This window comes from Streptomyces sp. NPDC001927, from assembly GCF_053594455.1.
Genome location: NZ_JBSFEN010000001.1, coordinates 1,133,449 through 1,184,317 on the forward strand (window position 1 = coordinate 1,133,449; position 50,869 = coordinate 1,184,317).

The window sequence follows — 50,869 nt, forward strand, 5'->3', positions numbered from 1 at the left end:
GCCTTGACCGTGATCTCGGGGCCGATGCCGTTCGGGTCGCCCATGGTGAGCGCGATGGGCTGCGTCATGACGTCGGCCCACCGTCCGCGCTCGACCCGTCCCCCGTGCTCGGCCCACCGTCCATGAGCAGGCGGCAGAGCCGGTCGAGTGTCCCGTCGTCGCCGAAGCCGCCCGCCTTGATCAGCACGGGGAGGCGGGGCGGGCTGAGCAGCACGCCACGGGCGACCCCCGGTTCGGGCTCGTCGGCGAGGTCCAGCCCCGCGGCGCCAAGGGCTTCGAGGGCGGCCACGGCCGTCTCCCCGCCGGTCAGCACGAGCCCGTCGACCAGCCCGTCCGTCACCAACTCCCGTACGGCGAGGGCGAGCTCGCCGGTCAGCGAACCGGCTGCCGTGCGGCGGGCGTCCGGGGTGTGGACGACGAGCACGGGCGCGGTGGACCCGCGCAGAGCCCTCAGGGCCTCGGCCGGACCGTCGGCCGTCGCCGCAGCGGTCACGTCCACGCGCGTGCGGAGCTGGTCCAACTGGCGGCGCGTCGCCGGGTGCGCGCTCCCGACCACGATCAAGGGGCGCCGTGCGCGGGGTGGTTCGGGCGGAGGCTCGGCCGGGATACGGGAGTGGTGTCGGGCCAACGCGGCGGCGAGGCCCGGGGAGCCGACCCAGAGCACGTCGCCGGGTCGGGGCACGGAGGCCACCAGGAGGTCGAGTTCGGCGTCCGTGGCCGCCGAGCAGACGAACAGGCCTCCGCCGTCGATCAGTTCGGGCAGCTTCCCGAACCGCTCCGGTTCCAGGAGGTCCGCTTCGGGCAGCAGCTTGGCGAGGTCGGCGGTGCGGACGGGGTGGACCGGGTCGCGCGCGAAATCCGTCTCGTGCACCGGCACGCCATGGACGTGCTGGACCCCTCGGACGGTCGTCCTGCCCTCCGCCGGGAACGCGGGCGCGACGACCACGGCCCGTCGGCCCGAGCCGGCGTGGGCGGCGCGGACCTCGGCCGCCACATGGCCCCGGAGCGTCGAGTCGACGGTCTTGATCAGCAGCTCGGAACCGGCGAACGCGCCCGCGGACCAGGCGGCCACAGCCGCGGCCGACGCCTCGTCGAGGAGCCGGCTGCCGAGGTCCACGGCCACGACGCCGTCGACCGCCGGTGCGGCCGGCTCGACGGCCTCGGCCAGCAGGACCTTCGCGCGGTGGCCCGTGCCGCGGAAGGGCGCCGCGCCGTCGCCGGCGCTCGTCAGGTCGTCTGCGAGGACGGCGATACCCCTCACGGGCTCGGCCGGGTGTTCCCGCATGTCTCGTCCTCCTCGAAGTCGTCGCCACTGACGTCAACCCTGGCGTTCGGAAGGCCGCCCGACAAGCGATTCCTTCTCACCTCACCTGTGAGTAGATTTCACGCATGCGCTGGCCCGACCTCCCCCCGCTGAACACGCTGCTCCCCTTCGAGGCGACCGTGCGGCACGCGAGCATGACCCGCGCCGCGCAGGAGCTGCACGTGACCCACGGCGCGGTCTCCCGGCAGATCCAGAATCTGGAGAAGTCGCTCGGTGTCACGCTCTTCGAGCGAGGGACCCGTTCGCTGCGGCCGACCCCGCAGGCCCGTCGTCTCGCGGCCGCCGTCCGGGACGCGCTCGACCAGATCGACACGGCCACCCGGGAGGTTTCGGGCCGTGAACGCGGAGGTCCGCTGGCCCTGTCGTGCGAGCCGACGCTCCTGATGCGCTGGCTCATCCCCCGCCTGCCGGACCTCGCCGTGCAGGTTCCCGGACTCACCGTCCACCTGTCGGCGGGCGGCGGACCCGTGGCCTTCGACCGGGACCCGGTCGACGTCGCCCTGCGCCGCGACGACTTTCCCGTACCAGCGGACGTGACCCGCTCCCCCCTCTTCCTGGAACGCATCGGTCCGGTCTGCCGCCCGGACGTGGCGGAGCGCCTCGCCGCCGGCAGCGGCGTCGCAGGTGTGACGATTCTGCACACCAGCACCCGGCCGCGCGCCTGGGCGGACTGGCAGCGCATCACGCGGCGCTCCGTCGATCCCACCGACGAGCAGACCTTCGAGCACTTCTACCTGGCGCTGCAGGCGGCCGTCGCCGGTGTCGGCATGGCGATCGGCCCGTACGCGCTGGTCCACGACGACCTGGTGAGCGGGCAGCTCGTGGCGCCCTTCGGCCTGGTCGAGGACGGCACCGGGTACCACCTGCTCAGCCCGCGGCCGCCCGAGCGGGACGAACGGATCGCCGCCCTGCTCGGCTGGCTGCGGGCCCAGGCGACCGGCCTGTGACGGGCCCCCGGCCTCCCGCCACGAACCACCACGACCACCCCACGCCCGCCCCACCACGACCACCCCACCACGCGCGCGTGAAGCAGCACACCACCTCCCGGCCTGGCCAGGGTGGGGACCGAGCTGGCAGGATCGCGCCATGCTCGCCTCGTACTCCCGTTCCGCTCGCCGCCGCCTTCTCCAGGCGTCCGCGGCGGTTCTGGTGGTCTGCGGGCTGCTGGTCTGGTGGCTGGTTCCGTTCGGTACACCGGCGCCCAGCGGGCGGGTCACGTTCAGCACGGGCGTCCCCACCGGGGTCTACCAGCGGTACGGCGAGCTGCTGCGCCAGGCCCTCGCCACGGATCTGCCGGACGTGTCGATAACGCTCAAGAACAGCCAGGGCTCCCAACAGAACCTCGCCCGCCTGGCCTCCGGCGAAGCCGATTTCACCGTCGCGACCGCCGACGCCGTGGCCCAGTACCAGCGCGACGGCAAGCCGGGCCACGACCTGCTGCGCGGCTGCGCCCGGCTCTACGACGACTACGTCCAGCTCGTCGTCCGCAAGGATTCGGCCGTACGGTCCGTGGCCGATCTGCGCGGCCTGCGGGTCGGCGTCGGCCAGGAGGGCTCCGGTGTCCGGCTCATCGCGGACCGGGTCCTCGCGGCGGGCGGTCTCGCCCCCGACACCGACGTGAAGCCGGTCTCGGCCGGCATCGACACCATGCCGGGCCTGCTGGAGAACCGGCAGCTGGACGCCTTCTTCTGGTCGGGCGGCCTGCCCACCCAGGCCGTCCAGGAACTCTCCGAGCGCATCCCGGTCCGGCTGATCCCGCTCGACACCGCCCTCGTGGACAAGGTCCACAACGCGGGCAAGGCGACGCGCCACTACCGCTCCGCCGTCATCCCGGCGGAGGCCTACGCCCTGGCCCAGGACGGGCAGCCGGTGAAGACGCTGGCCGTCGCCAACCTGCTGGTGACGACGGACGCGGCGGATCCGGCGATGGTGGAGGGTTTCACCCGGACGGTGATCAGAAGCCGGGACGGCATCGGCCGCCAGGTCCACCCGGCGCAGCTGGTGGACCTCCGCACCGCGATCTACACGGAGCCCCTGTCCCTCCACGAGGGCGCCCGCCGCTACTACCGCTCCGTGAAGCCGTAAGAACCGGTACGGCACCGGAGCGGGTACGCCACGAGAAAGCGGTACAGCCCCCGCCCCGCAGCATCCGCCGCCTCCTCACCGCCCCTGCGGCCCCGTCCTCGGCACCGTGAGCGTGACCCTCAGCCCGTGCGGCTCGTGCGGCGCGTAGGCGATCGAGCCGCCGCCCGCGGCCAGCAGGACCCGGGAGATCGACAGGCCGAGGCCCGAGCCCTTGATGTTCTGGTGGCGGTTGCTGCGCCAGAAGCGGTCGCCGACCCGGTCGAGCTCCTCCTGCGTGAGCCCAGGACCCCGGTCCGCCACCACGATCGTGCAGCTGTCGCCCTCCGAGGCCACGGCGACCGTGACCTCCTCGTCCTCCGGGGTGAACTTCAGCGCGTTGTCGATCACCGCGTCGAGCGCGCTGGAGAGCGCCACCGGGTCCGCCCAGGCGGTCACCGCCCTCCGCTCCCCGAGGAGCCGTACGCCCTTCTCGTCGGCGAGGGGCCGCCAGGCGGCGATGCGCTCGGCCACGAGCGCGCCGATGTCGACGAGGCGCAGATCCGCGGCGGCGTGCTCGGCGAGCGCGAGGTCGAGGAGGTCGTCGAGGACCTGGGCGAGCCGCTTGCCCTCGGTGCGGACGGAGGCGATCTCCTCGTTCCCCTCGGGGAGTTCGAGGGCGAGCAGCTCGATGCGGAGCAGCAGCGCGGAGAGCGGGTTGCGCAACTGGTGCGAGGCGTCGGCGACGAAGGCCCGCTGCTGCTCCAGGACGTCCTCGACGTTGTCGGCCATCTCGTTGAACGAGCGTGCCAGGCGGCGCAGTTCGGGCGGCCCTCCGGCCGCGGCGACCCGGGACTTCATCCGCCCGGTGGCGATGTCGTGGGTGACCGCGTCCAGGACCCGCACGGGCTTCAGCACCCAGCCGGTGAGCCGGAAGGCCGCGCCGATGGCGACCAGCATCGCCGCGAACTCCCCGGCCGCGATGATCAGCCAGCCGCTCAGGATCCGCGAGCGCAGCTGCCCGGTGGGCGAGTCGGTCACCACGACGGCGACGACGTCACCGTCCCGTACGACCGGTGACGCGATGGTGAGGCGGGCGTGCGGCTGCCACGGCCACACCTGCGGCGGGTCGTGGCTGCGGCGCCCGAGCAGGGCCTCGTTGAAAGCGCGGCGCCCCTCACCCTCGTAGGGGACGACCCAGTCCTCGGGCGCGGCGGCCATGGCCCGGTTGTCGCGGAAGAAGATGCCCGTACGGATGCCGTAGACGTCGTGGTAGCTGGCGAGTTCGCCGCGGAGCGTGGTGCGGCGCTCGTCGACGAAGGGTTCGGACTCGTTGACGAACTGGGCGAGAGCGGCGAACCGGGCCCCGTCGTCGAGCCGGTCGACGACCACGCGCTGCTGCTCGGCCGCGGCGAGGCTGGCGGCGAGCGGGAAGCCGAGGGCGAGGAGCACCCCGGCCATCAGGACGAGGAGGAGCGGAAGGAGGCGTGTGCGCACGAAGGACCCGGACGGCTAGGCGGCAGGGGCGACCAGGCGGTAGCCGACGCCGCGCACGGTCTCGATCAGGGCGGGCATGGCCAACTTGGAACGGAGCGAGGCCACGTGCACCTCGAGGGTGCGGCCGGTCCCTTCCCAATTGGTGCGCCAGACCTCGCTGATGATCTGCTCGCGCCGGAAGACCACACCGGGCCGCTGCGCGAGCAGGGCCAGCAGGTCGAACTCCTTGCGGGTGAGCGGCACGGCCGCGCCGTCGACGCTGACCCGCCGGGTGGGCAGCTCGATGACGACCGAGCCGAGCCGCAGCGCGGCGTCGTCACCGGCCGAGCCGGTCTCCTCGCCCACGCCGGTGCGCCGGCTGACGGCGTGGATCCGGGCGAGCAGCTCTCCGGTGTCGTACGGCTTGACCACGTAGTCGTCGGCCCCGAGGTTGAGGCCGTGTATCCGGGACCGTACGTCGGCACGCGCCGTCACCATGATCACCGGGGTGGTGGTGAGCTTCCGGATCCGGCCGCAGACCTGGTAGCCGTCCTGGTCGGGCAGACCGAGATCGAGCAGGATCACCCCGAAGGAAGGGCGCTCGCCGTGCGCGGCGGGCAGCACCGCCTGGAGGGCCTCCTCGCCGTTCCTGGCGTGCGTGACGGTGAAACCGTGCTTGGCCAGTACGGCGGACAGAGCCGCGGCCACGTGATCGTCGTCCTCGACGAGCAGGAGTCTCATGGCCCCCTCCGGTGGCTCGGTGATCGTGGGTGCGCCATCTCCTGATGGCAATCTGCATGGCTATCCGTGTACCTACGCATGAACGCCGATGGTCGCCGTCACAGTCAAGTCTCCCCCAGTTACGCAGGGGTTTCCGTTATGCACCCGGTACGCCACCGGGTGCCCCCTTCACGCAGCGTGTCCGGCCGAGGCCTTTTCGTTATCCTCAATTTCCGCTCAGATGTGATGACGGTCATCCCGCGGCGTGTCTAGTGTCCTCCCCAACCGAGGAGGACGGAGCAAAAGCCGATGAGCGGAGTGTCAGTGACCAAGGGCTCGGAAGACGCCATAGCGGCGGCCGGTGACCTGGTCGTGCTGTCCAACGTGAACAAGCACTTCGGCGCGCTGCATGTGCTCCAGGACATCGACCTGACCATCGCCCGTGGCGAGGTCGTGGTCGTGATCGGGCCTTCGGGTTCCGGCAAGTCCACACTGTGTCGCACCATCAACCGCCTGGAGACGATCGACTCCGGCGCCATCACGATCGACAACCGGCCGCTGCCCCAGGAGGGCAAGGAGCTGGCCCGGCTGCGCGCCGACGTCGGCATGGTCTTCCAGTCCTTCAATCTCTTCGCGCACAAGACTGTGCTCGAGAACGTGATGCTGGGCCAGGTGAAGGTCCGCAAGACGGCCAAGGCGGCCGCCGAGTCCAAGGCTCGCGCGCTGCTCGACCGGGTGGGTGTCGGCACCCAGGCGGACAAGTACCCGGCCCAGCTGTCGGGCGGTCAGCAGCAACGTGTCGCGATCGCGCGGGCGTTGGCGATGGACCCGAAGGTCATGCTCTTCGACGAGCCGACCTCGGCTCTCGACCCCGAGATGATCAACGAGGTTCTCGAGGTCATGCAGCAGCTGGCCCGGGACGGCATGACCATGGTCGTCGTGACCCACGAGATGGGGTTCGCGCGTTCCGCCGCCAACCGCGTGGTGTTCATGGCGGACGGCAAGATCGTCGAGCAGGCCACGCCGGACGAGTTCTTCAGCAACCCGCGAAGCGACCGCGCCAAGGACTTCCTTTCGAAAATCCTGCACCACTGACGGCGGTCGGCCCCATGCTTCAACCTGCCGTTCAACAACCCACGAATCAAGGGATGTTCACCATGAAGCTCCGCAAGACCGCGGCCCTGGCCGTCGCCGTACTCGCGCTGACCGCGACCGCCTGTGGTGGCAAGGAGGGCTCGGCCGGCGACAAGCCCGCCGTGAAGCCCGGCGACTCGAGCGCCCCGCAGCTCCCCAAGTACATCGTCGCCACCGATGTGAAGCTGGAGTCGCCGACCTTCAAGGAGGCGCAGAAGCGCGGCAAGCTGATCATCGGCTCCAAGGCCGACCAGCCGTACCTCGGCTTCGAGGACCAGGCGACCAAGGAGCGGTCCGGCTTCGACATCGAGATCGCCAAGATGATCGCGGCGGAGCTCGGCTTCACCGAGGACAAGATCGAGTGGATGACCGTCGACTCGAAGTCCCGTGAGTCGACGATCTCGCTCGGCAAGATCGACTACTACGTCGGTACGTACACGATCAACGACAAGCGCAAGGCGCTCGTCAGCTTCGCGGGTCCGTACTACAAGGCCGGCGCCGACCTCCTGGTCCGCAAGGACGAGACCGCGATCACCGGTCCGGAGACCCTCAAGGGCAAGAAGGTCTGCTCCATCACGGGCTCGACCCCGCTGCAGGAGATCAAGAAGCCCCAGTACGGCGCCGAGACCACCGAGCTCGCGAAGTACTCGGACTGCGTGCAGCAGCTGCTCACCAAGCAGGTCGACGCGGTCACCACCGACGACGCGATCCTCAAGGGCTACGCCGCCGCCAACAAGGGCAAGCTCAAGGTCGTCGGCAAGCCGTTCACCGAGGAGCCCTACGGCGTCGGCCTGAACAAGGACGACAAGATCCTGCGCGACAAGATCAGCGACATCCTCGAGAAGAACATCAAGGACGGCACGTACAAGAAGATCTACGAGGCGACTCTGGGTCTGTCCGGCTCCTCGTACGTCGAGCCGCCGGCGCTCGTCCGCTACTGATCCTCCCTCGAAGTCGAGCGCCCCGTACGGGAGTACGGAGTACGGGGCGCCGCTCACCCTGCCCTCAAGCCGCTGATACCGCCGACGCGGAGACCTCATGAACGTACTGCTCGACCATTTCCCGGAGTTCCGCGACGGATTCATAGGAACCGTGTCGATCACCGCCGTCAGCTCGGTCATCGCGCTGGTCCTCGGCATCGTCGTCGCCGGCTTCCGGGTCTCGCCCGTCCCTCCGTTGCGCTGGTTCGGGACCGCCTGGGTCACGCTGCTGCGCAACACCCCCCTGACGCTGCTCTTCCTGATCTCGTTCTTCGTGGTCCCCGAGATCCTGTTCCCGGGCATGAGCCCGTTCGTGCTCGGCTCGCTCGCGCTCGGCTTCTACACCTCCGCGTTCGTCTGCGAGGCGGTCCGCTCCGGCATCAGCACCGTGCCGATCGGCCAGGCGGAGGCCGCCCGTTCGCTCGGCATGACGTTCTCGCAGACGCTGCGGATGATCGTGCTGCCGCAGGCCACCCGGACCGTACTGCCTCCGCTGAGCTCGATCTTCATCGCGCTCACCAAGAACTCGGCCATCGCGGGCGCCTTCAGTGTCACCGAACTCTTCGGCTGGCAGACGCTGATGAGCGAGCAGGGCTACGCCATCGGCCCCATCTTCCTGTGGGTGGCAGCCGCGTACCTCGTCGTCACCTTCACCATCAGCGGGATCTTCCGTCTCCTTGAGCGCCGCATGGAGGTCGCCCGATGAGTGCCAGCGTTCTCTTCGACACCCCCGGCCCCAAGGCGCGGGTCCGCAACCGGATCTACGCCGTGGTGGGCACCCTCGCCATCGTCGCGCTGCTCGCGGTGAGCGTGGTCCGGCTCGCCGACAAGGGGCACCTCGCCCCCGAGATGTGGGACATCTTCAACTACGCGGGCATTCGGCAGAACATCGCCGACGCCCTCCTCGCCACCCTGAAGGCGTTCGGCCTCGCGGCCGTCGGCTCGCTCGTCCTCGGTGTGCTGCTCGCCGTCGCCCGGCTCTCCGACCACGCGCCCGTCCGGGTGGTGGCCACCGGCTTCATCGAGATCTTCCGCTCCATCCCGCTACTGATCACGATCTACGCCGTCTGGGTCGCCTTCCTGGTCGACTACTCGATGTGGGCGCTGGCCATCGGCCTGTCGATCTACAACGGCTGCGTCCAGGCCGAGGTGCTCCGCGCCGGCGTGAACGCCGTCCCGAAGGGGCAGCGCGAGGCCGCGTACGCCCTCGGCATGAGCAAGACGCAGGTCATGACGACGGTCCTGATGCCGCAGGCCGTCCGGGCGATGCTGCCGACGATCATCAGCCAGCTGGTGGTCACCCTGAAGGACACCTCGCTCGGCTTCGTGATCCTCTACCCCGAGCTCCTGTACTCGGCCCGACTGATCGCCTCCAACACGCAGGTCAACGGCCAGTACCCGTACGTGTCCACGATCGTGGTCTTCGGCGTCATCTACATCGCGCTCTGCCTGGCGCTCTCCGCGCTCGCCACCTGGATCGAGAAGCGGGGCCGCCGGTCCAAGACGGGCGTCCTCGCCCCGGCCGCCGCGGCCCAGGAGATCGTGCTCACGGCCGACCCCGGGAACTCCTTCGGCAACGGGGGCGACGGCCCGGACGGGTCCGGCATCTCGAAGAACTGACAGTATGTGACATCATCCGGGGGCAGTGGCGGTCGCGCCGCTGCCCCCGTCGCTTGACGCAAGCACCCGCAATGGGTTGCATACGTTCTGTGATCACGCACCGGGCTCGCGCCACACTTCGCTGTGCTACCCGCATGACCGAACGGCCTTCAGGAGCCGCGCCGTGGACCCGGTGATCATCGTCGGCGCGGGGCCCGTGGGCCTCGCGCTCTCCCTTGCCCTGGCCTCGCAGGGAGTCCCCTCCGTCGTCCTCGACGAGGGCCCCGGCAAGGAGGATCCGCGCCCCGCCCGTACGGTCGTGCTGCGCGCGGACATGGCCGCGATGGTCGAACGCCTCGGCTGCGCCACGCTGCGTGACGAGGGGGTCCGCTGGGTCGGCTGGCGATCCGTGCGACGCAGGCAACAGATGAGGCACATCGAACTCAGTCTCGGTCTCGGCGACACGGAGAGCGACGGCGAGGGTCCGGCGGCTCCGCTGCACATCCCGCAGCACGCCCTCGCGCGCGGTCTGCGCGACGCGATCGCCGGACAGGAGCTGATCCAGCTCGTCACCGACGCCCGCCTCGACACGATCGAGCAGGACGCGAGCGGGGTCACGGCGCACACCCGCGGCTCCTCCGGAACCGGAACGAGCGGTGGTACGAGCGGCACGAGCCGTACCAGCCGTACGAGTGGCAGCGGCGGCACCTGGTGGCGCGGGAGCCATCTGGTCGGCTGCGACGGCGCCCGTTCCACGGTCCGCAAGCTGCTCTCGATCCGCTTCCCCGGGCGTACGGCGGTGGAGCGGCACGCGGTGGCCGCCCTGCGCACCGAACTCCCTTGGCCCGGCGAGGCCCTGTTGCACCGTCAGCCGCCGTGGCGGGGCGGCGGTGAGGAGGTCACGGCCCGCCCGCTGCCGGACGGGGTCTGGCGGATCGACTGGCTGCTTCCGGCCCGCGGCGACCTCGTCACCCCGGACGCCCTGGTCACCAAGATCCGCGACACCCTCGCCGGCTGGTGCGGTGGGGTGACTCCGCCGTACGAGTTGATCGACACCGGTGTCCACACGCTGCACCACCGGCTCGCGAAGCGCTGGCGCGTGGACCGGGTGTTCCTGGCGGGCGACGCGGCGCATCTGCTGGGCGCGGTGGGCACGCAGGGCCTCGACGAGGGGCTGCGGGACGCCGACAACCTGGCCTGGAAGCTCGCGTACGCCTGGCACCACGGGGCCTCGGACACGCTCCTCGACAGCTACCAGAGCGAGCGGCGGGCCGCCGTCGCCTCCCGGCTTCGCGCCGCCGACCAGTCGCTTCCGGTACTCAGGGGCGGCGGGGGCCTGCGGACGTACCTGCCCGGCGGGTCCCGCAGCCACGACGTGCTGTTGACGGACGGTCATCTCGGGCGCGGACCGCTGGGGGCGCCTCCCGCCTACCCGCACTCCCCCCTCGCACCCCAGGACGCCGGGGCGTCACGGAGCGTGGTGGGCACCGGGGCGGGTGCGCCGGTCGAGGACGTACGCGTGACGGCGCCGGACGGCACGACCGTACGGCTCCGGGACCGGCTCGGTCAGGGGCGGCTCCTGGTGGTCCTTGTCGCCCCCGGGACGGGGGTGTGGGACCGGCGGCACTGGGTGAGCGCGGGGGTGATGCCGCGGCTCGCGGAGGCCGTACGGGCCCTGCCGGTGAAGGCGGAACTGCTGGTGACGGAGGCGTATCCGGGCGCGGTCGCCCACACCGTCCTGCTGGTACGTCCGGACGGGCATCTGGTCGCCTCGTTCCCGGGGGTCCGGCCGGACGAGCTGTACGCGGCGGCCGACGCGACCCGGGGCGGCAAGGCGGAGCCCACGGGGAGCGGGGGGACCGAGGGCTCGCGGAGGGCCATCTCACGAGGGGCGACGCCGAGCGACCGTACTGCGGACATCAATTGACCCTCGCGGGCGCACATGGTGTACTCCGGAGCGTGACCGACACCGATGTGCGCCTGTGGCGGAGGGTCCATATGGATCTTCTCCGTTTCGCGGGCTGCGTGTGTCGCCCGTCCTGCTGAATTCGCCCCTTCCTTCGCGTGCTCTCGGCCGCCGACCGGTGTCGGCGTGGCTGTCGCGCGTCTCTTCCGCGAACTTCCAGGACGGTTCTCCGTGCCCCAGCCTGCCTCCCCCTCCCCCGCCGTTCCTTCCGTCGTCCGTTCGGCCGCCGCGCCGACGGCGGCGGACCTGCTGGACTTCGTCCGTCGAACGGCGGCGGACGACGCACTGATCGACTCCCTTCCCCTCGATCCCGAGGGCCGTACGTGGGTGCGGCTCGACGGCCCCGGTGGCAGCGAGGCCTGGCTGATCGGCTGGCCGCCCGGCACGGGCACGGGCTGGCACGACCACGCCGAGTCGCACGGCGCGTTCACCACGGCGCGCGGCGCGCTGCGGGAGAGCTCCCTCGCGGTGCGACTGCCGTCCGGTGGCTGGAAGACCCTGGAGCTGGCCGACGGCGTCGACCGGGAGCGGCGCCTGCCAGCAGGCAAGGGGCGCGCGTTCGGGCAGCACCATGTGCACGAGGTGCTCAACGACTCCGCCGACACCCACGCCGTGTCGGTCCACGCGTACTATCCGCCGCTCCCGTTGATCCGGCGTTTCAGCCGGTCGGGCGCGGTACTCCGTCTTGAGCAGGTCGAGCGTCCGGAGGACTGGCAGTGAGTGAGCGGCGGGCAGACGAGCGGGTGGGGATCGACGAGCTTCTCGAGCGGGTCAGGTCGGGGATCGACCGGATCGAGGCGCGGGCGGCCCATGAGGCGTACGAGGCGGGTGACGCGCTGCTGGTCGACACCCGGTACGCGGCGCTGCGCGAGCGGGACGGGCTGGTTCCGGGTGCGTTGATCGTGGAGCGCAATGAACTGGAGTGGCGGCTCGACCCGTTGGGCAGCCACCGCGCGCCGGAGGCGGACAGCCACGACCTGCGGGTGGTGGTGTTCTGCAACGAGGGGTACGCGTCCTCGCTGGCGGTGGCGTCACTGCGGCAGTTGGGGCTGCACCGCGCGACGGATGTGATCGGCGGCTTCCAGGCGTGGAAGGCGGCAGGCCTGCCGGTACTCCCGCCGGGGACACCGGGCACGCCTGCGTAGCGGGTACGCCTGCGTATGGGGCACGCCTGCGTAGCGGGTACGCGCACCCCGCCCCGCATGGGGCCGCGCTGCACGGAGCCGCGGCTACACGGGGCCGCCCCCGCCCCTCGGCGGCCCCCCGGACCTCGGGTCAGAAGGGCTCGTCCAGGCCCTCCGTGTCCTCGCCCTCGGCCTCCAGGGCCTGGCGGACGACCCTGAGGGCCATGCCCTCGGGGTAGCCCTTGCGGGCGAGCATGCCGGCGAGCCGGCGCAGCCGGCGGTCCCGGTCGAGGCCGCGGGTGGCGCGGAGCTTGCGGTCGACGAGCTCGCGCGCCGTGATCTCCTCCTGCTCGGAGTCCAGTTGGCCCACGGCGTCCTGGATGAGCGAGGGGTCGACGCCCTTGGTGCGCAGTTCGCGGGCGAGGGCCCGGCGGGCAAGTCCGCGCCCGTGGTGCCGCGACTCCACCCAGGCGTCCGCGAAGGCGGCGTCGTCGATCAGCCCGACGTCCTCGAAGCGGGAGAGGACCTCTTCGGCGACCTCGTCGGGGATCTCGCGCTTGCGCAGGGCGTCGGCGAGTTGTTTGCGCGTACGGGGGGTCCCGGTGAGCAGGCGCAGGCAGATCGCCCGCGCCCGCTCAGCCGGATCCTGGGGCGACAGCTCCTTCTCGGCCCTCGACGAGTCGGGGCTGTCGCCCGGCCATTCGGTGCGACCGGTCACTGGCTCAGCTCTTGGCCGCCGGGGCCTTGGTCGCCTTGGTGGCCTTGGCCGCCGGGGCGGTCTTGGCCGCGTCGTCCGTCGCGGTGGCGGTGGCCGCCTCCGCGCCGTCCGTGGTCTCCTCGGCCGGGGCGGCACCCGGCCGGACGCCGACGCCCAGCTTCTCCTTGATCTTCCGCTCGATCTCGTCGGCGAGGTCGGGGTTGTCCTTCAGGAAGTTGCGGGCGTTCTCCTTGCCCTGGCCGAGCTGGTCGCCCTCGTACGTGTACCAGGCGCCGGCCTTGCGGACGAAGCCGTGCTCCACGCCCATGTCGATCAGGCCGCCCTCGCGGCTGATGCCCTGGCCGTAGAGGATGTCGAACTCGGCCTGCTTGAACGGCGGCGCGACCTTGTTCTTGACGACCTTGACGCGGGTGCGGTTGCCGACGGCGTCGGTGCCGTCCTTGAGGGTCTCGATACGACGGATGTCGAGACGCACCGAGGCGTAGAACTTCAGGGCGCGGCCACCGGTCGTGGTCTCCGGCGAGCCGAACATGACGCCGATCTTCTCGCGGAGCTGGTTGATGAAGATCGCGGTGGTCTTGGACTGGTTGAGCGCGCTGGTGATCTTCCGGAGGGCCTGGCTCATCAGTCGGGCCTGGAGACCCACGTGCGAGTCGCCCATCTCGCCCTCGATCTCCGCGCGCGGGACGAGCGCGGCGACGGAGTCGATGACGATCAGGTCGAGGGCGCCGGAGCGGACCAGCATGTCGACGATCTCGAGGGCCTGCTCGCCGTTGTCCGGCTGGGACAGGATGAGGTTGTCGATGTCGACGCCGAGCTTCTTGGCGTACTCGGGGTCGAGGGCGTGCTCGGCGTCCACGAAGGCGACCTGGCCGCCGGCCTTCTGGGCGTTGGCGACGGCGTGCAGCGTGAGGGTCGTCTTACCGGAGGACTCCGGGCCGTAGATCTCCACGACACGGCCGCGGGGCAGGCCGCCGACGCCGAGCGCGATGTCGAGGGCGGTCGAGCCGGTGGAGATCACCTCGATCGGCTCCTGGGTGCGGTCGCCCATGCGCATCACGGCACCCTTGCCGAATTGCCGTTCAATCTGCGCGAGTGCGGCTTCGAGTGCCTTCTCGCGGTCGGTACCTGCCATGGGTTCCACCCGGTTTGCTTGAGTCGATCGCTTCATGTGAAAGACGCTAACCCCTGCCACTGACAATGGGCTCCGACGTCCCTCCGACCTGTGGATAACTCGCCCACAACCCCGCGACTCCAAGGGCCGGAATCCCATAAGAATGGATGTTCGATTTTGGTGTCAAGCGCACCACGCGGGCTCACGGCCACCGTCCGAGGCGTCCCGGCCTAGGGTGGAGGGAGTGCTGGAACGCCCCGGAGAGGTGGGTCCGATCGTGCGGCCGAGTGAGATCACCGAGGTCCTGAACCGTCCGACCAGCCAGGAGCTGCTGGCCCGCGACGTCACCAGGCTGGCCTACGTCGCCGAGGACGGCACTCCGCGGGCGATCCCGATCGCCTTCGCCTGGAACGGCACGGAGATCGTCATGTGTACCCCGCCCAACGCCCCCAAGCTGGCGGCCCTGCGCGTCAACCCGGCGGTCGCCCTGACGATCGACACCGAGGTCCACCCGCCGATGATCCTGCTGGTCCGCGGCCGGGCCGAACTGGACCCCGTCGACGGCATCCCGGACGAGTTCCTCCAGGCGAACACCTCGTACGAGATGACGCCCGAGCAGCGGGTCACCTGGGAGGCCGAGGTCCGTTCGCTCTACGCCGACGGCATGGTGCGGATCGTCGTGACCCCGACCTGGGCGAAGCTGATCGACTTCGAGACGACCCTGCCGACCGCGGTCGAGGAGCTCGTACGCGCGCGTGAGGAGCGTCGACGCGCCTGAACGGCCCCGCACCGCGCCCGCCTATCCTTCCTGACATGCCCCTCCCCTTCCGCGTCCGTGGCGGCGGCATGCCCCCGCGGGCCGCCGATGCCGTCGTGGCCCTGGTCGTCACCCTCGTCGTGACGGTCTGGACGCTGCTGTCCGCGCGGAACGTGGACGAGCCGGTGGGCAGGACGGTCGTCGCCTGGGCGCTGATCGCGGTCGGCTGCGGGGCGCTCGCCTTCCGGCGGCGGGCTCCCGTCGCCGTGGCCGTCGTGACCCTGATCGCCTGTGTCGTCTACTACCCGGTGTCGGCGCAGGACGGGCCCCTGATGATCACCTTCGCCCTCGCGCTGTACACGACGGCGGCGGAGGGCCGGTTCGTCGCGGCCGTCGCGCTGGCTGCCGTGACGCTGCTCGCGGTCGGCCTCGGCGAGTTCCGGCAGGAGGGCGGCCGCCGGCAGATCGACGACACCTCGCTCGCGATGCTGGCCGGCTGGCTGATCAGTCTCGTCGCCGTGGGCCGCGCCCAGCGGACCCGGATCGCCTATCTCCACGAAGTGGAGCAGCGGGCGCTCGCCGCCGAGCGGGAGCAGGAGGCGCGGGCCCGGCAGAGCGCCACGGAGGAGCGGCTGCGGATCGCCCGGGAGCTGCACGACGTGCTCGGCCACAGCGTCTCGCTGATCAACGTGCAGTCGGGGGCGGTCCTGCACCGGCTGAGCAAGAAACCGGAGCCCGAGATCGCGCTGGCCGCGGCCGAGGAGGCGCTCCAGGCGGTGAAGGCCACCAGCAAGGACGCGCTGCGCGAGCTGCGCGCCACGCTCGGGGTGCTGCGCCAGGCCGACGAGGCCGCGCCGACGGGCCCGACCTCCGGACTCGCCCTGCTCGGGGAGCTGGTCGAGCGGGCCAGGAGCACGGGCCTCGACGTCCGCACGGAGCTGACGGGCACCCCCGTACCGCTGGCGCCTCCGGTCGATCTCGCCGCTTACCGGATCGTCCAGGAGTCGCTGACCAACGTGACCCGGCACTCGGGTGCCCGTACCGCCACGATCGCCCTCGACTGGCGCGCCGACGAGCTGCGGCTCCGCATCGAGGACGACGGCGAGGGGGCTCCCGAGGAGCTGCCGCTGGGCAGCGGCATCCGGGGCATGGCCGAGCGGGCCCGGGCCTTCGGCGGCGAACTGACCGCGCACAGCACGCCCGAGGGCTTCCGGGTGGACGCCCGTCTTCCGCTCGCCGCACCCGCGTCGACGACCACCACGTCCGAGGGGGACCCCCGATGATCCGCGTCGTACTCGCCGACGACCAGACCCTGGTCCGGGCCGGGTTCCGCTCGATCCTGGCCGACGAGGACGACATCGAGGTGGTCGGGGAGGCCGGGGACGGGGAGCAGGCGATCGCGCTCGCCCGCGAACTGCGCCCGGACGTGGTCCTGATGGACATCAGGATGCCCGTGCTCGACGGCCTGGAGGCCACCCGCCGGATCACCGCCGACGCCCGGCTCGAAGGGGTCCGGGTCGTCATCCTGACCACCTTCGACGTCGACGACCACGTGTACGGGGCGCTACGCGCCGGGGCGAGCGGCTTCCTCGTCAAGGACACCGAGCCGATGGAGCTGCTGCACGGGGTACGGGTGGTGGCCCGCGGCGACGCGCTGATCGCCCCGGCCGTGACCCGCCGGCTGATCGCGGAGTTCGCGAGCCGCTCGAAGCAGCCGGATCCGAGCCCGCGCCTGAACGCCCTGACCGAACGGGAGCGCGAGGTGATGGGCCTGGTGGGGGCGGGGCTCTCCAACGACGAGATCGCCCAGCGCCTGGTCCTCTCCCCGGCGACCGCGAAGACGCACGTCAGCCGGATCATGACCAAGCTGGACGTCCGGGACCGGGCGCAGCTGGTGATCCTCGCGTACGAGTCGGGGATGATCACGCCCGGCTGGCTGGGCTGACACCCGGCCGACGTCCCCTAGGGGGCACACGCGCGTGGGCGCAACTCCTGGGGTACGCGCGCGTGGGGCGGCGCAACCGCGGGGGTACGGCCACTGACACCGCCGGGCGACGCGGGCCCCGTAGCCGTACGCCGACGCTGGCTGCGTGAACCCAGACGTCCTCGATCTCGCCCGGCTGCAGTTCGCCCTCACGGCGGGCGGCCACTTCCTCTTCGTCGCGCTGACGCTGGGGCTCGCGACCGTGGTCGCCGTCGTCCAGACGGTGGCGACGATCGGACGGAAGCCCGTGCACGCGCGCATGGTCCGCTACTGGGGCCAGCTGTACGTGATCAACTACGCGGTCGGGATCGTCACCGGCATCGTGATGGAGTTCCAGTTCGGAATGAGCTGGAGCGGGCTGACGCACTACGCGGGCAATGTCTTCGGCGCCTCGCTCGCGGTCGAGACGATCGTCGCGTTCTTCGTCGAGTCGACCTTCCTCGGGCTGTGGATCTTCGGCTGGCACAGGTTCAACCGGTGGGTCCATCTGGCGATGATCTGGATCGTCACGCTGACCGCGTACCTGTCGGCGTACTGGATCCTCGTCTCCAACGGCTTCCTCAACCACCCGGTCGGGTACCGCGTGGCCGAGGGCGGCGACATGCTCGTCCTGGACGACCCGGTCGCCGTGCTGACCAACCCCTCGGCGCTGCTCGCGTTCGGGCACATCCTCGCCGGAGCGCTGCTCACGGCCGGCTTCTTCGTGGCCGGCGTCAGCGCGTACCACCTGTTCCGGCGGACGCCCGAGTGGGAGTTCTTCGGCCGGAGCCTGCGGATCGGGGTATTCCTCTCGTTCCCCGCGCTGATGGTCACGGCGGTCTTCGGCGGCGTCCAGTTGGCCACGTTGAGCACCTTCCAGCCCATGAAGTCGGCCGTGTTCAGTCAGAAGACCGCCGAAATCGCGCGGATCCAGGCGGACATGGTCGCCCGGTTCGGCCCCGGTGACTACGTCCCCTCCGAGGCGTGGACCCGCGGCGGCGGGCTGATCATGCTCATCTGCTTCGCCCTGATGATGTACTTCACCTTCGCCGGCGTGATCCTGGCCTGTTTCAGGACGGTCGTCTTCCGCTTCCGGCTCTGGCATCTGGCCCTCATGGCCGCCGTACCGCTGCCCTACCTCGCGATGATCAGCGGCTGGGTGTTCCGCGAGGCGGGCCGCCAGCCCTGGGTCGTGTACGGCCTCTTGAAGACCGAGGACGCGGTCTCCGACCTCTCCCCCGGCGCCATGCGCGCCTCGCTGATCGTCTTCACCACCCTCTTCGGGCTGCTCGTCGTCCTCAACGCCTGGCTGCTCGCCCGGACCGCCCGCCGGGGCCCGGTCGACGCCGGTCTCGGCCACGACGACCGGGACGGACGCGAGGACGGACGCGGGACCGGATCCGACGGAAGCCCCGACGACGGTCCCGAAGACCCCGCCGACTCCCTGCCCGCCACGAGCTACTGAGGAGCCCGGCCGTGGAAACCCTCGCCATCGCCCTGCTCGCCTTCTTCGCGACCGGCTACTTCGTGCTCGCGGGCGCCGACATCGGAACCGGGATGCTCAGCCCGTACCTGGGGCGCACCGACCGCGAACGCCGGCTCGTCATCGCCTCCTTCGCGCCCTTCTTCCTGGGCAACGAGGTGTGGCTGATCGCCACGGCGGGCGTGCTCGTCGGCTGCTTCCCCGACGTCGAGGGGGAGCTGCTGACCGGCCAGTTCACGGTCCTCGTCCCCCTGCTGACCGGCTGGATCGTCCGCGACCTCGGGCTGTGGTCGCGCGGCCGTGGGCCGGGGCGGCGCTGGCGGGCGGCCTGCGACGGCGCGGTGGTGTGCGGCAGCTGGACGGTCGCCCTGTCCTGGGGGTGGCTGCTGGCCGCGCCGCTGACCGGTGCGCCGTACGAGCGGGCCGGCGGCGTGACCGCGGTCCTCGTCGCCCTCGCCACGGCCGCCCTGTTCGCCGCGCACGGGCTCGGTTTCGCCGCGCTCCGGCTGACGGGTCTGCCGTACGAACGCGCCCGGCTGCTCGTCGGCCGGACCGGGCGGTGGCAGTCCTTCGCGCTCACCGCCGCCCTGCTCGGCGCCCTCCCGCTGCTCGCCGGGAGCGCCCTCCCGCTGACCGAGCGGGCCGCCGACGGCGCCACGCTCGCCCTGCTCGTGCCCGCGCTGCTCGTCGCCACCCCGTTCCTCGTCGCCGCCCAGGTGTGGACCTGGCGGACCTTCCGGCACCGGGTGACCCGTCCCTCGTACCTGTAACTACCAGAAGGGGAAAGACCATGACCGTCACGCGGGACACCGATCCCACGACGAACCCACCGACCCGGCGGGGCAGCGTCTTCGAGCGCCTGGCCGGCTTCTCGTACCGCCACCGCTGGTCCGCCGTGCTGCTGTGGATCGTCGTGGTGGTCGCCGCGACCGGCGCCTCGACGGCGGTCGGGAGCGCGTACCACAACGACTTCTCGCTGCCCGGCACCGATTCGCAGGCGGCCAGGACCGTCCTTGAGCGGCACGGCTCCGACCAGGCCACGGACGCCACCCTGCAGATCGTCGTCAAGGACGAGCGGGGCGTCCGGGAGAAGACCGTCCACGCGCGCGTGGAGGGACTGCTCGACACGGTCGAGGGCCTCCCCGGCGTGACGGACGTCCGCAGCCCGTACGAGGAGAGGGCGGCGGTCTCCGGTGACGGCACCGTCGCCTACGCCACCGTCACCCTCGACGGCGCGGCGGAGAACACCGACCGCACCGAGGTCCTGAAGATCATCGACACCGTGCGGGAGGCGCAGGGCGACGGGCTGACCGCCGCCGTCGGCGGTGACGCGGCACGCGGCGCCGAGGAGGGCGGCGGGGGGCCTGCCGAGGGCGCGGGCATGCTGGGGGCCCTGGTGATCCTGGTCTTCCTGTTCGGGTCCCTGGTCGCGGCGAGCCTGCCCGTGGTCACCGCGCTCTTCGCGGTCGGCAGCTCCATCGGGCTGATCGCGCTCGCCTCGCACCTCGCGGACGTCGCGGACTTCACTCCGCCCATCATGATGCTGGTCGGCCTCGGGGTCGGCATCGACTACGCGCTGCTGATCTTCTCCCGCCACCGCACCGAACTGCTCCACGGCGCCGAGCCCGAGCAGGCCGCCAGGACCGCGCTCGACGCGGCGGGACGCACGGTCTTCTTCGCCGGCTGCACGGTGATCATCGCGCTGATGGGTCTGGTCGTGCTCGGCCTCGGCTCGCTGCAGGGCGTGGCGCTCGCCGTCGCGCTGACCGTCCTCGTCACGATGGCCGCCTCGCTCACCCTGCTCCCGGCGCTGCTCGCCCTCTTCGGCCGGCGCATCCAGCGCCAGGTCGCCCGGCGGGCCGCGAAGGCGAAGCGCCTGGAGGGCGCCCGCTGGCGCGGCTGGGCGACGGCCGTGCAGAAGCAGCCGTGGGCGGCGCTGCTGGTGTCCGTGGTGGCCCTGGGCGCGCTCGCCGCGCCCGCGCTCGACATGCGGCTCGGCTTCGCCGACGCGGGCAACGACGCCCCGGCGAAGTCCAGCAGGCAGGCGTACGACCTGCTGGCCGAGGGCTTCGGGCCCGGCTTCAACGGGCCGCTGATCGTCGTCGCGGACGGCGGCGGGGAGCGCGCCGCGGCCGCTCTGCGTCAGGCCCTGGAGAACACCGACGGCATCGCGGCGGCGACCGCCCCGATCCCGACGCGGGACGCGGCCGTCTCGACCGTCATCGCCTTCCCGGCGTCGGCGCCCCAGGCCGAGGCGACCTCGGAGCTCGTCGACCGGCTGCGCTCCGAGGTCCTGCCGCCGGTGGAGCGGGCGACCGGCGCCGATCTGCTGGTCGGCGGACCGACGGCGGCGACCGAGGACTTCGCCGCCACCGTCGCGGACCGGATGCCGCTCTTCGTCGCCGTCGTCGTCGGCCTCTCCATGGTCCTGCTGCTCCTCGTCTTCCGGTCCGTGCTGATCCCGGTCAAGGCGGCGCTGCTCAATCTGGTGAGCATCGGAGCGGCCCTCGGGGTGATCACCCTGGTCTTCCAGCACGGCTGGTTCGGGGTGGAGCCCGGCCCGATCGAGGCGTTCATCCCGGTGATGATCTTCGCGATCGTCTTCGGTCTGTCGATGGACTACGAGGTCTTCCTGCTCTCCCGGATCCACGAGGAGTGGGAGCGCACCCAGGACCCGCAGGGCGCGGTGCGGGAGGGCCTCGCGGCGACCGGGAAGGTCATCACGGCCGCCGCGGCGATCATGATCGTGGTGTTCTCGGCCTTCGTCCTCAGCCCCGACCGGATGCTCCAGCAGTTCGGGCTCGGCCTGGCCGTGGCGATCCTCCTTGACGCGGTGGTCATCCGCTGCCTGATCGTGCCCGCGGTCATGCAGCTGCTCGGCCGGCGCGCGTGGTGGCTCCCGGCGCCGCTGGCGCGGGTCCTGCCGAAGGTCCGGCTGGAACGCGACTGACGCCGCCGCGCGGGCTGCTCAGGGTTGGGTGCCGTCCTCCCCGGACGGCGCCCGGCCCTGCTCCTTCTTGTGGTGCAGCGCCTTCTGGAGCCGGGCGACGACGGCCTCGCCGTAGCGCCGGTGGCCGTGCACGCGCGGGTCGTCGGTCACGTCGTACCGCTTCACATAGGCGCCCAGGAAGGCCTGCAGGGTGGCGACGGCCGGGATCGCGATCAGCGCGCCGACCGCGCCGAGCAGAGCCGTACCGGCGATCACCGAGCCGAACGCGACGGCCGGGTGGATGTCCACCGTCTTGGACGTCAGCTTCGGCTGCAGGACGTAGTTCTCGAACTGCTGGTAGACCACGACGAAGGCCAGCACCCACAGTGCGTACCAGGGGTTCACGGTGAACGCGATCAGCATCGGCAGCGCGCCCGCCAGGTACGTGCCGATGGTGGGGATGAACTGCGAAACGAGGCCCACCCAGACCGCGAGCGCCGGGGCGTACGGCACGCCCAGGATCTCCAGCAGGATGAAGTGCGCGACGCCGGAGATCAGGGCCATCAGGCCGCGCGAGTACAGATAGCCGCCGGTCTTGTCGACGGCGATCTCCCAGGCCCGCAGGACCTCGGTCTGACGGGCCGGGGGCAGGACGGAGCAGAGCGCGCGACGCAGCCGGGGCCCGTCGGCGGCGAAGTAGAACGAGAACAGGAAGATCGTCAGTACCTTGAACAGGCCGCCGAGGACCGTGGCCGAGACGTCCAGGACGCCGCTCGCGCTGTTCTGCACGTACTTCTGGAGCCAGTCGGAGCGCAGGAGGCTGTCCTGGACCTCGACGCGGGACAGCTCGGTGTGGAACGTCTGGTTGATCCAGTTGATCAGTGAGTCGAGGTACTGGGGGAAGTTCTCGACCATGTCGACGATCTGGCCCGCGAGCATCGAGCCGAGCAGGACGACGAAGCCCACGCCGAAGACCATCACGGCGAGGAAGACGAGGAACGTGGCGAGTCCTCGCCGCATGCCCCGGGCGGCCATCCTTCCGACGGCCGGTTCGATGGCGAGGGCCAGGAAGAACGCGACGACGATGTTCACGAGCAGCCCGATGAGCTGGTGGAACGCCCAGCTGCCCAGCTGGAAGCAGGCGTAGAGCGCGAGGGCGAGCACCATGGCCCGGGGCAGCCAGCGGGGCATCCGGGCGTACGGCCCGGCCTTCACTCCCTCGCCCGGCCCACCGGAGCCGGCCCCGGCACCCGCCGGGGACGTCACGGGCCCGCTCCCGGGGGTCGGGATGCCGCCCCGGGCCGGCGCGGGCACGGAGCCGGAGGTGGCGGGCTTGGATCCGGGGCTCGCCGGCCCCGAGGTCTCGGAGCCCGGGATCGCGGACCCGGACGTCCCCCCGGAGGCTCTGCCCGCGGCCGACCGCCCCTCCGACCGCGCTCCCGGGGTGCGCCCGGTCAGAGCCTGGTCGAGGGTCCCGTCGGCGGTCGTCTTGCCGGTCTCGTTGCCGGTCGCGTCGGTGTCGTCAGTCGGAGCCACCCCGCCAGTCTCGCGCACCGCGCCGACATTCCGTCCCCGCCGGGGCCCGTCGCGTGGCCGGTCGCCGCGTGGCCGGTCGCGATCAGCGCCTGTCGGCCGGTACGTCCATGGCGGCGCAGACCGCCCGCCACACGTCCTTCGCCTCCCACCCGGCGTCCAGTGCCTCGTGCACCGTACGGCCGCCCAGTTCGGACATCACGTGGTCCCGTGCGAAGGATTCGGCGTAGGACCCGCCGAAGTGGTCCGCCATCCGCTCCCAGAAAATCGTCAACCGCATGAACCCAGTATCCCGCCCCCAAGAGTGCAGCCCGGTCGGTAAGCCTTGTCACACGTCCCGGGCGGCCTACGGTCGGAACCATGGCTGGAACTCCTCTCGCGGCTCCGCATCCGACTCCACGCGCGCGTGCCGAACAGTTCGTCTGGCTGACGGCCCGCGTGCTCGAACAGCGCCGGTTCGCCTACCACTTCCTGCGCGGCGGCGCGGAACCCGTCGAGGTGGCGCTGGCGGCGTACCTCAACGAGGACGGCGGCTACGGCCACGCCCTCGAACCGGATCTGCGCGGTCCGGTCAGCCAGCCGCTGCACACCGGGCACGCGCTGCGGGTCCTGGACTCCGTCGGCCGCTGCGGCGGGCTGCGGATCGAGCGGATCTGCCGCTACCTCACCGAGGTGTCCACGCTCGACGGGGCGCTGCCCGCCGTCCACCCGTCCCAGCGCGGCTACCCCGCCGCGCCGTTCGTGCCGATCGTCGACGACCCGCCCAGCGCGCTGCTCTCCACCGGCCCGGTGGTGGGCCTCCTCCACCGCAACCAGGTGTGGCACGCGTGGCTCTTCCGGGCGACCGAGTTCTGTTGGTCGGCCGTCGAGTCGCTGGAGAAGTCGCACCCGTACGAGATCGAGGCCGCCGTCGCCTTCCTGGACGGGGTCCCGGACCGGTCGCGGGCGCAGGCGGTCGCCGACCGCCTGGGGCGCCTGGTGCGGGAGCAGGGGCTCGCGGTCCTGGATCCGGGGCGGCTCGACGACTTCCCGGTGGCGCCGGGGTACGCGCCGGAGGAGCACCACTTCCCGTACGACTACGCGCGCGTGCCGGACTCGCTCGCCCGGCGCTGGTTCACGGACGAGGAGATGGCCCGCTCGCTCGACCACCTGACGGCGGCACAGCAGGAGGACGGCGGCTGGCCGGTCACCTGGCGCCAGTGGGCCCCGGGCACGGCGCTGGAAGCCCGCCCGATCGTGACGATCGAGGCGCTGCGAACACTGCGCGCCCACGGCCGCCCGATCGACTGACGCCGGGCTGCGCGAGCGATCTTTCTATGCCTCCGGGCCTCACGCAGCAGTAGCAGCGCCACGAGGGCGTGCGAGCCCACTAGCCGCCCAGGGCTCGTACGCCCGCCGTGACGACGACGGCCGCGCCGACGACCACCAGGAAGGGGGCGCGCAGGACCAGGGCGACGGCCGCCGCGGCCACACCGGCCGCGCGGGCGTCCAGGGCGAGTCCGGAGCCCTCTCCGAAGGTCTGCTGGGCGGTCAGCGCCGCGAGCAGGGCGACCGGCAGCAGGGCCGCCAGGCGTTGGACGAGCGGTCGTTCCAGCGCGCCCGCCGGCACCAGGAGCCCGAGCAGCTTGACGAGGTAGCAGCCGACGACCGTGAGGCCGATCGCGATCCAGACGGTCATCGGTCGTCCTCCTTGTCCTTCGCACCCGTCTCCGCGCCACGGCCGCCCGTGCCCGTCCCGTCGGCCAGGCGACGGCCCCTCAGCCACAGCACCGCCGGGGCGGCGAGCGCCGCCGCCAGGACGGGGACGCCGGCCGGCAGCACGGGCAGCAGCCCGAGGCCGAGCACGACCGCGAGGGCCGCCGTGTACCGCTCCGTGGCCGTCTTCAGCATGGGCGCGAGGAGCGCGAGGAAGACGGCGGGTCCCGCCGCGTCCAGGCCCCAGGCCTTGGTGTCGCCGATGGCCTCCGCGCCGAGGGCGCCGAGGAGCGTGGTCAGGTTCCACAGGACGTAGAGCGTGAGTCCGGTGACCGTGAACCCGATCCGCGCGGCCCGCCGCGTCGGCTGGGCCAGCGCCACGGCGGCCGTCTCGTCGATGACCCACTGCGCGGCGAAGGGCCTGACGGGGCGCGGCAGCGCGAGCAGCTGGGACAGGCGCAGCCCGTAGAAGGCGTTGCGGGTGCCGAGGAAGAAGGCTCCGGCCGCGGCCGTGAACGGGTTCCCGCCCGCCGCGAGCGCTCCCACCAGCGCGAACTGCGAGGCGCCGGTGAAGACCAGCAGGCTGAGCGCGCAGGTCTGGAGCAGGGTGAGTCCGGATCCTGCGGAGGTCACGCCGAAGGCGAAGCCGGAGAGGCCGACGGCGATCCCGACGCCGAGCGCGTCGCGCACGACCGCCGAGTCCGCCTTGGTCGACTCCCGTATGACTGGGGGTGCTGTCTGTTCTGCCACGTCAACGACGGTACGGGCCCCTCCGCGCGCGGTCTTGTACGTTCTTGCGCCGCAGCCCCGCGGAGGACGCCCGGGGCCCGCCGACGACCCCCCGCCCCGCGACGCCGCCCCCACCCCGCGACGCCGCCCGCGCCCCGCTACGACGCGCGCGAGCGCTGGTACGCGCCGGGCGGCACCCCCACGCTCCGTGCGAAGTGCCGACTGAGATGGGACTGGTCGGTGAAGCCGACGGCGGCGGCCGTCTCGGCCGGTGCCGTCCCCATGTCGAGGAGCCGCCGGGCCCGCCGTACGCGCGCGTCGGTGAGCCAGGTGTGCGGCGGCATCCCGTACGCCTCCCGGAAGGCCCGCAGCAGAGCGAAGGGGCTGGTGCCGAGGTCGGCGGCGAGGCGCTCCAGGGTCGGCGGGTCGGTCATCCGCTCCTCCAGGACGGCACGCGCGCGTGCCGCGTTCCTGGCGCCCGCCGAGCGGGGCGCGAGCGGCGCGATCCGGCCCCCGTGGCTGCGCAGCATCCGCGCCGTCACCAGGCGCAGCAGGCTGTCGGCGGCCAGTGCGTTGCCCTCCTCGGCGGCGCGGTGGACACCGATGACGAGCTGGGCGGCGTACGGATCGTCGACGACCGGGTCGGTGAAACCGACGTCGCCGCGCAGCGCGATCGTGTCGGCGGCGATGGAGCGGATCAGCGCGGCGTCGGGGTAGATCGTGCGGTACGTCCACCCCTCGGGCACGCCCGCGTGCCCGGTGTGCGGGGTGTCGGGGTTGACCAGGGCGATCTGTCCCGGCCCCGCGTACACCAGGTCGTCGCGGTAGTGGAAGGCCTCCACGCCGTCGGTGATCGCGGCGAAGACGAAGGTCTCGTGCGTGTGCCGGGCGAAGGCCTTCTCCACGTAGTGGGCGTGCAGCAGATCGACGCCGGGCAGCTCCGCGTACCGCCAGTACCGTGCCCGTTCGCCTGTCGCCATGTCCCCATTCTGCGTCACCGAGCGGCCCCGCCACGAGCCGGTTTCCCCAGGTCCGGGCGGTTGTCAGTGGCTGGGTGCACGATGGGGGGCATGGTCAGGTCCGCGCTCGACTCGTTCTCTCCCGCGACCCGTGGTTGGTTCACCGGGGCCTTCCACGCGCCCACGGCCGCGCAGGAGGGCGCCTGGCAGGCCATCGGCGCGGGCTCGGACGTGCTCGTCGTCGCCCCGACGGGCTCCGGCAAGACGCTGGCCGCCTTCCTCGCCTCCCTGGACCGGCTGGCGTCCACCCCGCTGCCGGCCGACCCCAAGAAGCGCTGCCGCGTCCTGTACGTCTCGCCGCTGAAGGCCCTGGCCGTCGACGTCGAGCGCAATCTGCGGTCCCCGCTGACCGGCATCCGCCAGGAGTCGGTCCGCCTCGGCCTGCCCGAGCCGGACATCAAGGTCGGCATCCGCTCCGGGGACACGCCTCCCGCCGAGCGCCGCGCGCTCGCCACGAAGCCGCCGGACATCCTGATCACCACCCCCGAGTCGCTCTTCCTGATGCTGACCTCCGCCACCCGGGACGCGCTCGCCGGGATCGAGACGGTCATCCTGGACGAGGTCCACGCCGTCGCCGGGACGAAGCGCGGCGCGCACCTCGCGCTGTCCCTGGAACGGCTCGACGAGCTGCTGCCGCGCCCGGCCCGCCGCATCGGCCTGTCGGCGACGGTCCGCCCGGTGGACGAGGTGGCCCGCTATCTCTCCCCGCAGCGCAAGGTGGAGATCGTCCAGCCGCCGTCCGGCAAGGAGTTCGACCTCTCCGTGGTCGTCCCCGTCGAGGACATGGGAGAGCTGGGCGGCTCGCCCGCCTCCGAGGGCAAGGACGGCGGCGACAAGCCCTCGATCTGGCCGCACGTCGAGGAGCGCATCGCCGATCTCGTCCAGGCCCACCGCTCCACGATCGTCTTCGCCAACTCGCGCCGGCTGGCGGAGCGGCTGTGCAACCGGCTCAACGAGATCGCCTACGAGCGCGCCACGGGCGAGCCGCTGCCCGACGACGGCCGGCCGCCGGCCGAGATCATGGCGCAGTCGGGCGCCGCCCTTGGCGCGCCCGCGCTTCTGGCCCGCGCGCACCACGGCTCGGTCTCCAAGGAGCAGCGGGCGCAGGTCGAGGAGGACCTGAAGGCGGGCCGGCTGCCCGCCGTGGTGGCCACCTCCAGCCTGGAGCTGGGCATCGACATGGGCGCGGTGGACCTCGTCGTGCAGGTCGAGTCACCCCCGTCGGTCGCCTCCGGCCTCCAGCGGGTGGGCCGCGCCGGCCACCAGGTCGGCGCCGTCTCCACGGGCGTGGTGTTCCCCAAGTACCGGGGGGACCTGGTGCAGGCGGCCGTGGTGACCGAGCGGATGCGCAGCGGCTCCATCGAGTCGATGCGCATCCCGGCGAACCCGCTGGACGTCCTCGCCCAGCAGCTCGTGGCGATGGTCGCCCTGGACAGCTGGCAGGTCGACGACCTGCTGGCGGCGGTCCGCAGGGCCGCCCCGTTCGCCTCGCTGCCCGAGTCGGCGTTCACGGCCGTCCTCGACATGCTGGCCGGACGGTACCCCTCGGACGCCTTCGCCGAGCTGCGCCCGCGCGTCGTCTGGGACCGGGTGACCGGCACCGTCACCGGCCGCCCGGGCGCCCAGCGGCTCGCCGTCACGTCCGGCGGCACCATCCCCGACCGGGGCCTCTTCGGAGTCTTCCTCGCCGGTTCCGACCCCAAGAAGGGCGGCGGCCGGGTCGGCGAGCTGGACGAGGAGATGGTGTACGAGTCCCGGGTCGGCGACGTCTTCACGCTCGGCACCACCTCCTGGCGGATCGAGGACATCACCCGCGACCGGGTCCTGGTCTCCCCGGCCCCCGGGGTGCCGGGCAGGCTGCCGTTCTGGAAGGGCGACCAGCTGGGCCGCCCGCTCGAACTGGGACGCGCGGTGGGCGCGTTCCTGCGCGAGGTCGGCTCCCTGGAGACCGAGGACGCCCGACTGCGCCTGGTCGCCGCCGGCCTGGACGCCTGGGCCGCCGACAACGTGCTCGCCTACCTCACCGAGCAGCGCCAGGCCTGCGGCCATGTGCCCGACGACCGGACGATCCTCGTCGAGCGCTTCCGGGACGAGCTCGGTGACTGGCGGGTCGTCATCCACTCCCCCTTCGGGGCCCAGGTGCACGCCCCCTGGGCGCTGGCCCTCGGGGCGCGGCTGGCCGAGCGGTACGGCATGGACGCGCAGGTCATGCACGCCGACGACGGGATCGTGCTCCGGCTGCCGGACGCCGATCTGATGGGCCTGGACCTCCTGGACGAGGAGCCGGTCGACCCCGGACGGCACCTGGACACGACGTACGACGCCGACCAGGCCCCGATCGGCGCCGCGGACGCCCTGTTCGACAAGGGCGAGATCGGCCAGATCGTCACCGACCAGGTCGGTGGATCGGCCCTGTTCGCCTCCCGCTTCCGCGAGTGCGCCGCGCGCGCCCTGCTGCTGCCCAAGCGCAATCCGGGCAAGCGCACCCCGCTCTGGCAGCAGCGTCAGCGCGCCGCCCAACTGCTCCAGGTCGCGAGCGAGTTCGGTTCCTTCCCGATCGTCCTGGAGGCGGTCCGCGAGTGCCTCCAGGACGTCTTCGACGTCCCCGGGCTCGAAGAGCTGATGGGCGACATCGAGTCCCGTCGCGTCCGGCTGGTCGAGGTGACCACCCCCGAGCCGTCCCCGTTCGCCCGGTCCCTCCTCTTCGGCTACGTCGCCCAGTTCCTGTACGAAGGAGACTCCCCGCTCGCCGAGCGGCGGGCCGCCGCCCTCTCCCTGGACTCGCGTCTCCTCGCCGAGCTGCTCGGCCGGGCCGAGCTGCGCGAGCTGCTCGACGCCGACGTGCTGACGGAGCTGGAGCGGGAGCTCCAGTGGCTCACCGAGGACCGCCGGATCAAGGACGCCGAAGGCGTGGCCGACGCGCTGCGCGTCCTCGGCCCGCTCACCGAGGCCGAGTTGACCGAGCGCGGCGGCGAGCCCGGTTGGGCCCACGAGCTGGGCACGACCCGCCGGGCCATCCGGGTCCGGATCGCGGGCACCGACCACTGGGCGGCGATCGAGGACGCCGGCCGACTGCGGGACGCCCTCGGCACGGCCCTCCCGGTGGGCGTTCCCGAGGCCTTCACGGAGCCGGTGAAGGACCCCCTGGGCGACCTCCTGGCCCGCCACGCGCGCACCCACGGCCCGTTCACCTCCTCCGAGGCGGCCGCCCGCTTCGGCCTCGGCCCCGCCGTCACCGACGGCGCCCTACAACGTCTGGCCGCCGCGGGCCGGGTCGTCCAGGGCGAGTTCCACCCCTCCGGCATCGGCCAGGAGTGGTGCGACGCGGCCGTGCTGCGCCGCCTGCGCCGCCGTTCGCTCGCCGCGCTCCGGCACGAACTGGAGCCCGTACCCCCGGCCGCGCTCGCCACCTTCCTGCCGCAGTGGCAGCACCTGGGAAGCAGCAGCCTGCGCGGGATCGACGGACTCGCCCGCGCCGTCGAGCAGTTGCAGGGGGCGCCCGTACCGGCCTCTGCCCTGGAGAAGCTCATCCTGCCGTCCCGGGTCAGGGACTACTCCCCCGCGCTCCTCGACGAGCTGACCACGACCGGCGAGATCGTCTGGGCCGGCGCGGGGGCCCTCCCCGGCAAGGACGGCTGGATCTCGCTCTATCTGGCGGACGCGGCCCCCCTGTTGCTCCCGCCGCCGCACCCGCTGGAGCAGACCGCGCTCCACGAGTCCGTGCTCACAACCCTGTCCGGCGGATACGGCCTGTTCTTCCGCCAGATCGCCGACCAGGTCCGGGCCACCACCCACCCGGACGCCACCGATCCCCAACTGGCCGACGCCCTCTGGGACCTGGCCTGGTCGGGCCGGCTCACCAACGACACGCTCGCCCCGCTGCGCTCCCTCCTCGGCTCGGGCCGTACGGCGGGGTCGACGGCCCACCGCGCCAAGCGGACGATCCCGCGCGGCCGTTACGGCACACTCACCGCCGCCGCACGCCCCGCGTCCCGGACGGGCCCGCCGACCGTCAGCGGACGCTGGTCGCTGCTCCCGCCCGTCGAGCCGGAGCCGACGCACCGCGCCCACGCCCTCGCCCGCACCCTGCTGGACCGGCACGGCGTGGTCACCCGGGGCGCCGTGGCCGCCGAGGGGGTCGAGGGCGGGTTCTCCGCGACGTACCGCATCCTGTCCGCCTTCGAGGACAGCGGGCAGGCCCGCCGCGGCTATGTGGTGGAGGGCCTCGGCGCGGCCCAGTTCGCGATGGACGGCGCCGTGGACCGGCTCCGCGCGGCGGCGACCGCACGGGACCGCGGCGTGGAGGCGGGCGCCGGCCCCCGCGCGGTGGTCCTGGCCGCAGCCGACCCGGCGAACGCGTACGGGGCGGCGCTGCCCTGGCCCGAGCCGCCGAGCGGCGCGGGACACAAGCCCGGCCGGAAGGCGGGGTCCATGGTCGTCCTGGTCGACGGGGAGCTCACGCTCTACATGGAGCGCGGCGGCAAGTCCCTGCTGTGCTGGCCGGACGACCCCGAGGACCCGGTGCTCAGAGCCGCGGCCGAGTCCCTGGCCGCGGCCGCCCTCGCGGGCTCGCTCGGTACGGTCACGGTGGAGCGCGTCAACGGAGCCACGGCCCTCACCTCACCCCTCGCCCGCGCCCTGGAGACCGCCGGCTTCCACGCCACCCCGAGGGGCCTGCGCCTGCGCCCGTAAGAGACACGGCCCCGTCGCCGACCCATCATGGAGCCATGCCCGAAGGAGACACGGTCTGGCGGACCGCCCGCAGCCTGCACACGGCCCTCGCGGGCCGCGTCCTGACCCGGTCGGATCTGCGCGTCCCCCGGTTCGCCACCGCCGATCTCACCGGCCGCTCCGTCCTGGACGTGACCCCGCGCGGCAAACACCTCCTGACCCGGTTCGACGGCGGTCTGACCCTCCACTCCCATCTGCGGATGGAAGGCGCCTGGCGCGTGTTCGCCACCGGGGGGCGCTGGAGCGGGGGCCCCGCGCACGAGATCCGAGCGATCCTCGCCAACACCGAACACACCGCCGTCGGCTACCGCCTCCCGGTCCTGGAACTCATCCGCACGGCCGAGGAGGAGAACGCGGTCGGCCACCTGGGCCCCGACCTGCTCGGCCCGGACTGGGATCCGGCGGAGGCCGTCCGGCGTCTCACCGCCGACCCCGCCCGCCCCCTCGGCGAGGCCCTCCTCGACCAGCGGAACCTCGCGGGCATCGGCAATGTGTACAAGTCCGAGCTGGCCTTCCTCGCCGCCGTCACCCCCTGGCTCCCGGTCGGCGAGCTCCCGCCCGGCATCCCCGAACGCCTGGTCGCCACCGCCCACCGCCTCCTGGAGGCGAACAAGGACCGCCCGGACCGGCGCACCACCACGACCCGCCACCCCGCGCACCACCTCTACGTGTACGGCCGCGAGCACCGCCCCTGCCTGCGCTGCGGCACCGAGGTCCGCCGCGCCGGCCCCACGGCCCACCGATCCGCACCCGACGACCGCGTCTCGTACTGGTGCCCGGGCTGCCAGAAGGGCCCGGCGGCCTGACCTCAACGGCCCCCGATCAATCCGCACCCACCAATTGACGGACCGTCAGATCCAGTCGTACGGTCCGCTCATGGCCCTCACGGCGTACGACTTCACCGGCCGCACCGCCTTCGTCACCGGAGCCGCGAGCGGGATCGGCCGCGCGACCGCCACGCTCCTGGCCCAGGCGGGCGCCACCGTCCACTGCGCGGACCGCGACGAGCCCGGCCTCCACGAGACCGCGAAACTCGTCGGCGAGCACGGCGGCACCGCGCACACCCACGTTCTCGACGTCACCGACCGCGCGGCCCTCGCCACGGCCGTCGCCGGCGCGGGCCCGCTGCACACGATGGTCGCCGTCGCCGGGATCATGCACACGAGCACCGTCCTGGAGACCCGCGACGAGGACCTGGACCGCGTCCTCGCGGTCAACTTCAAGGGCGTCCTGTACGCCTGCCAGGAGGCCGCCCGCTCGATGATCGCGACCGGCACCCGCGGCTCCATCGTCACGATGGCCTCGGGCGCCATGGACACCGCGAGCCCCGGCCTGCTCTGCTACAGCGTCACCAAGGCGGCCGTCGTCCAGCTGACCAAGACGCTGGCCACCGAGGTCGGGCAGCACGGCATCCGGGTCAACGCGATCGCCCCCGGCTGGATCCGTACCCCCATGACCGACCGGCACGAGCCCGCGGCCCAGGAGCAGGCTGAGGCGGCCATGGCCCGACGCTCCCCCCTGGGCCGGGTGGGCGAACCGCAGGACATCGCCCACGCGGTCCTCCACCTCGCGTCCGACGCCGCCGCCTTCACGACGGGTCAGATCCTCCGCCCCAACGGCGGCGTCGCGATGCCGTGGTGACCCGTGCGGCGGACGCCGTCACGTGCACCGGCAGCAGACTCAGCCCCCAGCCGCCGGCCGCGACCGCCCCTTCGACCAGCCCCGACTGCTCGGGGACCAGCACCAGTCGCAGCACCGCCCACCACCACAGCCCGCCGGCCGCGAGGCCGCCCGTCACCCACCCGAGCGTCCCCAGCGCAACCCGTCGCCGTACCATGGCCGCCTCCTGCGGTCGACGCTAGACCGGCCGTATCACCCTGCGGGAGGGCGCACGGGAGGCAGCCCCGGCGCACGAGCCGCACAGCGCGGGCGCCACGCTAGGCGCTCTCGGCCTGGAACATCCAGGCATGCTTCTCGAGATCGGCCGTCAGACCGATCAGTACGTCCTGGCTGACCGGGTCGGGATCGCCGGTCTCCTGGATGCGCTCCCGCATCCCCACGATCACCGCGTCGAGCGCCTGGACGAGGATCGCGACCGCGTCCTTGTCCTTGATCCAGCCGTTCGCCACCGCGACCGCCCCCACCGCACTCGTCGAGGCAACCGTCGCGGATCGCCCGTCCGGGTTCACGCCGATCGCCGAGGCGCGCTCGGCGACGACATCGGAGTGCTGACGGGCGGTGAGCACGACCTCGTCGAGCTGCAGATGGATCGAGCGGAACCGGGGTCCCACCACGTTCCAGTGCACCTGCTTTGCGACCAGGGCCAGATCGACGAGGTCGACCAGCGCTCCCTGCAGAGCGGAGCCGACCGTCTTCAGGTCGGCGTCGGACAGGGGGCTCTTGACGACAGACATACGGAATCTCCAACCAGTCGTACGTTCTCCCCACGATGCACGAAGCACTAAAACGGGGCATCTCGGAACAATCCGTAACCGCACAACCGAGTTCAACGGAGTTCAACCGAGTTCAACCGAACTCAACCCGGAAACGACGAAAGCCCCAGTCGATGTCCGCACGGGACACCGACCGGGGCTTCGCCCACTTCGGTTCAGGCAGCGACGACGTCCACCGCTTCCGCGGGCGCCTTGATGGTCACCCGCTCGGTGGGCACACCTGCCACCGACGTCACCGACACCGAATTGAGCATCGGGCGTACCGGCGCCGGCACCGGTTCGCTCGCCGCTGCCGACTCGGCCAGTTCGGCCAGCGACAGCTCGTCGCTCACTTCACGCATGAGCTCGGACATCCGTACGTCAAGCGCGTCGCAGATCGCGGAGAGCAGCTCGGAGGAAGCCTCCTTCTGCCCCCGCTCCACCTCGGAGAGATAGCCGAGCGAAACTCGGGCGGACGAGGAGACTTCGCGCAGAGTACGGCCCTGGCGCTGGCGCTGCCGACGCAGCACGTCACCCAACAGGCGACGGAGCAGAATCATCGGTGGCTCCCTCCTCGGACCGCGTAGCCGCATCCTTCACGCCCCACCGTACCGCCTCGCGCTGCGGCCGTGCGGGGAGCGATGTCGTGTTCACTCAGGGCTGCAAACATCAATTCCCCCCGTTCTGTTCCGTATCCTGTGCCCGCCCATTTCCCGAGAGTTCGTCGCCGAGCAGTTCCAGCACGCTCCGTACGCTCTCTCTACGGATTTCCGCACGGTCGCCGTTCAACCGCAATGCGACCACTTTCCCGGCGCCGACGGGCCCCGCCACCGCCACGTAGACCGTGCCGACGGCCTGGCCGTCCTGCGGATCGGGCCCGGCGACACCGGTCGTCGCGACGCCCCAGTCGGCGCCGAGCCGGACCCGCGCACCCACCGCCATCTGCACCGCGACGTCGGGGTTCACCGCGCCGTGCTCACCGAGCAGGAACTCGTCGACACCCAGGAGATCCCGCTTCAGGGCCGTGGCGTACGCCGTGACGGACCCGCGGAAGACTTTTGATGCCCCGGGCACCGAAGTGAGCTCCGCGGCCACCAGACCGCCCGTGAGGGACTCCGCCGCGGCGAGGCTCTGACCACGCTCCGCAAGCAGCTCCAGCACGCGGGCGGCCCGGTTCATCGCGCCGGCCCCGCAGCGGGCCCCGCCGTGGAGGCGTCACTCGTCGGCGCCCCGGAGTCCTCAGGACCGCTCGCCGGCCCCGGCACGGGCTGCGGCGCACCCTCGGAAGCCTCACCGGAACCACCCGAAGCGCCCGAAGCACCAGCAGCACGCGAAGCGCCGGCAGCACCAGCACCAGCCGAACCACCGGCAGCACCCGCCGTCCGCTCCTCGGCGAGCCCCCGGCGCCTCAGGACGATCGCCTGCCGGACGTAATCCAGACCGGTGACGACCGTCAGCACGACGGCCACCGCCATCACCCAGAAGCGCAAGGTGGCGAGTGGACCGGTCAGCACCAGCACGTACATCCCGACCGCCGTGCCCTGCGCCAAGGTCTTCATCTTGCCGCCGCGACTGGCCGGAATCACCCCGTGCCGGATCACCCAGAACCGCATCAGCGTGATCCCGAGCTCTCGCGCGAGGATCACGATCGTCACCCACCACGGCAGGTCGCCGAGCGACGACAGGCAGATCAGCCCGGCCGCCATGATCGCCTTGTCGGCGATCGGGTCGGCGATCTTGCCGAAGTCCGTGACCAGGTTGTACGTCCGCGCCAGATGGCCGTCGAAGACGTCCGTGATCATGGCGACGGCGAACGCGGCCCAGGCCCAGGCGCGCCAGACGGGGTCATGACCGCCGTCCTGGAGCAGCAGCACCACGAAGGCGGGCACGAGCACCAGCCGGATCATGGTGAGGATGTTGGCGATGTTCCACAGGCCGGCCTGATCGACCGCCGCGGAGCCCAGCTTGCCGCCGGGCGCGGGCCTACCGGTCCCGCCCGTCGCGGATGCCGGGACTCCGGTCATCTGCCCGCCTCCTCGAAAAGACACTCGGCCACCAGGTCGACGCCTTCCGTCGCCACGACCTTCGCCTCGACGATACGGCCAGGAGTCAGCTCCCGGCTCGCGGCGGAGTCCGCGGTGATGACGACCTGGCCGTCCGTCTCCGGCGCCTGGTGCGCCGCGCGGCCGATCACGCCGTCCTCGTCGTCGACCGATTCCACCAGTACTTCCAGGGTCTCTCCGATCCGCTCCTCCGCACGCTGGGCGGTGAGCTCCTCGGCGAGCCGGGAGAGGTGGGCGAGCCGCTCGTCGACGACCTCCTGGTCGAGCTTGTGCTCGTACGTGGCGGCTTCGGTGCCGTCCTCGTCGGAGTAGCCGAAGACGCCGATGGCGTCGAGCCGCGCGTGGGTGACGAAGCGTTCCAGCTCGGCGAAGTCCGCCTCCGTCTCGCCGGGGAAGCCGACGATGAAGTTGGAGCGGGCACCGGCCAGCGGGGCCTTGCCGCGGATGGTCTCCAGGAGCTCCAGGAAGCGGTCGGTGTCGCCGAAGCGGCGCATGGCCCGCAGCACGTCGGGGGCGCTGTGCTGGAAGGACAGGTCGAAGTACGGGGCGACCTTCTCGGTCGACGTGAGGACGTCGATCAGACCGGGCCGCATCTCGGCGGGCTGGAGGTAGCTGACCCGGACCCGCTCGATGCCGTCGACGGCCGCGAGCTCGGGCAGCAGGCTCTCCAGGAGGCGGATGTCGCCGAGGTCCTTGCCGTACGAGGTGTTGTTCTCGGAGACCAGCATGACCTCCTTCACACCCTGCTCGGCGAGCCAGCGCGTCTCGTTGAGGACGTCGGAGGGCCGCCGCGAGACGAAGGAGCCGCGGAAGGACGGGATGGCGCAGAACGAGCACCGGCGGTCGCAGCCGGAGGCGAGCTTCACCGAGGCGACGGGGCTGCGGTCCAGGCGGCGGCGGAGCGGGGCACGCGGCCCGGAGGCCGGCGCGATCCCCTCGGGCAGGTCCGCCGGCACGTTCTCGGGCGCCTCGACAGCGGCGTCTCCATGACCCGGCAGGGCCACCGCGGCAGCGGCCTCCTGGCGCTCCACGGGGGACAGCGGCAGCAGCTTGCGGCGGTCGCGCGGGGTGTGGGCCTCCACGCTGCCGCCGCTGAGGATGGTCTGGAGCCGGTTGGAGATGTCGGCGTAGTCGTCGAAGCCGAGCACACCGTCGGCTTCGGGGAGGGCGTCGGCGAGTTCCTTGCCGTACCGCTCGGCCATGCAGCCGACCGCGACGACGGCCTGGGTCTTGCCGTGATCCTTCAGATCATTGGCTTCGAGGAGGGCGTCGACGGAGTCCTTCTTGGCGGCCTCGACGAATCCACAGGTGTTGACGACGGCGACATCGGCTTCCCCGGCGTTCTCGACGAGCTCCCAGCCGTCCGCTGCCAAGCGGCCTGCGAGCTCCTCCGAGTCCACCTCGTTACGGGCGCAGCCAAGAGTGACAAGGGCGACGGTACGGCGTTCGGGCATGGACTCAAGACTACTTCGTCCCGGCCGTACCCCCGCCGCGCAGGGTTCACCTGCGCGACGGTCGCCGGCGGGATCATCCGGCCTCGGGGTCGCCCTTGGCGTAGGAGAGCCGCTCGACGGCACCGGATTCGAACTTCTCTTCGATCTTCTTGCCGTTCACGAAGAGCTCGATCGCACCGGCGTTGCCGAGGATCAGGTCGACCCGCTCGTCGTCCTGGAAGGTCTTGGACTCGCCCTCGAGCAGGAGCCCGTCGAAGAGCAGCTTGCCGTTGCTCGCCTTGGCCGAGATCCAGCTCTTGTCGTTGGTGGCGGTCAGCTTGACCGTGACCTTGTCCTTCGGGACCGCCGCGATGGCGCTCGGCACCGGGCGCGGCGGGGCGGTGGTCGGCTTCGTGGTCGGAGTGGTGGTCTTCTTCTCCGGAGCCGGGCCCTCGGCGACGGCACCCGCGCCGTCCGTCGTATCGGTCCCGTTGAACATCGTGAAGCCGACGAAACCGACGACGGCGACGATCGCGGCGACCATCGCCGCGGTCCAGTTGGGGCGGCGCGGCTCGGGGCGGATGCGTTCCGCCTCGAACAGCGGCGCCGCGGGGGTGGGCGCGGGCCGTCCGCCGTGGTCGGCGTCGTACTGCTCGATCAGTGGCGCGGGATCGAGTCCGACGGCGCGGGCGAGCGTGCGGATGTGCCCGCGGGCGTAGACGTCTCCGCCACAGCGGGAGAAGTCGTCCTCCTCGATCGCGTGCACGATCGGGATGCGGACCCGCGTGGAAGCACTGACCTCGTCGACGGTGAGACCGGCGGCGATCCGGCCCTGCTGGAGGGCGCGACCGATCGAATCCCGGTCGTCTGCCGGAAAGTTCCGGTCGTCTTCGGGGGATTCGGGGGAGTTGCCGATGGACACGAGAGCGCCTTTCGAGCGTGTAACCACCTGCTGGATGCTCAGTCTATGGGTGGTACGAAAGGGTGGGGCAACCGGGCATACGCTGTTTGTACGCCATGAGGCTGGGACATCATGCTGTCCCTCCCTCCAACTTGACGTACGCCCAAGGGAAACGGTTGCCCAAGTTCCCTTACGAGTGAGTCTCGGCCAGGTCTCGTTATGGCCAGGGCCACCGCCCGGGGCACGGGACCTACTCCGTACTCTCCCCCCGGATGACGGCGAGCACCCCGTCCAGCTCGTCCGGCTTGACGAGCACGTCCCGCGCCTTGGACCCCTCGCTCGGGCCGACGATGTTCCGCGACTCCATGAGGTCCATCAGCCGTCCGGCCTTGGCGAAGCCGACCCGCAGCTTGCGCTGGAGCATCGAGGTGGAGCCGAACTGCGTGGCGACGACCAGCTCGGCGGCCTGGCAGAGCAGGTCCAGGTCGTCGCCGATCTCCTCGTCGATCTCCTTCTTCTGCCTGGTGCCCACGGTGACGTCGTCCCGGAAGACCGGCGCCATCTGGTCCTTGCAGTGCTGGACGACGGCCGCGACCTCGGCCTCCGTGACGAAGGCGCCCTGCATGCGGACGGGCTTGTTCGCGCCCATCGGCAGGAAAAGTCCGTCACCCTTTCCGATGAGCTTCTCGGCTCCGGGCTGGTCGAGGATGACCCGGCTGTCGGCGAGCGAGGAGGTCGCGAACGCGAGCCGCGAGGGCACGTTCGCCTTGATCAGACCGGTCACGACGTCCACCGAAGGCCGCTGCGTGGCGAGCACCAGATGGATGCCGGCCGCGCGGGCCAACTGGGTGATGCGGACGATGGCGTCCTCGACGTCCCGGGGCGCGACCATCATCAGGTCGGCCAGCTCGTCCACGATCACCAGCAGGTACGGATACGGCTTCAGCTCGCGCTCGCTGCCCTCGGGCAGCTTGACCTTGCCGTTGCGGATGGCCTCGTTGAAGTCGTCGATGTGCCGGAAGCCGAACGCGGCCAGGTCGTCGTAGCGCAGGTCCATCTCGCGCACCACCCACTGCAGCGCCTCGGCGGCCCGCTTGGGGTTGGTGATGATCGGCGTGATCAGGTGCGGGATGCCCTCGTACGCGGTGAGCTCGACCCGCTTGGGGTCGACGAGCACCATCCGGACGTCCTCCGGGGTCGCTCTTATCATGATCGACGTGATCAGGCAGTTGATGCACGAGGACTTTCCGGAGCCGGTGGCACCGGCGACCAGGACGTGCGGCATCTTCGCCAGGTTGGCCATCTCGTAGCCGCCCTCGACGTTCTTGCCGAGCGCGACCAGCATCGGATGGTCGTCCTCGGCCGCCGCAGCGAGCCGCAGCACGTCGCCGAGGTTGACCATCTCCCGGTCGGAGTTCGGGATCTCGATGCCGACCGCGGACTTGCCGGGGATCGGCGAGATGATCCGTACGTCCGGGGAGGCCACGGCGTACGCGATGTTCTTGGTCAGGGCCGTGATCTTCTCGACCTTCACGGCCGGGCCGAGCTCGACCTCGTACCGCGTGACCGTCGGCCCGCGCGTGAAGCCGGTGACGGCCGCGTCGACCTTGAACTCGCTGAAGACGTTGGAGAGCGACTCCACCACGGCGTCGTTCGCCGCGCTGCGCGTCTTGCCGGGCCCGCCGCGCTCCAGGAGGTCGAGCGAGGGCAGCGCGTACGTGATGTCCCCGGACAGCTGGAGCTGCTCCGCGCGCGGCGGCAGCTCGGAGTGCTCGGGCGCGGGCTTGGTGAGGTCCGGTACGGCTCCGGGCAGCCGCCCGGCCTTCTCGGCGCGGGCGCCCGGGACCGGCGCGGCGGACGGAGCCTCGGCCTCGTCCGCCCGGGCGGCCTCGGCGGCGGCCGCGGCGACGGCCGCCGCGCGCTCGGCGGTGACGTCGCGGGTGAGGCCGGCGACCAGCGGCGAGGGCGGCATGCCGTTGAGCACGGCCCCGTCGAGGGCGGCGGCCGCCGCGGCGGCCACGTCCACGGCGTCCATGGGCCGGTCGAACGCGGGCTGCACCGAGGGCCTGCGCGGCCGCCTGCGCCGGGTGAGCGCCTCCTCCTCGGCCTGGTCGACGTCGTACACCTCCGGGGAGCCGGAGGGCGTGCGCCGGGCGCGCGAGGCGGGCTGCGGGCCGGTCCCGCGCCAGTCGTCCTCGTACGCCTCCGCGTCGGCCTCGGGGTCGTACGCCGGCTCGACCAGACCGAGCCGGGCGCCGAGGGCGCGCAGCCGCTGCGGGATGGCGTTGACGGGCGTGGCGGTGACGACGAGCAGGCCGAAGATCGTGAGCAGCACGAGCAGCGGTACGGCGAGGACCTCGCCCGTCATGAAGATCAGCGGCTTGGACGCGGCCCAGCCGATGAGCCCGCCGGCGTCCTGCATGGCCTCCGTGCCCTCGCCCCGGCCGGGCGAGCCGCAGGCGATGTGGACCTGTCCGAGCACCCCGATGACGAGCGCGGACAGGCCGATGACGATCCGCCCGTTGGCCTCCGGCTTCTCCGGGTAGAGGATCAGCCGCACGCCGATCGCGCCGACCAGCAGCGGCACGAGCAGGTCGAGCCGGCCGAACGCGCCGGTGACGAGCATCTCGACGAGGTCGCCGACCGGGCCGCGGAGGTTGGACCAGGTGCCGGCGGCGACGACCAGGGCGACGCCGAGCAGCAGCAGTGCCAGGCCGTCCTTGCGGTGCGCGGGGTCGAGGCCCTTCGCTCCGCGCCCTATCCCCCGGAACAGCGCGCCCACGCCGTGCGCGAGGCCGAGCCAGAGCCCGCGCGCCAGCCGGTACACGCCACCGGTCGGTGAGGGCGCGGGCTTGGGCGCCGGCTTCTTCGCGGCGGCCTTCTTGGCGGGCGCGCGCTTCGCGGGCGCGGCTTTCTTCGCCGCGGTCTTCTTCGCGGGCGGCTTGGCGGGCGCCGCTTTCTTCGCGGCGCCGCCGCTCGTACGGCCGGCGCGCGGCTTCGCGGTGCCCGCCGCGCCCTGGGAACCCTTGCCGGACGTACGTGAGGCCATGATGCTGAGGTTACCGGTGTGAGCCGCGCGGGACACGTGCCATCCGGGCTCACCCGTTCGTGTCGTCCGTACCAGGGCGTGAAACTGACGCCCGCTCACCGCGGGCGGTCACACCTTGACGCCACGTCAGCTCTGCGAGGGCAGCACGGGCGGTCCGCCCGCACCGGGCTCCAGGGCGTCCAGGGCCCGCCGCAACCCCGTGAGCTTGCGCTCCAGATGCGCGGCGGTCGCGACGGCGGCGGCGTCGGCCGAGTCGTCGTCGAGCTGCTTGGACAGCGCCTCGGCCTGCTCCTCGACCGCCGCGAGGCGGGCGGAGAGCTCGGCGAGCAGCCCTGCGGACTCCTTGGCGTGGCCGCCGGAGCCGCCGCCTTCCAGTTGGAGCCGGAGCAGCGCGGCCTGCTCGCGCAGCTGGCAGTTCTTCATGTACAGCTCGACGAAGACCGAGACCTTGGCGCGCAGCACCCACGGGTCGAACGGCTTGGAGATGTAGTCCACCGCGCCCGCCGCGTATCCGCGGAAGGTGTGGTGCGGTCCGTGGTTGATCGCGGTGAGGAAGATGATCGGGATGTCCCGGGTCCGCTCACGCCGCTTGATGTGCGCGGCGGTCTCGAATCCGTCCATTCCTGGCATCTGGACATCCAGCAGAATGACCGCGAAGTCATCGGTCAGCAGCGCCTTGAGCGCTTCCTCCCCGGACGATGCCCGCACCAGCGTCTGATCGAGCGCGGAGAGAATGGCCTCCAGCGCCAGCAGATTCTCCGGCCGGTCATCGACCAGGAGGATCTTGGCCTTCTGCACCATGCCCCGTCCTCCTCGCCCCGGCATCGGCTCTCCCCGACTCGCCGAGCCGAGGGAAGCACCGGGCGCCGCCCCAGAAGACGACTCCCATGCGCCGTCCGTCCTTGTGCCGGTCATGGTAGCCGCACCCCGCCTGTCGCCACACCCTGTCACCACGATGTCACTGTGCACGTAGCAGAAACGTGGTGAGAGACCAGAAGGTTCCCCGGATCCCGCCCTCTCACACGCCCGCGGCGACAGTGCGTCAACAACCCTCGCTTCCGTTTCCGCGCATCCACTCCTCCATCACCGACAGCAGGTGATCGGGGTCGACCGGCTTGGTGACGTAGTCGGAGGCGCCCGACTCGATCGCCTTCTCCCGGTCGCCCTTCATCGCCTTCGCGGTGAGCGCGATGATCGGCAGCCCGGCGAACTGCGGCATCCGGCGGATCGCGGTCGTCGTCGCGTATCCGTCCATCTCGGGCATCATGATGTCCATCAGAACGACCGTCACATCGTCGTGCTGCTCCAGGACTTCGATGCCCTCCCGCCCGTTCTCCGCGTACAGGACCGCGAGTCCGTGCTGCTCCAGGACGCTGGTGAGCGCGAAGACGTTGCGGATGTCGTCGTCCACGATCAGCACCTTCTCGCCGCCGAACAGGAACGTACGGCGCGGCTCGGCCTCCACCCGGTCCTCGTCGGCCCCCTGCTCGCCCTGCCCGCCCCGGGCCGGCTGGCCCGGCAGCGCCGGCTGCCGCTCGTCGTACGCGGACTGCTGCACCGCCTTGCGCCGGTGCCGGAACAGCGCCCCCGCGCCGGAGCGCAGATCGGCCGCCATCGGCGTCGGCGGGAACGGCGGCAGGATCTCGTCGATCGAGCCGTCCTCCAGACCCGTGCGCGGGTCCACCGTCCCCTGCTCCCCCGGCCCGTAGCCGTGCGGCGGCAGCTCGCTGGGGCTCAGCGGCAGGTAGAGCGTGAACGTGGAGCCGCGGCCCGGCTCGCTCGCCGCGTAGATCTCGCCGCCGAGCAGCCGCGCGATCTCCCGGGAGATCGACAGACCCAGGCCCGTACCGCCGTACTTGCGGCTGGTCGTGCCGTCCGCCTGCTTGAACGCCTCGAAGATCACCCGCATCTTGCCCGCGGCGATCCCGATGCCGGTGTCCGTCACCGAGAACGCGATCAGATCGGCCTCCGGGTCGCGCAGCGAACCGGACTCCAGGAGCTGCTCCCGGATCGACTGCGGTACGTCCGTCCCGGCCGGCCGGATGACCAGCTCCACGGCGCCCGAGTCGGTGAACTTCACCGCGTTGGACAGCAGGTTGCGCAGCACCTGGAGCAGGCGCTGCTCGTCGGTGTGGAGCGTGGCGGGCAGCTCGGGCGAGACCCGGACCGAGAAGTCGAGCCCCTTCTCGGCGGTCAGCGGCCGGAAAGTGGCCTCCACGTAGTCGACGAGCTGGACGAGCGCGATACGGGTCGGCGAGACGTCCATCTTGCCCGCCTCGACCTTGGACAGGTCGAGGATGTCGTTGATCAGCTGGAGCAGATCGGAGCCGGCGCCGTGGATGGTCTCGGCGAACTCGACCTGCTTGGGCGACAGGTTGTGGTCCGCGTTGTCGGCGAGCAGCTTCGCCAGGATCAGCAGCGAGTTGAGCGGGGTCCGCAGCTCGTGCGACATGTTGGCCAGGAACTCGGACTTGTACCGCATGGAGACCGCGAGCTGTTCGGCCCGCTCCTCCAGGACCTGCCGGGCCTCCTCGATCTCGGTGTTCTTCACCTCGATGTCCCGGTTCTGCCGGGCGAGCAGTTCGGCCTTCTCCTCCAGCTCCAGGTTGGAGCCCTGGAGCTCCTTCTGCCGGTGCTCCAGCTCCGCCGAACGCTCGCGCAGCTGCTCGGTCAGCTCCTGGGACTGCTTGAGCAGCACCTCGGTCTTGGTGTTGACGCTGATGGTGTTGACCGTGGTGGCGATCAGCTCGGCGAGCTGGTTGAGGAAGTCCCGCTGGATCTGCGTGAACGGCTGGAAGGAGGCCAGCTCGATGACACCGAGCACCTTCCCCTCGAAGAGGACGGGAAGGACGATCACATGCGCCGGGGCGGCCTCGCCGAGCCCGGAGGAGATCTTCAGATAGCCCGGCGGCACATTGACCTGGATCGTCCGCTTCTCCTCGGCCGCCGTCCCGATGAGCGTCTCACCGGGCCGGAACGAGGTCGGCATCGAACCGGCCGAATAGCCGTAACTGCCGCGCATCCGCAGCTCGTACGCGTTCTCCCCCTGGCGGCCGAGTTCGGCGCTCGCGGAGACGGTCGGCATCGCCACGAAGAAGGCGCCGTGCTGGGCGGAGACGACCGGGGTCAGCTCGCTCATGATGAGCGAGGCGACGTCGTCCAGGTCGCGCCGGCCCTGCATCAGGCCGGAGATCCGGGCCAGGTTGCCCTTCAGCCAGTCCTGCTCCTCGTTGGCGAGGGTGGTGTCGCGCAGGTTCGCGATCATCGTGTTGATGTTGTCCTGGAGCGCCTGGATCTCGCCCGCCGCGTCCACGCCGTCGATCTTCAGGTTCAGATCGCCCCGGGTCACCGCCGTGGCGACGGCCGCGATCGCGCGCACCTGCCGCGTCAGGTTCCCGGCCATCTCGTTCACGGACTCGGTCAGGTCGCGCCACGTGCCGTCGACGTCCCGGACGCGCGCCTGGCCGCCCAGGATGCCCTCCGTACCCACCTCGCGGGCCACGCGCGTGACCTCTTCGGCGAAGGAGGACAGCTGGTCGACCATCGTGTTGATGGTGTTCTTCAGCTCCTGGATCTCACCGCGCGCGTCGATGTCGATCTTCTTGGTCAGGTCGCCCTTGGCGATGGCGGTCGTGACGGCGGCGATCTGGCGCACCTGGCCCGTCAGGTTCGAGGCCATCGAGTTCACCGACTCGGTGAGGTCCTTCCAGGTGCCCGAGACACCCGGAACCGTTGCCTGGCCGCCCAGTTCGCCTTCCGTACCCACCTCACGGGCGACTCGCGTCACCTCGTCCGCGAACGAGGACAGGGTCGTCACCATCGTGTTGACCGTGTCCGCCAGCTCGGCGACCTCGCCGCGCGCCTCGACCGTCACCTTCTTCGTCAGGTCGCCGTTGGCGACCGCCGAGGAGACCCGGGAGATGTTCCGCACCTGACTCGTCAGGTTGTTGGCCATCAGGTTGACGTTGTCGCTCAGGTCCTTCCAGATGCCGGTGACCCCGCGCACCCGCGCCTGACCGCCGAGGATGCCCTCCGTACCCACCTCGCGGGCGACTCGCGTCACCTCGTCCGCGAAGTTGGACAGCTGGTCGACCATCGTGTTGACGGTCGTCACCAGCTCCAGGATCTCGCCCTTGGCGTCGACGGTGATCTTCTTCGACAGGTCGCCCTTGGCGACCGCCGTGGTGACCTCGGCGATGTTCCGCACCTGAGAGGTCAGGTTGTTGGCCATGAAGTTCACCGACTGGGTGAGGTCCTTCCAGGTGCCGGAGACCCCCTGCACCTCGGCCTGACCGCCCAGGATGCCCTCCGTACCCACCTCACGGGCCACCCGCGTCACCTGCTCCGCGAAGCTGGAGAGCTGGTCGACCATGGTGTTGAGGGTGTTCTTCAGCTCCAGGATCTCGCCGCGCGCGTCCACGTCGATCTTCTGCGACAGGTCACCACGCGCCACCGCCGTGGCGACGCCCGCGATGTTGCGGACCTGGGCGGTGAGGTTCCCGGCCATGCCGTTCACCGAGTCCGTCAGATCCCGCCACACACCGGCCACACCGGGCACCTGCGCCTGACCGCCGAGCCGCCCGTCCGTGCCCACCTCGCGGGCCACCCGGGTCACCTGATCCGCGAACGCGGACAGCTGGTCGACCATCGTGTTGATGGTGTTCTTCAGCTCCAGGATCTCGCCGCGCGCGTCCACGTCGATCTTCTGCGACAGGTCACCCCGCGCCACCGCCGTCGTGACCTGCGCGATCTGCCGCACCTGCGACGTCAGGTTGCCGGCCATGAAGTTGACGGAGTCGGTGAGCTCCTTCCACGTACCGGAGACACCGTCGACCCGCGCCTGACCGCCGAGGCGGCCCTCCGTGCCCACGTCCCGCGCCATCCGCGTCACCTGGTCGGCGAAGTTCGACAGCTGCGACACCATCGTGTTGACGGTGTTCTTCAGCTCCAGCATCTCGCCGGCCACGTCGACCGTGACCTTCTGCGACAGGTCACCATTGGCGACCGCCGTCGTGACCTGCGCGATGTCCCGCACCTGACCCGTCAGGTTGCGGAACGCGTTGTTCACCGAGTCGGTCAGGTCCTTCCAGGTCCCCGCCGCGCCCGGTACGTGCGCCTGGCCGCCGAGCAGACCCTCGACACCGACCTCCCGCGCGACCCGGGTCACCTCCGAACCGAACGCGGACAGCTGGTCCACCATCGTGTTGACGGTGTTCTTCAGCTCCAGCATCTCGCCGGCCACATCGACCGTGACCTTCTGCGACAGGTCACCGTTGGCCACCGCCGTCGTGACCTGGGCGATGTCCCGCACCTGCGTGGTGATGTTCCGGAAGACCGTGTTGACCGAGTCCGTCAGGTCCTTCCACGTGCCGGCCGCGCCGGGCACCTGCGCCTGACCGCCGAGCAGACCCTCGGCGCCGACCTCGCTCGCCACCCGGGTCACCTCGTCGGCGAACGTCCGCAGCGTCTCGGTCATCTGATTGATCGTGTCCGCGAGCTGCGCGACCTCGCCGCGCGCGCTGACCGTGACCTTCTGGGTCAGATCGCCGTTGGCGACCGCCGTCGTGACCTCGGCGATGCCCCTCACCTGATTGGTGAGGTTTCCCGCCATCGTGTTGACGGAGTCCGTGAGGTCCTTCCACACACCGCCGACCCCGGCGACCTCCGCCTGACCGCCCAGCTCGCCCTCGGTACCCACCTCACGGGCGACTCGCGTCACCTCGGCGGAGAACGACGACAGCTGGTCCACCATCGTGTTGACGGTGTTCTTCAGCTCCAGCATCTCGCCGGCCACATGAACCGTGACCTTGTTGGACAGATCACCCCGGGCCACCGCCGTCGTGACGAGAGCGATGTCACGTACCTGCGCGGTCAATCGATACGCCATCGTGTTGACCGAGTCCGTGAGGTCCTTCCACGAACCGGACATTCCACGCACCTGGGCCTGACCGCCGAGGATGCCCTCCGTACCGACCTCGAGCGCGACCCGCGTCACCTCGTCGGTGAACGCCGACAGCTGGTCGACCAGGTTGTTCACCGTCCGGGCGACCTTCAGGAACTCCCCGCGCAGCGGCCGGCCCTCCGGCCCCTCGGACCGCAGGTCCATCCGCTGCCCCAGGTCACCCTCGGCCACCGCCGACAGCACCCGTCCCACCTCGGAGACGGGCCGCGTCATGTCGTCGACCAGCGCGTTCGCGGCCTCGATCGCCGCCAGCCACGCGCCCTCGCTGGGACCGGCCTCCAGGCGCTCGGACAGCTTGCCCTCACGCCCCACCATGCGCCTGACCCGCGACAACTCGCCGGTCAGATGCATCTGCCGGTCCGCGACCTCGTTGAAGACGGCGGAGATCTCCGCCATCATCCCGTCGCCGGACACGGTCAGTCGTTTACGGAAGTTCCCGTCCCGCATCGACACCAGGGCGGCCAGCAGCCGCTCCATGGCCGCCGCGTCCACCTGCACCGTCTCACCGCTCCGGGGCCGTCCGCCCTTCGCGCGCGTCGTGCCACCACCACCGCGCCGCGCCGCCGTGCCAGACTCCACCGTGTCCCTCCCGAAGGGGTTGACCGTACTGCCCGGGCCGTCACCACAAGCCTGCCCAGTGTTTCACCGCAGCCGAACCTGGCGATAACAGTTCGGCAGCTTCGCATAGCGTCCCCGTCCCCGTGGGACGGAAACAGTTGCGACCGGCATCCGCTCGGACAGCGAAGGTAAGTAACCTGGCATCCGGCTGTCCAACCGCCCCGGGCCGCCCGGCGGGGGCGGGGTGGCGCGAAACGACCACCGGGCGCAGCGGGAGGGGCAGACCGAACCATGGCGGAGCCGGGCGTCGAGACGCGTACGAGGAGTTCTGTGATCACCGCGCGGGCGGCTGCCACCTTCGACCCGGTGGGGCGGTCCGTCGCGACCGCCCGCGCCTTCGTCCGGGACACCCTCCAGGGCTGGGGGTACGCCGAGGTCGTCGACGACGCCGTCGTCCTGACCAGCGAACTCGTCACCAACGCCGTCATCCACGCCGGCACCGCGGCCGACGTCCTGTGCCTGCGCAGCGAGGACGGCATCCGCGTCGAGGTCGCCGACCGCTACCCCGAACGCGAGATCCCCGTCCAAGGCAGCCGCACCCTCGCCCACCCCGACCGCGAGAACGGCCGGGGTCTGCTCCTGTGCGCAGCCCTCGCCACCCGCTGGGGCGTCGAGTACACGCCCTCCCGGAAACATGTCTGGTTCCAGCTCGATCTGCCCGAGCGCCCGATCGGCACCCGCTCCGCCGGACCGGTCCTCCCCGACGCCCTCCTCCCCACCGCCGACAGCCGCGTCCGCGTCGCCGTCGCCCAGATCGACCGCGGCGGCGCCATCACGTCCTGGAACGAGGACGCCGAGGAACTCTTCGGGTACGCCGCCGAGCAGGTCACCGGCAAGCCCCTCGGCGACCTCGCCGCCTGGCCGCACACCCCCGGCATCGGCACCGGCCTCGCCGAGGCCCTGCGCCTCTCCCGCTGGGAGGGCAGCTACGGCGTCCGCTGCGCCGACGGCCGCATCATCCCGGTCTACGCCTCCCACCTCCGCGTCCGCGACGCCGCGGGCGAACCCTCGACGGTCTGCCTGCTGGTACGGGAGTACGAACGCGCCATCCTCCAGACCCCACAGCGCCCCGCGGTCTCCGACCCGGGCGCCGAGAACCGCGCCACGGACCCCTTCGAGGTCTTCATCGGCTCCCCGGCCCCCGACGACCTCGACGGCCTCCTGCAGCGCACGGTGGAGCGCGCCCGCGACATGCTCGACGGCGACTCCGCCTTCCTCCTGCTCGCCACCGACGACGAGACCGAGTTGGAGGTCCGGGCCACCACCGGCCTCCCCTCCGCCCGCCAGCGCTTCGCCCGCGTCCCCGTGGAGACCGGCGCCAGCCGCTACGGCTCCGCCAGGATGCCGGCCGTCCACGAGGACCTGGCGGCCGTCCCCGGCGCCGTACCGCTCCTCGAAGGCACCGGCATGCGTTCCGTCGTCACGGTGCCGCTCAAGGTCGAGGGCCGCCTCACCGGCTCCCTGGGCGTTGCCGCCGAAGGCTCCAACCGCTACTCCAACGAGGAGGCCCTGCGCCTCCAGTTCGCCGCCGACCGCATCGCGCTCGCCGTCGAGTCGGCCCGCCTCGGCGAGCTCGAACGGCTCCGCCGCGGCTCCCTCAGCTTCCTCGTCGAGGCCTCCGACCTGCTGGCCGGCACCCTCGACCGCGACCAGACCCTGGCCCTCATGGCCCAGATGACCGTCCCGACCCTCGCGACCTGGTGCGCCGTCTACACGATCGCCGACCAGGCCTCGGACCCGTACCTCTCGTACGTCCTGCACGAGGACGAGGACCGCATCGACGGACTCAAGGCCCTGCTGTCCTCCATCGCCCCGCCGGACCCGGTCCCGACCCCCGGCGCCCGCGTCTGGTCCGCCCCGGGCGAGGCCGCCCACCGGGCCGCGCTCAGCACCTCGATGCGCGAACTCGGCCACGGCAGCGGCCCGTTGTCCGCCGGTATCGACACCACGCTGGCCACGGCCGCCGCGGTCGGCGGCGAGACGGTGGTCCTGCCCCTGGTCGCCCGCAACCGCGTCATCGGCATGCTCACCCTCGGCAAGCCCTCCGACGACCACTTCCGCCAGGAGATCCTGGAGCTCGCGGAGGACCTCTCCCGCCGAGCCGCCCTCGCCCTGGACAACGCCCGCCTCTACTCGGAGCGCATGGCGATCAGCCAGTCCCTCCAGCGCAGCCTGCTGCCGCCCGGCCTCCCTCAGATCGACAACGTCGAGGTCGAGGTCATCTACCGCGCGGCCGGCGAGGGCAACGAGGTCGGCGGAGACTTCTACGACCTCTTCCCGATCCGCGACAACGCCTACGGCTTCGCCATCGGCGACGTTTGCGGTACGGGCCCGGAAGCCGCCGCCGTCACGGGCCTGGCCCGCCACGCCCTCCGCCTGCTCGCCAGGGAGGGCTTCGGCGGCCCGGCTGTCCTGGAGCGCCTGAACGCGGCGATCCTCGACGAGGGCGCCCGCAGCCGCTTCCTGACGCTCCTGTACGGCGAGATGTGGCCCCAGGAGGACGGCTCCGCCATCCTCAAGGTCGTCTGCGCCGGCCACCCGCTGCCACTGCGCCTGCGCCAGGACGGCACGGTCGTCCCGGCCGCCGACCCGCAGCCTCTCCTCGGCGTCATCGACGACCTGGAGCTGTACGAGCAGACCATCACCCTGGAACCGGGCGATGTCCTCCTCTGCGTCACGGACGGCGTCACGGAACGCCGTGAGGGCACGAGGATGCTCGGCGACGACGGCCTGATCGAGGTCCTCAAGACGTGTACGGGCCTGACGGCCGGCGCGGTCGCCGCCCGCATTCTCCGCGCCGTGGAACGCTTCGCCCAGGAGCCCGCCTCCGACGACATGGCCATCCTGGCCATGCGCCTCCAGGAGCCCCTGAAGGCCATCTGACGACAGAGACGAGCGGGTCCCTGCTCCCTTTGGGGGGAGCAGGGACCACTTACTTGAGCTGAAAACAAAGAAGGCCCCCGCCTGATGGCGGGGGCCTTCTTTGTTTTCAATGGAGCCCTTTAACGGAATCGAACCGTTGACCTTCTCCTTACCATGGAGACGCTCTACCGACTGAGCTAAAAGGGCGGGAGTTCGGCGGCGTCCTACTCTCCCACAGGGTCCCCCCTGCAGTACCATCGGCGCTGAAAGGCTTAGCTTCCGGGTTCGGAATGTAACCGGGCGTTTCCCTAACGCTATGACCACCGAAACACTATGAAGATATCAACCGGATGACAACACGGTCGTTACTTCAGAACTAACACAGTGGACGCGAGCAACTGAGGACAAGCCCTCGGCCTATTAGTACCGGTCAGCTCCACCCATTACTGGGCTTCCACATCCGGCCTATCAACCCAGTCGTCTACTGGGAGCCT

General features: G+C 71.5%; 42 protein-coding genes, 1 tRNA gene and 2 rRNA genes (1 of these 45 cut by a window edge). 21 read left to right on the forward strand and 24 right to left on the reverse strand.

Annotation, left to right across the window (positions count from 1 at the left end):
- Both pdxA and ACWCO8_RS04390 read right to left on the reverse strand, forming a co-directional pair.
- Nucleotides 1-68, reverse strand: partial view of a 4-hydroxythreonine-4-phosphate dehydrogenase PdxA gene (pdxA, locus tag ACWCO8_RS04385; RefSeq protein ID WP_451030838.1) — the 5' end (the start) only. 940 nt of this gene lie to the left of the window's left edge; 68 of the gene's 1,008 nt are visible here — the first part of the coding sequence; the start codon lies at nucleotides 66-68; the stop codon falls past the left edge of the window.
- Nucleotides 65-1,285, reverse strand: coding sequence for a four-carbon acid sugar kinase family protein (locus ACWCO8_RS04390; protein WP_451030839.1), 1,221 nt, complete (start codon nucleotides 1,283-1,285; stop codon nucleotides 65-67). The genes pdxA and ACWCO8_RS04390 overlap by 4 nt, the downstream gene beginning before the upstream one ends.
- A 104-nt stretch (nucleotides 1,286-1,389) precedes the next feature.
- Here ACWCO8_RS04390 and ACWCO8_RS04395 point away from each other — a divergent pair, with 104 nt between their 5' ends.
- Both ACWCO8_RS04395 and ACWCO8_RS04400 read left to right on the forward strand, forming a co-directional pair.
- Nucleotides 1,390-2,271 carry a LysR family transcriptional regulator gene (locus tag ACWCO8_RS04395; RefSeq protein ID WP_451030840.1) on the forward strand — a complete coding sequence of 294 codons (882 nt, stop codon included), beginning with the start codon at nucleotides 1,390-1,392 and terminating at the stop codon, nucleotides 2,269-2,271.
- A gap of 139 nt (nucleotides 2,272-2,410) precedes the next feature.
- Entirely contained in the window at nucleotides 2,411-3,409 is a 999-nt protein-coding gene (locus ACWCO8_RS04400) for a TAXI family TRAP transporter solute-binding subunit (RefSeq protein WP_362012117.1), read from the forward strand.
- Between the two features lie 75 nt (nucleotides 3,410-3,484).
- On the opposite strand, the gene ACWCO8_RS04405 is transcribed toward ACWCO8_RS04400, so the two are convergent.
- A complete protein-coding gene (locus ACWCO8_RS04405) occupies nucleotides 3,485-4,882 on the reverse strand; it encodes a sensor histidine kinase (protein WP_451030841.1) in 1,398 nt (465 codons plus the stop codon).
- A gap of 15 nt (nucleotides 4,883-4,897) precedes the next feature.
- Nucleotides 4,898-5,602, reverse strand: coding sequence for a response regulator transcription factor (locus tag ACWCO8_RS04410; protein WP_362012111.1), 705 nt, complete (start codon nucleotides 5,600-5,602; stop codon nucleotides 4,898-4,900).
- A 288-nt stretch (nucleotides 5,603-5,890) separates the two neighbouring features.
- Here ACWCO8_RS04410 and ACWCO8_RS04415 point away from each other — a divergent pair, with 288 nt between their 5' ends.
- The 8 genes from ACWCO8_RS04415 (at nucleotide 5,891) to ACWCO8_RS04450 (ending at nucleotide 12,405) form a co-directional block, all read left to right on the forward strand.
- Nucleotides 5,891-6,676 (forward strand): amino acid ABC transporter ATP-binding protein, encoded by a 786-nt coding sequence (locus ACWCO8_RS04415; protein WP_362012108.1) that lies wholly within the window; start codon nucleotides 5,891-5,893, stop codon nucleotides 6,674-6,676.
- Nucleotides 6,677-6,738: 62 nt separating this feature from the next.
- On the forward strand, nucleotides 6,739-7,656 hold the full coding sequence (locus tag ACWCO8_RS04420) for a glutamate ABC transporter substrate-binding protein (protein ID WP_451030842.1): 918 nt from the start codon (nucleotides 6,739-6,741) through the stop codon (nucleotides 7,654-7,656).
- 97 nt (nucleotides 7,657-7,753) lie between these two features.
- Nucleotides 7,754-8,401 carry an amino acid ABC transporter permease gene (locus ACWCO8_RS04425; RefSeq protein ID WP_451030843.1) on the forward strand — a complete coding sequence of 216 codons (648 nt, stop codon included), beginning with the start codon at nucleotides 7,754-7,756 and terminating at the stop codon, nucleotides 8,399-8,401.
- Nucleotides 8,398-9,315, forward strand: coding sequence for an amino acid ABC transporter permease (locus ACWCO8_RS04430; RefSeq protein ID WP_451030844.1), 918 nt, complete (start codon nucleotides 8,398-8,400; stop codon nucleotides 9,313-9,315). The genes ACWCO8_RS04425 and ACWCO8_RS04430 overlap by 4 nt, the downstream gene beginning before the upstream one ends.
- Nucleotides 9,316-9,478: 163 nt before the next feature.
- The gene (locus tag ACWCO8_RS04435; RefSeq protein ID WP_451030845.1) at nucleotides 9,479-11,221 is read left to right on the forward strand and encodes an FAD-dependent monooxygenase; all 1,743 of its coding nucleotides are present in this window, start codon (nucleotides 9,479-9,481) and stop codon (nucleotides 11,219-11,221) included.
- Nucleotides 11,222-11,268: 47 nt separating this feature from the next.
- Nucleotides 11,269-11,340, forward strand: a complete 72-nt coding sequence (locus tag ACWCO8_RS04440) for a putative leader peptide (RefSeq protein ID WP_315893453.1) — start codon at nucleotides 11,269-11,271, stop codon at nucleotides 11,338-11,340.
- Between the two features lie 91 nt (nucleotides 11,341-11,431).
- Nucleotides 11,432-11,980, forward strand: a complete 549-nt coding sequence (locus tag ACWCO8_RS04445) for a cysteine dioxygenase (protein ID WP_451030846.1) — start codon at nucleotides 11,432-11,434, stop codon at nucleotides 11,978-11,980.
- Nucleotides 11,977-12,405 (forward strand): rhodanese-like domain-containing protein, encoded by a 429-nt coding sequence (locus tag ACWCO8_RS04450; protein ID WP_451030847.1) that lies wholly within the window; start codon nucleotides 11,977-11,979, stop codon nucleotides 12,403-12,405. Before ACWCO8_RS04445 ends, ACWCO8_RS04450 begins: the two co-directional genes overlap by 4 nt.
- Nucleotides 12,406-12,535: 130 nt before the next feature.
- Here ACWCO8_RS04450 and recX read toward each other — a convergent pair whose 3' ends face one another.
- Both recX and recA read right to left on the reverse strand, forming a co-directional pair.
- A complete protein-coding gene (gene recX, locus ACWCO8_RS04455) occupies nucleotides 12,536-13,102 on the reverse strand; it encodes a recombination regulator RecX (protein ID WP_362012093.1) in 567 nt (188 codons plus the stop codon).
- Between the two features lie 4 nt (nucleotides 13,103-13,106).
- Complete coding sequence (recA, locus tag ACWCO8_RS04460; RefSeq protein ID WP_362012090.1) at nucleotides 13,107-14,237, reverse strand: recombinase RecA; 1,131 nt, start codon at nucleotides 14,235-14,237, stop codon at nucleotides 13,107-13,109.
- 256 nt (nucleotides 14,238-14,493) lie between these two features.
- Between recA and ACWCO8_RS04465 the strand changes: the two genes are divergently transcribed.
- From ACWCO8_RS04465 to ACWCO8_RS04490, 6 genes are all read left to right on the forward strand, one after another.
- Nucleotides 14,494-14,994, forward strand: a complete 501-nt coding sequence (locus ACWCO8_RS04465) for a pyridoxamine 5'-phosphate oxidase family protein (protein WP_451030848.1) — start codon at nucleotides 14,494-14,496, stop codon at nucleotides 14,992-14,994.
- 35 nt (nucleotides 14,995-15,029) lie between these two features.
- Nucleotides 15,030-16,256, forward strand: a complete 1,227-nt coding sequence (locus ACWCO8_RS04470; RefSeq protein ID WP_451030849.1) for a sensor histidine kinase — start codon at nucleotides 15,030-15,032, stop codon at nucleotides 16,254-16,256.
- On the forward strand, nucleotides 16,253-16,918 hold the full coding sequence (locus ACWCO8_RS04475; RefSeq protein ID WP_451030850.1) for a response regulator: 666 nt from the start codon (nucleotides 16,253-16,255) through the stop codon (nucleotides 16,916-16,918). The genes ACWCO8_RS04470 and ACWCO8_RS04475 overlap by 4 nt, the downstream gene beginning before the upstream one ends.
- A gap of 145 nt (nucleotides 16,919-17,063) precedes the next feature.
- Complete coding sequence (locus ACWCO8_RS04480) at nucleotides 17,064-18,401, forward strand: cytochrome ubiquinol oxidase subunit I (RefSeq protein WP_451030851.1); 1,338 nt, start codon at nucleotides 17,064-17,066, stop codon at nucleotides 18,399-18,401.
- 11 nt (nucleotides 18,402-18,412) lie between these two features.
- Entirely contained in the window at nucleotides 18,413-19,189 is a 777-nt protein-coding gene (locus tag ACWCO8_RS04485; RefSeq protein ID WP_451030852.1) for a cytochrome d ubiquinol oxidase subunit II, read from the forward strand.
- A 20-nt stretch (nucleotides 19,190-19,209) separates the two neighbouring features.
- On the forward strand, nucleotides 19,210-21,369 hold the full coding sequence (locus ACWCO8_RS04490; protein WP_451030853.1) for an MMPL family transporter: 2,160 nt from the start codon (nucleotides 19,210-19,212) through the stop codon (nucleotides 21,367-21,369).
- A gap of 18 nt (nucleotides 21,370-21,387) precedes the next feature.
- Here ACWCO8_RS04490 and ACWCO8_RS04495 read toward each other — a convergent pair whose 3' ends face one another.
- Both ACWCO8_RS04495 and ACWCO8_RS04500 read right to left on the reverse strand, forming a co-directional pair.
- Complete coding sequence (locus ACWCO8_RS04495) at nucleotides 21,388-22,539, reverse strand: AI-2E family transporter (RefSeq protein ID WP_451030898.1); 1,152 nt, start codon at nucleotides 22,537-22,539, stop codon at nucleotides 21,388-21,390.
- 427 nt (nucleotides 22,540-22,966) lie between these two features.
- Nucleotides 22,967-23,161, reverse strand: a complete 195-nt coding sequence (locus tag ACWCO8_RS04500; protein ID WP_361966227.1) for a DUF3046 domain-containing protein — start codon at nucleotides 23,159-23,161, stop codon at nucleotides 22,967-22,969.
- An 80-nt stretch (nucleotides 23,162-23,241) separates the two neighbouring features.
- Between ACWCO8_RS04500 and ACWCO8_RS04505 the strand changes: the two genes are divergently transcribed.
- Nucleotides 23,242-24,171, forward strand: coding sequence for a hypothetical protein (locus ACWCO8_RS04505; protein ID WP_362012070.1), 930 nt, complete (start codon nucleotides 23,242-23,244; stop codon nucleotides 24,169-24,171).
- A 79-nt stretch (nucleotides 24,172-24,250) separates the two neighbouring features.
- Here the strand turns inward: ACWCO8_RS04505 and ACWCO8_RS04510 are convergent, their stop codons facing one another.
- From ACWCO8_RS04510 to ACWCO8_RS04520, 3 genes are all read right to left on the reverse strand, one after another.
- Nucleotides 24,251-24,559, reverse strand: a complete 309-nt coding sequence (locus tag ACWCO8_RS04510) for an AzlD domain-containing protein (protein ID WP_362012067.1) — start codon at nucleotides 24,557-24,559, stop codon at nucleotides 24,251-24,253.
- Nucleotides 24,556-25,326 carry an AzlC family ABC transporter permease gene (locus tag ACWCO8_RS04515; RefSeq protein WP_451030854.1) on the reverse strand — a complete coding sequence of 257 codons (771 nt, stop codon included), beginning with the start codon at nucleotides 25,324-25,326 and terminating at the stop codon, nucleotides 24,556-24,558. The genes ACWCO8_RS04510 and ACWCO8_RS04515 overlap by 4 nt, the downstream gene beginning before the upstream one ends.
- Before the next feature lie 137 nt (nucleotides 25,327-25,463).
- The gene (locus tag ACWCO8_RS04520) at nucleotides 25,464-26,285 is read right to left on the reverse strand and encodes an AraC family transcriptional regulator (protein WP_451030855.1); all 822 of its coding nucleotides are present in this window, start codon (nucleotides 26,283-26,285) and stop codon (nucleotides 25,464-25,466) included.
- A 90-nt stretch (nucleotides 26,286-26,375) separates the two neighbouring features.
- Between ACWCO8_RS04520 and ACWCO8_RS04525 the strand changes: the two genes are divergently transcribed.
- The 3 genes from ACWCO8_RS04525 (at nucleotide 26,376) to ACWCO8_RS04535 (ending at nucleotide 32,696) form a co-directional block, all read left to right on the forward strand.
- Nucleotides 26,376-31,016, forward strand: coding sequence for an Lhr family ATP-dependent helicase (locus ACWCO8_RS04525; protein WP_451030856.1), 4,641 nt, complete (start codon nucleotides 26,376-26,378; stop codon nucleotides 31,014-31,016).
- A gap of 35 nt (nucleotides 31,017-31,051) precedes the next feature.
- Nucleotides 31,052-31,861: an Fpg/Nei family DNA glycosylase gene (locus ACWCO8_RS04530; RefSeq protein WP_451030857.1), complete on the forward strand. Its 810-nt coding sequence runs from the start codon at nucleotides 31,052-31,054 to the stop codon at nucleotides 31,859-31,861.
- A gap of 70 nt (nucleotides 31,862-31,931) precedes the next feature.
- A complete protein-coding gene (locus tag ACWCO8_RS04535) occupies nucleotides 31,932-32,696 on the forward strand; it encodes an SDR family NAD(P)-dependent oxidoreductase (protein ID WP_451030858.1) in 765 nt (254 codons plus the stop codon).
- Here ACWCO8_RS04535 and ACWCO8_RS04540 read toward each other — a convergent pair.
- The 10 genes from ACWCO8_RS04540 to ACWCO8_RS04585 form a co-directional block, all read right to left on the reverse strand.
- Entirely contained in the window at nucleotides 32,644-32,892 is a 249-nt protein-coding gene (locus tag ACWCO8_RS04540) for a hypothetical protein (RefSeq protein ID WP_362012049.1), read from the reverse strand. The genes ACWCO8_RS04535 and ACWCO8_RS04540 overlap by 53 nt on opposite strands.
- Before the next feature lie 100 nt (nucleotides 32,893-32,992).
- Nucleotides 32,993-33,469 (reverse strand): Dps family protein, encoded by a 477-nt coding sequence (locus tag ACWCO8_RS04545; protein ID WP_451030859.1) that lies wholly within the window; start codon nucleotides 33,467-33,469, stop codon nucleotides 32,993-32,995.
- Between the two features lie 194 nt (nucleotides 33,470-33,663).
- A complete protein-coding gene (locus ACWCO8_RS04550; RefSeq protein ID WP_019889909.1) occupies nucleotides 33,664-34,047 on the reverse strand; it encodes a helix-turn-helix domain-containing protein in 384 nt (127 codons plus the stop codon).
- Nucleotides 34,048-34,156: 109 nt separating this feature from the next.
- Nucleotides 34,157-34,666, reverse strand: coding sequence for a CinA family protein (locus ACWCO8_RS04555; protein ID WP_451030860.1), 510 nt, complete (start codon nucleotides 34,664-34,666; stop codon nucleotides 34,157-34,159).
- Complete coding sequence (gene pgsA / locus ACWCO8_RS04560; RefSeq protein WP_451030861.1) at nucleotides 34,663-35,511, reverse strand: CDP-diacylglycerol--glycerol-3-phosphate 3-phosphatidyltransferase; 849 nt, start codon at nucleotides 35,509-35,511, stop codon at nucleotides 34,663-34,665. Before pgsA ends, ACWCO8_RS04555 begins: the two co-directional genes overlap by 4 nt.
- Nucleotides 35,508-37,004: a 30S ribosomal protein S12 methylthiotransferase RimO gene (gene rimO, locus ACWCO8_RS04565; protein WP_451030862.1), complete on the reverse strand. Its 1,497-nt coding sequence runs from the start codon at nucleotides 37,002-37,004 to the stop codon at nucleotides 35,508-35,510. The genes pgsA and rimO overlap by 4 nt, the downstream gene beginning before the upstream one ends.
- A 73-nt stretch (nucleotides 37,005-37,077) precedes the next feature.
- Nucleotides 37,078-37,905, reverse strand: coding sequence for a helix-turn-helix domain-containing protein (locus ACWCO8_RS04570; protein WP_451030863.1), 828 nt, complete (start codon nucleotides 37,903-37,905; stop codon nucleotides 37,078-37,080).
- Nucleotides 37,906-38,134: 229 nt separating this feature from the next.
- On the reverse strand, nucleotides 38,135-40,933 hold the full coding sequence (locus ACWCO8_RS04575; RefSeq protein ID WP_451030864.1) for a DNA translocase FtsK: 2,799 nt from the start codon (nucleotides 40,931-40,933) through the stop codon (nucleotides 38,135-38,137).
- A 126-nt stretch (nucleotides 40,934-41,059) separates the two neighbouring features.
- Nucleotides 41,060-41,734 (reverse strand): response regulator, encoded by a 675-nt coding sequence (locus ACWCO8_RS04580; RefSeq protein ID WP_315893446.1) that lies wholly within the window; start codon nucleotides 41,732-41,734, stop codon nucleotides 41,060-41,062.
- Between the two features lie 241 nt (nucleotides 41,735-41,975).
- Entirely contained in the window at nucleotides 41,976-47,474 is a 5,499-nt protein-coding gene (locus ACWCO8_RS04585) for a HAMP domain-containing protein (protein ID WP_362012031.1), read from the reverse strand.
- A gap of 270 nt (nucleotides 47,475-47,744) precedes the next feature.
- Between ACWCO8_RS04585 and ACWCO8_RS04590 the strand changes: the two genes are divergently transcribed.
- The gene (locus ACWCO8_RS04590) at nucleotides 47,745-50,396 is read left to right on the forward strand and encodes a SpoIIE family protein phosphatase (protein ID WP_451030865.1); all 2,652 of its coding nucleotides are present in this window, start codon (nucleotides 47,745-47,747) and stop codon (nucleotides 50,394-50,396) included.
- Nucleotides 50,397-50,506: 110 nt separating this feature from the next.
- Here the strand turns inward: ACWCO8_RS04590 and ACWCO8_RS04595 are convergent.
- The 3 genes from ACWCO8_RS04595 to ACWCO8_RS04605 all read right to left on the reverse strand — a co-directional run.
- Nucleotides 50,507-50,582: transfer RNA gene (locus ACWCO8_RS04595), tRNA-Thr, on the reverse strand.
- A 4-nt stretch (nucleotides 50,583-50,586) separates the two neighbouring features.
- Nucleotides 50,587-50,703, reverse strand: a 5S ribosomal RNA gene (gene rrf / locus ACWCO8_RS04600).
- A gap of 72 nt (nucleotides 50,704-50,775) precedes the next feature.
- Nucleotides 50,776-50,869: ribosomal RNA gene (locus tag ACWCO8_RS04605) — 23S ribosomal RNA — on the reverse strand; the annotation flags it as partial.

What these genes read in the sequence shown, in the direction of transcription:
- ACWCO8_RS04470 (WP_451030849.1), top strand. Translation starts at nt 15,030, where the DNA reads ATGCCCCTCCCCTTCCGCGTCCGTGGCGGCGGCATGCCCCCGCGGGCC.
- ACWCO8_RS04420 (WP_451030842.1), top strand. Translation starts at nt 6,739, where the DNA reads ATGAAGCTCCGCAAGACCGCGGCCCTGGCCGTCGCCGTACTCGCGCTG.
- ACWCO8_RS04575 (WP_451030864.1), bottom strand. Translation starts at nt 40,933, where the DNA reads ATGGCCTCACGTACGTCCGGCAAGGGTTCCCAGGGCGCGGCGGGCACC.
- rimO (WP_451030862.1), bottom strand. Translation starts at nt 37,004, where the DNA reads ATGCCCGAACGCCGTACCGTCGCCCTTGTCACTCTTGGCTGCGCCCGT.
- ACWCO8_RS04520 (WP_451030855.1), bottom strand. Translation starts at nt 26,285, where the DNA reads ATGGCGACAGGCGAACGGGCACGGTACTGGCGGTACGCGGAGCTGCCC.
- ACWCO8_RS04525 (WP_451030856.1), top strand. Translation starts at nt 26,376, where the DNA reads ATGGTCAGGTCCGCGCTCGACTCGTTCTCTCCCGCGACCCGTGGTTGG.
- ACWCO8_RS04580 (WP_315893446.1), bottom strand. Translation starts at nt 41,734, where the DNA reads ATGGTGCAGAAGGCCAAGATCCTCCTGGTCGATGACCGGCCGGAGAAT.
- ACWCO8_RS04555 (WP_451030860.1), bottom strand. Translation starts at nt 34,666, where the DNA reads ATGAACCGGGCCGCCCGCGTGCTGGAGCTGCTTGCGGAGCGTGGTCAG.
- ACWCO8_RS04390 (WP_451030839.1), bottom strand. Translation starts at nt 1,285, where the DNA reads ATGCGGGAACACCCGGCCGAGCCCGTGAGGGGTATCGCCGTCCTCGCA.
- ACWCO8_RS04545 (WP_451030859.1), bottom strand. Translation starts at nt 33,469, where the DNA reads ATGTCTGTCGTCAAGAGCCCCCTGTCCGACGCCGACCTGAAGACGGTC.
- ACWCO8_RS04505 (WP_362012070.1), top strand. Translation starts at nt 23,242, where the DNA reads ATGGCTGGAACTCCTCTCGCGGCTCCGCATCCGACTCCACGCGCGCGT.
- ACWCO8_RS04535 (WP_451030858.1), top strand. Translation starts at nt 31,932, where the DNA reads ATGGCCCTCACGGCGTACGACTTCACCGGCCGCACCGCCTTCGTCACC.
- ACWCO8_RS04550 (WP_019889909.1), bottom strand. Translation starts at nt 34,047, where the DNA reads ATGATTCTGCTCCGTCGCCTGTTGGGTGACGTGCTGCGTCGGCAGCGC.
- ACWCO8_RS04500 (WP_361966227.1), bottom strand. Translation starts at nt 23,161, where the DNA reads ATGCGGTTGACGATTTTCTGGGAGCGGATGGCGGACCACTTCGGCGGG.
- ACWCO8_RS04490 (WP_451030853.1), top strand. Translation starts at nt 19,210, where the DNA reads ATGACCGTCACGCGGGACACCGATCCCACGACGAACCCACCGACCCGG.
- ACWCO8_RS04425 (WP_451030843.1), top strand. Translation starts at nt 7,754, where the DNA reads ATGAACGTACTGCTCGACCATTTCCCGGAGTTCCGCGACGGATTCATA.
- ACWCO8_RS04400 (WP_362012117.1), top strand. Translation starts at nt 2,411, where the DNA reads ATGCTCGCCTCGTACTCCCGTTCCGCTCGCCGCCGCCTTCTCCAGGCG.
- ACWCO8_RS04475 (WP_451030850.1), top strand. Translation starts at nt 16,253, where the DNA reads ATGATCCGCGTCGTACTCGCCGACGACCAGACCCTGGTCCGGGCCGGG.
- ACWCO8_RS04495 (WP_451030898.1), bottom strand. Translation starts at nt 22,539, where the DNA reads ATGCCCCGCTGGCTGCCCCGGGCCATGGTGCTCGCCCTCGCGCTCTAC.
- ACWCO8_RS04430 (WP_451030844.1), top strand. Translation starts at nt 8,398, where the DNA reads ATGAGTGCCAGCGTTCTCTTCGACACCCCCGGCCCCAAGGCGCGGGTC.
- ACWCO8_RS04540 (WP_362012049.1), bottom strand. Translation starts at nt 32,892, where the DNA reads ATGGTACGGCGACGGGTTGCGCTGGGGACGCTCGGGTGGGTGACGGGC.
- pgsA (WP_451030861.1), bottom strand. Translation starts at nt 35,511, where the DNA reads ATGACCGGAGTCCCGGCATCCGCGACGGGCGGGACCGGTAGGCCCGCG.
- recA (WP_362012090.1), bottom strand. Translation starts at nt 14,237, where the DNA reads ATGGCAGGTACCGACCGCGAGAAGGCACTCGAAGCCGCACTCGCGCAG.
- ACWCO8_RS04510 (WP_362012067.1), bottom strand. Translation starts at nt 24,559, where the DNA reads ATGACCGTCTGGATCGCGATCGGCCTCACGGTCGTCGGCTGCTACCTC.
- ACWCO8_RS04395 (WP_451030840.1), top strand. Translation starts at nt 1,390, where the DNA reads ATGCGCTGGCCCGACCTCCCCCCGCTGAACACGCTGCTCCCCTTCGAG.
- ACWCO8_RS04530 (WP_451030857.1), top strand. Translation starts at nt 31,052, where the DNA reads ATGCCCGAAGGAGACACGGTCTGGCGGACCGCCCGCAGCCTGCACACG.
- ACWCO8_RS04410 (WP_362012111.1), bottom strand. Translation starts at nt 5,602, where the DNA reads ATGAGACTCCTGCTCGTCGAGGACGACGATCACGTGGCCGCGGCTCTG.
- ACWCO8_RS04415 (WP_362012108.1), top strand. Translation starts at nt 5,891, where the DNA reads ATGAGCGGAGTGTCAGTGACCAAGGGCTCGGAAGACGCCATAGCGGCG.
- ACWCO8_RS04590 (WP_451030865.1), top strand. Translation starts at nt 47,745, where the DNA reads ATGGCGGAGCCGGGCGTCGAGACGCGTACGAGGAGTTCTGTGATCACC.